The sequence below is a fragment of the Pseudoalteromonas sp. XMcav1-K genome (assembly GCF_044005875.1).
GTDB lineage: Bacteria > Pseudomonadota > Gammaproteobacteria > Enterobacterales > Alteromonadaceae > Pseudoalteromonas > Pseudoalteromonas spongiae.
Genome location: NZ_JBIPJE010000019.1, coordinates 1 through 57,671, shown reverse-complemented (window position 1 = coordinate 57,671; position 57,671 = coordinate 1). Strand labels below are relative to the sequence as shown.

Below are 57,671 nucleotides of genomic sequence, written 5' to 3'. Positions count from 1 at the left end.
ATTCAAGACGAAAATAAATTGATTGCAGAGCGTCGTGCCAAGCTAGATGCGATTCGTGAGAATTGCTCAGCTAATGGTCACCCGAATACTTTCCGCCGTGAAAATTACACAGCAGATCTACAAGCTAAGTTTGGTGATAAATCGAAGGAAGAGTTAGTCGAGTTAGACCACCAAGTTTCAGTAGCAGGCCGTATTTTAGCAAAACGTGGTCCTTTCCTTGTACTTCAAGATATGAAAGGTCGTATTCAGGCGTATGCGTCTAAAGACGTACAAAAAGATTTAAAAGAGAAGTATGGGCAGCTTGATATCGGTGACATCATCGGTGTATCGGGTCCGCTTCATAAATCAGGTAAAGGTGACCTTTACGTAGATATGGTTCAGTACGAGCTACTAACTAAGTCACTGCGCCCATTACCAGAAAAATTCCACGGTTTAACAGACCAAGAAGCGAAGTACCGTCAGCGTTATGTTGACTTAATCACTAACATGGATACCCGTGAGACGTTCCGTATTCGTTCAAAAGTGATTGAAGGTATTCGTCGTTTCTTAGCTGAACGTGACTTTATGGAAGTTGAAACGCCAATGCTTCAGGTTATTCCTGGTGGTGCAACGGCGCGTCCATTCGTAACTCACCACAACGCGTTAGACATCGATATGTACTTACGTATCGCACCAGAGCTTTACCTTAAGCGCTTAGTTGTTGGTGGTTTTGACCGCGTATTTGAAATTAACCGTAACTTCCGTAATGAAGGTCTTTCAACGCGTCACAACCCAGAATTCACAATGATTGAATTCTACCAAGCATACGCTGACTACAACGACCTAATGAACTTAACGGAAGACATGTTACGTACCGTTGCACAAGACGTACTAGGTACAACAACGGTTGTTAACACAGTTAAGAGTGAAGACGGCGAAGTTATTGAAACAATCGAATATGACTTTGGTAGCAAGTTCGAGCGTTTATCTATGGCTGATGCCATCATCAAGTTTGGCCCAGATGCAGCTGAAATAGCGCATATCTTCAAAGATCCTGAAAACCACTTCGACGAGCTAGTAGCTTATGCGAAGAAAGTACACGTTAAGATCCCAGAAAAATGCGTATGGGGTGCAGGTAAGTTCTTATGTGAGATCTTCGAAGAAACAGCTGAGCACAAGCTAATTCAGCCAACTTTCATCACAGAGTATCCGTGGGAAGTGTCGCCACTTGCACGTCGTAACGATGAAAACCCATTTATCACTGACCGTTTCGAATTCTTCGTAGGTGGCCGTGAATTAGCAAATGGTTTCTCAGAGCTTAACGATGCAGAAGATCAAGCGGCACGTTTTGCACGTCAGGTTGAAGAGAAAGATGCCGGTGATGATGAAGCAATGCACTTTGACGATGATTATATCCAAGCACTTGAGTATGGCCTACCGCCAACAGCAGGTGAGGGTATTGGTATCGATCGTCTAGTAATGCTATTTACTGACTCACCAACGATTAAAGATGTAATCTTATTCCCGCATATGCGCCCGCAAGCGGACTAAGCAACGTCTTATAAAAAACCCAGCTATATGCTGGGTTTTTTGTTTTCAAGGGGCTGTAAATCCTGTTGAATTTGTTAGTTATTCTTAATGCGATGAAATTAAGTACTCTTCTACATCTTCTTTCAGATCTTGGAAGTCATATTCATCGAGTTGTAAGGTGTCTAATACTAGCTGTTCTATTGCGTGCCATTGTGGTTCAGGGCGAAAGTTCCTAGCGACATGCACTAGGTTTTCAGCTAAGCGTAAACAAGCAAAGCAACTGCGCTCAAATTTATCGTTTGAGGCATTAAAAAAATCATTACTGTGATGTTGCAGAATTATTTGGCAAATTTGTTTAGGTAAGTTCCAACTCGTGGCTAAGTAGTAGCCAACAACCGCGTGATTAGTTTTGTATTTCTTTTCTTCTTTATGTATTAACAGGTTACTGTCATTTTCACGGTGCTCTTGCAGTAAATGGGTGTAGCCTTCAAAGCGAATTGCCATCGCGGGTGTACCCGCATCGTGAAATAAACCTATTAAGTGTAAATTTTCAGGTGGTAGGGGCGATTTTAAATGTTGCGCAATAATACACGACACATTAGCGATGTCGTTAGCGTTATCCCAAAAACGATTTAGTGGTAACGAGCATTTACTTTGGTCATAGGCTTGTTTAAGTAAATAGCCAGTCACTAAGCTGGTAATGTTCTCAAGACCTAAAAACATTACGGCTTGGCGAATATCACTTATTGTTCTGGCAAGGCCGTAATAGGGACTATTTATAATTTTGAGTACGGCAGCTGATGTTGCCACGTCAGCGGCAATAATGTCTGCAACGCGATAAAGTTCGGGCTCGTGGTTTAGCTCATCTTGCAGTGCTTGCAAAATATCAGGCTTAGCTGGAATGGTGAAACCAGCTGCAACATCGCTCAGTATTTTGTTATCTATTTCAATCATTAGTTCGCTTATTTTTAACAAGCCACTTAATTACTATAGACAAAGATTGTCGAGCTGTTGCAATAGTGTGTGTTATTTAGGCATAAAAAATCCCAGCAAGTGCTGGGATTTTTGGTCAGTCATCAATTTAGATTTCCATATCTAAGCGGCTGTCCGTAAATCGGTGTCTTCTGAATTTTGTTTAATATCAGAATCCTTAAGTAAGAAGCTTAATATGACTGGCACTAAAATCAAAGTGAATATTGTTGAAACCACTAAGCCACCAACCACAACACCACCTAAACCACGGTATAGCTCACTCCCCGCACCTGGCATTAACACCAGTGGTAGCATGCCGCCAACCGAAGTAAGTGTTGACATCATAATAGGGCGAACACGACTTTCAACCGACTCCTTAATTGCCATTTGTGCACTTAACCCTTTGTACTTCAGGTTGTTAAGTGCTTGGTGCACAATTAAGATGGCGTTGTTTACAACCACACCCGCTAAAATTACGAAACCCAATAGCGTTAACACATCAAGGTTTTGAATTGGCGTATAGCGGTCAAACACACTTGCCCAGTGCACAGCAGCAAGGCCCATAAAGCCACCTAGTGTTGCAAGCGGTACACTTACCATAATTACTAATGGGTATTTCCAGTTTTGGAATAAAATAACCATTACCAGATACACGACAAACATTGCCAAAAATAGGCTCGAACTCAAGGTGCCAAACAAACTACCATCACCTAACAGCGACTTTTTAAGGTCAGCCAGTTTACCGGCACTACCAGCAAGATTCACTTCAACGGCAGGAGAGATTGCACCCGCGCCTCGCAGCTCGTCGACCATAGTATTGACTGATGCAATGGCCTGTTCAAGTGGCATGCCAGCAGGCGGTGTAAACTGTAAGGTTACCGCGCGCTGACGTGAAACGTGCTTAATTTGGTCAACGGTTTGTGTGCGTTCAACAAGCGCAAGAGACTGTAAATCAACTACCTGACTTTGCGGTGTAGCCAATGGCGCTTGCATTAGTGCATCAATTGGAAAATCACCTTGCTGCGCGTTGGTTACAATCTTAAGGTCTTTTAATTCACCGCCAACCGCAAAACTGTTCATCATAATTATGCCATCACCGTTTGCTTGCACAGCTAGGCCTAAATCACGACGTGTCATGTTGAGTTCAGCTAAACGCTCATCTAGCGGCTTAATTGAAAGCTCTGGTGTTGGCAATAAAAAGTTAGCGGGCTCTGGAATGGTTGCATAGGGACCATAGTTACCAATTAACTTAAACAGTAGCGCCGTTGCGCCATTAGTAATTTGTTGCAAATCGTCACCAACTAAGTCGATTTGAATTGCGCTACCCGTTGTACCACCTGTGTTAAAAAGAGGGAACTGGAAAGCAAAGCCAATTACATCGGGTGCGTTTACGCCCATTAATGTTTGGTTTAGAAAATCTACCGCATCAATGGTTTTGTCCGCTTCTTTTGGGATCATGCCATGGAGGATTTGACCGTCCATCGCAACCAAAAAGTAGTGGTCAATCTCTGGCGCTTTAATGGTGCTGCCATCCATTAATTGAATATCAGGTGTACTTTGCGTTAAATCTGGCTCACTACCACGAATAACAGTTTCTGCATGGAATTTATCACCGGTGACCTCCCAAGCTGGGCGTATCACTTTTTCGATGCGATTACCGATTTCTGACACCTGATCAAGGTTGTATCCTGGCGGCGGTACCATAAAACCGAAAGCAAAATTACGGTTACCTTTTGGTAAGTAATCAAGCGGTGGAATAAGTAGTGCAATACCCACAAGTGTTACGACTGCAAAGCTAGTTACAACGGTAACTTTACGTTTTGTTGTGCTCGAAATTGCGATAAACAAGGCGCCAATTTTGTTTGGTAACTTCGCTGCTTTTTTCTCAAGTTCAGCCAGCTTACCAGTTCTTAATTTTACTTGTTTTGACTCACTACGAGCACGTAAGAAGTAAGCGCCCGCTACCGGAATAACTAAGACAGATACGACAAAACTAATAAAGACTGCTGCCATGATGGCAAGTGATATATCGCGAAAAAGCTGCCCAGCGCTATCGGCAATAGTTAAAATTGGCACAAATACGACGAGCGTTGTCATGGTTGACGCAAATACAGCACCGGCAACTTCTTGCGTGCCTTCAACACTGGCCTTAAGCGGCTTTTTGCCCATTTCTAAATGGCGGAAAATATTCTCGATTACCACAATGGCGTTATCAACCACCATACCGACAGCGAATGCCATGCCAGCAAGTGATACGATGTTAATTGAACGGCCAAGGGCAACCAAAATTACCACAGACGCAATCACTGAAATTGGAATTGCAATAGCGATAACGCCAATAGTGCGCAGTGAGCGTAAAAATAGCAGTAGCGTAATTACGGCAAGTAAGCCACCGACCATAATATTGCTTTGTACTAAATCAATGGCGTTTTCAACATAGCTTGATGAATCCCACGTAGTAACAAGCTCAAAAGTACCATTTACGCCTAGCTTCTTAGCGTGTTGCTCAAGCATACCATCAGGTTTATTAAGTTCAGCAATTTCCGCTTTTAGCGAGTTCATGGTTTCAAGTAAGTTAGCACCATGCGCCAGCTGAAAGTTGAAAAATGGCATTTTAACACCACGGGCACGCACCCAATCTCGCATATCTTTGTAATCGAGTTTTACTGTTGCGATGTCTTTAACATAAACCGGGCCGCGGTTGTCTTTGCGAATAACGATATTTTCAATGGTTGCCGCATCGGTAAAGCGACCCATAGCGCGCACGCGAATATCATTTTTACCGTCGGGCAAACGACCACCTGAATAATTGGTGTTGGTAATTTGAATCGCATCTACTAGTTGGCTGTAGGTAATACCAAAATTGGCCAGTTTGACGGGGTCAATTTGAATTTGCAGCTCTTGTTCACGAGCACCTAAAATTCCTACCTTGGAAATACCTTTGATGTTCTCAAGGCGCGGACGTAATCGACGCTCCATAAAATCATACAAAGTCGTGTTATCGAAACTCGGATCAGTTGCTGCAAGGCCCACCCAGGCGATGTAATCCACCGACATAGGATCAACGCCTTCAACGGTCGGTTCAGATACACCCATAGGGTAGGCGGGTACTTCGTTAAGCTTTTGTACTACTTCTGCTTGTGCTTGTTTAATATCGGTGCCGGTTTCGAACTCTAAACGCAATTGAGCGGCAGAGGTTTGGCTGATACTGGTTAAAGAAATTAGTCCGTTTACATCGGATAGTACTTTTTCCTGCTCAATCACCACGTCCGATTCAATTTCTTCAGGGCTTGCGTTTTCCCAAAAAGTACGCACGCTGACGACTACTGAATCAACTGATGGGGTCATTTGAACGGGTACTTGGGTAAAGGCGAGTACGCCCGCCAATACCGATAAAATTACAGCAACGATTACACTAATAGGTTGTTTAACCGCGCTTTCTACAATCTTCATAACGTGCCTACTTTAAATGTTGTTGATTGCCGTTAGAGGTATCAGCTACCGCAACAACAGGGCCTGGCATTAGACGCTCGTTGCCTTCAGTGATAACTTTGTCGGTTGGTGCAAGTTGTGGTGCATACACTGCCACCTTGTCGCCTTGGTGAAATTGCACGTTAACTGAAATTGGTTGTGCAATTTGCTTGTCGCCTTGCAGTACTACTTTATAAACTAAGTAATTACCACCACGATTCACCAATGCATCTTTTGGCACAATAAGTGTGGTGCGAGGTTTACCTTCTGGTAACCAAGCGCTTACCGACATGCCTGGCATTAAACCGTTGCCATTTACTTGACCAATCACGCGGAAAGTACGAGCGCGTTCATCAACACTATTAAGTACTTTGATATTGCCCGCTTGAACTAGCTCATCGCCAATCTGCAAGGCAATTTCGCTTGGTGCTTGACCCGCTAAAAATGCAAAGCGTTCTGGCACATCTAACCAGGCTTCTAATTTATTGAGAGAGGTTAAAGTAAATGCATGATCGCCACTGCCTAACCATTGACCTAGTTCAGCTAGACGATTAGTTACTTGGCCATCAAATGGTGCGCGAATTGACATATCATCAATTCGCACCTGCAATGCGTTTAACTGGGCAGACAGTGCTTTTATCGCTTGTGTTGCAGCGATAACTCGTGCTTGATTTGCAATAGTGAGGGTTTTACTTTGATTTAAACGCTGCTTTGATACGGCGCTTTTTTGCGCAGATTGCTTATAAGCAAGGTAGTCTTCTTCTGCTTGCGTAAATTCTGCTTTTGCTAACGCAAGGTTAGCATCTGCTAACATTTTTTCCGCTTGTAAACGCTGCTTTTCAGCGTCTAATCGGCGTGTGTCGAGTATTGCCAGCACATCACCTTCTACAACAACATCACCTTCATTAACCAGTACTTTAACTACTTTACCTGATTCTACTGAAGCGACATTAGCTTGATTGAATGCTTTTAACGTGCCGACAACACGTTTACGTGGTTGCAATTGTGCTTCGCTTGCTTCACTAAAGCGAACGACTTGCGCATTTGCGTTGAAAACCAGCAACAATAAGCTCAATGTTGCTGCGATATATTTAAAAGAAAGTGGAGATGTCATTGTAATTTCCAATTGAGTAGACCAGTCGTCTAGTGAATTGTCATTCAATTTGGCAGTTGTTGCAAGATGAATTTGGGCTGAATAGCGATTTAAAACTGAGTTTTTAAGGTAAGTTTATGAAAATATTACTTATATTTAAATGATATTTTTTAGACCAAGTGGTCTAGATGTGGTTTTGGAAGGCAAACAAAAAGTGCCAATTAAGGCACTAAAATCGATTCGAAAATAATTTCAACAAAGTTGTCGTATGGCTCAGTTGAGCGCTCTACTTGCATTTGTATTGCTGCGCCATGGCTGGCATTAAACAGAAATGCGGCGATTTTATGTGGGTCGAGGTTTTTGTTTACTTCGCCTTCTTGTTGCGCTTCGCGAATGGTTTGCGCCATCATGCTGTGCACTAAGTCTTGCGCGCACTTTATGCCGCCGCGCATATTTTCACTGAGTTGAGATTGCTCCAAAATCAACTTGGGCACTAAACACTCACAGTCAATACCATCTTCTTCATGAAATTGCTGAATGCGTTTAAACCAGTTATGAATACGCTGCAGTGGCGAAAATTTTCGATCACGCAGGTATTCACGCATAAAGTCATGGCTTTGGTCTTGGGCACGCTCAATGAGGGCAAGGCCAAAATCTTCTTTTGACTTAAAATAATGATAAAATGAACCTTTTGGCACTCCGGCTTTATCAAGGATTTCTTTTAAGCCACATCCGTTGTAACTTTTTTCGATGATTAGCGCATGACCTGCCGCCAATATCGCTTCTTTGGTATCGGGCTTATTCATAATTCGGGTTAATATTTACGTACACACTTTGTGGGTATTATTAGACCAGTCGTCTCTAAAGTCAACTTTAGTCGACGGTTATAGTTGATCTTCAATAGGCAATAAGCGGAAAAAACATGCGCCTATCTTACGCCAAATGCTGGCATCTGGTTCACTTTTAAAGGTTTTTTGCGTATCCATATCAAGCCAAATGAGCTTGTCGTCAGCGAGCTGTACACGGTAAGCTGAATTTGTCACGGCATCGTTTAATGCGCTAACAATTTTGCTGCTAAGTGCCTCATTTTCAAATAGTACGCCAATTTCAGTGTTGATAAACATTGAGCGAGGGTCGAGGTTTAATGAACCAACAAAGGTTTGCTGTTTATCAAAGATAATTGATTTAGCGTGTAAACTCGCCTGAGTAGAGCCGCGCCATGCTGACGGTTTAAAATTCGGTTTTACTTTTGTTTCATAAAGCGTAACGCCCGCTTTTAACAGCGCTTTGCGATAAGGGGCGTAACCTGAATGCACTGCAACAACGTCGGTGGCGGCTAATGAATTCGTAAGAATCGTTACATTTACGCCACGCTCAACCATATCGATTAAGTATTTTGTGCCACCATCGCCAGGTACAAAATAGGGCGAGATAATAAATAGGTCTTTTTGGGTATTGGCAAAGGCGCTTTCTAGTTCGTCAAGGAGTGGGCTTGTTAGGCCTTTTTCGTTGACTTTACTTGGCGGGTCGTAAAGCACATTGGCTTTACCCCAAGACCATGGCAAGGCACCTTCAGATAAGTACTCTAAAAATTGTGATTGAGTTAACGCCTGAATATACTCAGTTTGCGATTGTTCCGTATCGGTTATTTGTTCTTCCCATTCAGATAAAATCGCAATCGTTTCTTCATCAGAATAGCGCCTAGGATGAAACACAGACAATGGGTAGCTGTGTTCACTGTTCCAGTAAACGTCAAATTGCGTATTTACATCGTGTGTAGCTTCACCAATGAGCAATAGATCAAAGTCGCCAAATTCTACTTCATGACTGGCACTAAAGTATTCGTCACCAATATTTCGTCCGCCGATCACCGACGCCAAGCTATCTACCGTGAGTGATTTATTGTGCATGCGACTATTGAGCCTTGCAAAATCGGTCAGAATGCCCAGTGCTTTATTACGACGATTTGGCGAGGGGTTAAACAGGCGAATTTCAACATTCTTATGTTGGTTTAAAATATGTAGCTGAGGGTTGTGATCTGAGGCTTTTAGGTCATCAAGTAATAGCCTTACTCGCACGCCACGCTCCGCGGCGTTGTATAGCGAATAGTTGATTTGGTTGCCGGTAATGTCGTTATTGTAGATGTAATACTGTAGGTCAATGCTGCTGGTTGCCGCATTGATTAAACTCACGCGTGATACAAAGGCATCGACTCCTTGCCCAAGCGTATAAACGCCGGTTTGTCCTTGCTTATCATGTGTTAAATCGTTAATAAACTCAGCTAATCGACCTGTTTTCGCTGCCTCTTTAGCATAGCTAGGTGTACTTGTGTTTGGCGTTATTTTTGTTGCGCATCCAGCCATGGCAAGTACAACTCCTATAATAAAAAAGCGTATTAGTAACATGTGATTACCGACTAGTTAGTTTAATAGTACCAGTTCTATTAAGGTATAGATTACAGGGATAATAAGTGGGGTCAATATGGCGCTTAATACTAAGCTAACGGAAGCAAATGCGCCCATACGTTCATCAATCTCAATGGCACGTGCAGTCCCCACTGCGTGACAAGCTGCGCCAAGCGCTAAGCCTTGACTGGGTATATGTGTTACGCCAAATAGTTTGAGTAGCGGTAAGCCAAAAACAGCGCCAAAAATACCGACACAAATAACAATCACTGCCGAAAGAGCACTTATTCCGTTAAGTTGATTGCTAACCTCAATAGCAATGGGGGTTGTTACTGCGTTGGGTGCAAGGCTTGCGATAAGTTGTTCATTGGCGCCAAGTAAATAGGCGACAAGCATGGCAATTATCGATGAAACCAAAACGCCGGTGGCGCTGCATAAAATGTAGCGCCAGGTATGTTGTTTTATGGTGCGTGATTCTTTGTATAGTGGGATCGCTAGCGCAACAATTGCTAAATCAAGTAACCAAAAATACGCTGTGTTAATTGTGGCAAACTCTGTGTAGGGAATTTCACCCCACACTAAAATCACGTTAATAAACGCAATGCTTAATAAAATAGGGTTACAAAGGCTGTGTTTTAAGTAATGGGTCTGCAACCATTTAAAGGTAAAAAAACAAAGCGGAGACAAAACAATCAAAAGCAGGCTCATGACTGTTCCTTATCGCTAGATGCAAAAAGCAGACTTGCGACTTTTCCTACAATAAATAGGGTGCCTACCGTGGCGGTAAGTATTGAGAACACTATTAAAAGCAGGTTGTCTTTAATAAGGTCCAAATGCTGAATGATGCCAACACCAGCGGGAATGAAAAAAAGTGGGAAGTATTTCAGCAGTAATGCACCAACCGCCTCACATTGCTTTAGCGACACAATATTTAATTTGAGCACAAGCAATAATATGCCCATACCGAGCACTGCTGGGGGAAAACTAAAATTCAGTATATACAGCAGGCCATGACCAAGGGCTAATGCTGTTACTAGAATTGTTAAACTAACAATGTATTTCATAGCAATAGCCTATCACAGCTTGCAGGTCGGTATACTGTTCTTTAGTCGCTACCAATTAGCCGAATTGTCGAAAGGCTTAGTTTCTCCTTTTAAGCGATTGCTAATGGCACGTTTTACATTTTTGCCGCGTAGAATACGTATTTGATTAAATGTTTCAGCTGCTAACAATTGGCGGCGATTTGCGAGCATACGCTTTTGATAAGTGCGTTTGTTTGCAGCTAACGCATCGGGCGATTGTGCTAATAATGCCGCTTTTAATTGCTCGCATTCGTGATCTAAATCGTCGCATACTTGTGTAACTAAATTGACTGCTTGGGCAATGTCAGCACTAATTGGCTCGGCTATATGAGTGAGCTTTAAGGCTTGGTCATAAGGCATTAGGCCTTGCAACATGACACTGCCTGCCATATCTGGTGTTAATCCCCAACGAGATTCCATAATGGCGAATTGGGCATCGCGGCTCGCTAAACGAAAGTCTGCGCCAAGCGCGATTTGCATACCGCCACCAAAACAGCGGCCATGAATTTTACAAATCACCGGCGCTTTAATTTCTTGCCACCCTATGGTGACTCGCTGCGCTAGATTTGCGTTACCGGGAAGCCATTTGAATAGCAGCTTTAACATTTTAGTGGGAGAGCGGCTGATGTTTTTTACATCAAGGCCGGTACAGAAATCACTGCCGTTGGCATCAATAATCACTAATCTTAGAGATTTTTCTTTTTTCAATTGTTTAATAATGCGTGCTAGCTGTACAAAACTTTCATAGCTCAGTGCGTTGAGTTTATCGGGGCGATTAAATGTGACGGTGGCAACGCCAGTTTCAATAATTAGGGTGACAAGGTGGTTCATTATTGTTCTCATCCGACCTGTTGGATTGTTTGAGATTAACGTGTCTTACTATGTCTGTAAAGCGCGTAACTTCACCCTAGGTTCATATTTTTCCAGCAAAATAGCCGCTCTGACAAATGGCTAAAAACACCACTTACTGATTTGATTAGATTTTGTTAAATATTAAATTACAATTAATGTGCAGTCGTATTATGATTGATAACCAAAAGATATTATTAGAAATTTCGGATTTTTCATCGAGAATAAAAATTTGCTCTATTTGTGATAAGGGAGAGTTGCATGTTTACGTCTAAGTATAAAAATATTAGTTCCCCAACCAAAGCTGCGTTTTTCGTAAGCTGTGTGTTGTTAGGGCCGATGGCCTTGACTGGTTGTGGAAAGGAAGAGGTTGTGCAACAAGCGCCAGCACCAGCGGTCTCGGTTTATACCGTTAATAATGACCAAGTTGGTACTTATCGTGAGTTTACTGCGCGCACTGAAGCGTCGAAAGAAGCCGATATCACAACCCGTGTGCAAGGTGAATTAATAGAGCGAAAGTTTGTTGAAGGCTCTGAAGTTAAAAAGGGCGATTTACTGCTAAAAATTGATCCTAGCGAGTATGAGGCGTTTTTAGCGCAATCTGATGCAGATCTAAAATCAAAAATAGCTGGAGCGGCAGGCGCTGCACGTGATTTAAAACGTGGTAGAGAAGTCGCTGACAAAGGCTTTATTTCACAATCTGATTTAGACAAGCTGATTACTAATGCTGCGCAAACGCAAGCAGCGGTAAAAGCGGGCGAAGCGGCACTTAAAAAAGCTAAATTGGATTTAAGTTACACTGAAATAGTAGCGCCGTTTGATGGGAAAATTGGTCGCGTAAATATTGATGTAGGTAATATTGTAAGCCCGCAAAGTGGTGTGCTGGCAAACATCACCTCAACAGACCCTATTTACGTTAATTTTTCGGTTGAAGAGGCACTTTATACTACCTATTTACAAGAACACCGAAATATCGAAAGTCCTGATCAAGTACCTCTCGATTTAAAAATTCGTTTACCGAATAACAGCGAATATGCCGAGGCTGGTGTGCTAGATTTTGCCGATACAAAAATAGACCGCAACACCGGCACTGTTGAGCTAAGAGCCTCTTTCCCAAATCCAGATGGTATTGTGTTACCTGGGTTATTTGTAAAGCTGATTGCTGAGAGCAAAAATAAATCGTCAATGGCGTTAGTGCCACAAGCTGCGGTACAAGAAAATCAGCAAGGTAAGTTTTTATTAGTGGTTGATGACAACAATAAAGTGAGTACGCGACATGTAGATTTAGGTCGTCGCATTAATGCTATGTGGGTCGTTAACTCGGGCATTGAAGCGGGTGAGCGTATTATTATTGAAGGGCTACAAAAAGTGCGCCCAGGTGTTGAAGTAAATCCAGTTGAAAAGAATGTTGATACGGTAACCGGTGTTATCACAAACAGCGCAGAATAGGGGGCGTAAATGATTAGTAAAACGTTTATTAATCGGCCCAAATTTGCGCTGGTTATTTCAATTGTAATTACTTTAGCTGGCTTAATTTCGTTGTATTTGTTGCCAGTGAATATGTATCCTCAAATTACGCCACCACAAATTCAGGTGACAGCTGTATATCCAGGAGCGAGTGCTCAGGTTGTTGAGGAGTCGGTGATCCGGCCCATTGAAGAGCAAATCAATGGGGTGGAAGATATGCTGTATATTGAATCCACGGCCGCCAATAACGGTACTGCTAGCATTACCGTGTACTTTAAAGTTGGTACTGACGATGATATGGCGCAAGTGAATGTGCAAAACCGCGTTGCACTTGCTGAAGCTGGTTTGCCTGAAGAAGTAAAACGTCAAGGCGTTGTTGTGCGTAAACAATCTAGTAATATGTTGTTAGGGGTGACGCTTTACAGCACGCAAGAAAATCTTGATGAAATCTTCCTAAGTAACTACGCCACAAACTATTTAACAGAGCCCCTAGGGCGTATTCCGGGTGTTGCAAACGCTGAAGTAATGGGTGAAAAAACCTATTCAATGCGTATTTGGTTAAATCCAAACAAAATGTCGTCGCTTGGTGTCACTGTGGCGGATGTGCAAAATGCGCTGCGAGAGCAAAACTTAATCGTTGCTGCGGGTAAGCTAGGCGCCAGTCCTGCTCCGAAAAATCAGCAGTTTGAATATTCCATTCAGGCACGCGGTCGCCTAAAAACCCCAGATGAATTTGGCGATACCATTATTAGAGCTACAAACGATGGTGATTTTATTCGCTTGTCGGATATTGGTCGTATTGAATTGGGTTCTAAAGATTACGCGTTTACTGCCAAATTAAATGGTGAAGATACTGCGTTTTTAGTTATTTATCAGCTGCCAGATGCTAACGCGACTGAAGTGGCTGCGAATGTGAAAAAGCAAATGGAAATTCTCTCTGAGCGTTTTCCTGATGGCCTTCACTACAGCATGCCATATGATACAACTGAATTTATTAACCGCTCGATAGAAGAAGTAGTAGTAACGCTTTATCAAGCAGTTGCGCTGGTAATTTTAGTGGTATTTTTATTCCTCCAAAATTGGCGTGCAACGTTAATTCCGTCAGTAGCAATTCCTGTGTCGTTGGTTGGTACGTTCGCCTTTATGATGTTGATGGGTTATTCAATCAATACCATTACCTTGTTTGGCTTGGTACTGGCTATCGGTATTGTGGTAGATGACGCCATTGTTGTTATTGAAAACGTTGAACGTATTTTAAAAGAAGAAAAGCTGCCAATTAAAGAAGCGGTAAGTAAAGCCATGGAGCAGGTTTCAGGGCCAATTATCGCGACTACTCTGGTATTGCTTGCGGTGTTTGTACCGGTTGGATTTATGCCAGGTATCACCGGTGAGCTTTATAAGCAGTTTTCAGTAACAATTTCATTTGCTGTACTTATTTCATCAATTAACGCATTAACGTTAAGCCCAGCACTGTGTACTTTGTTACTAAGTGAAAAAGCAATGAAACCAATTAAATGGTTAGCACCTGTAGAAAAAGGCATCATTTCTTCTACTTCTAAATATTCATCGATGGTCGGTTGGTTGTTAAAACGCTCAGCGCGTGTAGGTTTAGTAACAGTATTGTTATTCGCTGCAACAGGTTGGTTAACCAAAGCGGTTCCTACCGCGTTTGTACCTGCGGAAGATCAAGGCTTTTTGTTTGTTGATGTGCAATTACCAGATGCAGCAGCTAGCGGCCGTACTGCGGAGGTAATGGCGAAAGTAAGCGAAACCATCTTAGCTGACCCTGCGGTAACCGATATTATTACCGTATCGGGTATTTCATTGCTTGGTGGCCCTGGTTCAAATAATGGCCTTGGCGTAATTGTGCTGAAAGACTGGGAAGATCGAACTGCGCCAGAACTTGGCTTACAGCAAGTGATCCCACGATTAATGGGACAGATGTTTGCAATGCCAGATGCGCAAATTTTTGTCTTTAATCCACCGCCAATTCCAGGTTTAGGTACGAGTTCAGGTTTTGAATTTAGATTGCTAGACAGCGAAGGGCGAGCGCCTGCTGATTTAGCGCAGGTGATGAACGGCTTAATTTACGAGGCTAACCAGCGTCCTGAATTAACTAGCGTATTTAGTACTTTCCGCGCTAATGTGCCGCAGTATTTCTTAGAAATTGACCGTGATAAAGCCAAAGCGCAAGGTGTGGCGTTAAGCGATGTGTTTGTGACTTTACAAGCGCAACTTGGTTCGTTGTACATTAATGACTTTAACCAATTTGGTCGTACTTATCAGGTTGTTATTCAAGCCGAAACTGAGTTCCGTAAAGATCCGTCTGACTTAAATAACTACTATGTACGTGCTAGCAGTGGTGAAATGGTGCCGTTAACGACACTTGCGAGCCTTGAACCAATTTTGGGCCCGACTAGTGTTAATCACTTCAACCTATATCGCAGTGCGAGCATCACAGGGCAACCTGCGCCGGGTTACTCAAGTGGTGAAGCAATTAAGGTGATGCAAGAATTATCTGCGCAATTACCAACAGGCTACGTTTATGATTGGGCAGGGCAAACGAAACAAGAAATTCAAGCTGGTAATTTAGCGCCATTGTTATTTGGTTTAGCGATTATCTTTGTTTACTTATTCTTGGTTGCTCAGTACGAAAGCTGGACGATTCCGTTTGCGGTAATTGCAGCCGTGCCGTTAGCGATATTTGGTGCGATGAGTGCGCTTTATGCGGTTGGAATGGCAAACAATATTTATGCGCAGGTGGGCTTAATACTCTTGATTGGTTTATCCACTAAGACCGCCATTCTAATTGTCGAATTTGCGATGGAGCAACGTGCAGCGGGCCACAGTATTTTTGAATCGGCACTGAATGCTGCAAGGTTGCGTTTTAGAGCAGTATTGATGACGGCACTGTCGTTTGTACTTGGGGTTTTACCACTAGTATTTGCAACCGGTGCAGGTGCGGGTAGCCGTGTTAGTTTAGGTTTAACCGTACTGGCTGGTATGTTGGCTGCGACTATTTTTGGTACTTTGTTGATTCCAATATTCTATGCGTTGATTCAAAGTATGCGTGAAAAGGTGAAAGCAAAGCTAGCGCATGAGTAACAGTTGCACAGGACGACCTGTTATTAGCTGAATTTTAGGCTAACAGTCGGTAGCCTGCGTTAAAATCACAAAATATAAGGCAAAGAAGCACTTCTTTGCCTTTTTTGTTTTGATATAATTATCAAAAATTGCGAAGAGTCGAGTTATGAGTAACCAAGATCACCTGTGGACAATTGAAGAAGCGACTAATCACGCGTATGAAGTGTTTCTTGAATTGGCGCCAGACAATTTGTCTGAACAAGATATTGTTGAGTTTAATCAATATCGTGAAGATTTAGGCTTTATTGAAGAAAGTGAGCCGGATGAGTCTTGGCAAGAATTTACCGAATTTGAAATTGAACCAGAGCTGTATATTCAAGTGCTGGTGGGATTAGAATTTGAAAACCAAGATGTGTTATTTGCGCGCATTTTAATTAGCCGTGATAAAGCAGCGCCCTTTGTTCACGTATTGTGGAAGTAGTTCTTTTTATAAAACTGTTTTTTTAGCTTAGGTGGATTGAGAGTTAGAGTAGTATTAAATGCGTTGGATTGTGTTTTTTTATTGTGTTCTTTTTTGTTCTAAATTACTCGCTGCGGATCCGGATCCGTTTGAAGACTTTGCCGTTTATGGCGAAACCCCAAGTGACGAAAGGTATGAGCAAAATAAAGGGCGACTGTTATTTGGTGACTTAGAACTGGGCTTTATTGTAACGACTGGTAACACTAATACTGCTAGTGCAAAACTCAAAACTAACATCATGCAAGATCTCAATAATTGGCGCAACCAATTGAAGTTTGATTCTTTGGTAAAAAAAGACAACGATAATGACGAAGGCGATGAGCTGTCTGCCACGCGTTATTTCACTTCATTGCAAAGTAACTACTTACTTGAAGACAAAAATAACTCACTGTTTTTATACGGTGATTATGAATTTGATAGATTTAGCGGTATCGAAAAGCAAGCGAGCTTTGTTGCTGGTTACGGTTGGCGCTTTTTAGAAAATCGTAAAGACAGCATTGATTTAGATGTTGGTCCTGGGGTTAATTATCAGGTCAGTGAAACCGATGAATCGGATTTAGGTTACTTGCTGCGATTAGCCTTGCAGTGGGAGCGAATCGTAAGTAAACGCACGCGCTTTAATCAGGATATCAGTGCGGAGCATTCGTTAAGTGGGTTAAACTCCCGCATCAAATCTGAGACGTCATTGGTGAGCCAAATTAGTGGGGCACTTAGTCTTAAGTTTTCATATTTATATCGTTACAATACCATGCCTGAAGAAGGCAAACGCAATTATGACGCTGAAACCAGTGCTACCTTTGTTTTTAGCTTCAACTAACTTGGAATATTAATGACCTATTCTCATAAACAAATCGCCTGGGCTATTTTACTGCTGCTTTCGTGGATTTTTTCATTTACCTTATTGGCGGTTTACTTAATCGGCCCGATTACAGGTCTGCTGATTTTTTCAGGTTTTGTGGTACTGGTGGCATTTTTATTTCATGGCATGACAGTCTCCGTAAAAGATAACACAATAAAATGGGGTTTTGCTTTTGGCTGGTTTGGTCAAACTTTACCTTTGTCAGAGGTTGTTTCGTATCAGGCTGTGGAGAATTCATGGCGACATGGCATTGGTTTACGCATTAGCCATGATGGGTTTGTGTATTCAGCCCACGGTTTTAAGGCGGTTGAATTAGTGCTGCAGGATGAAACAAAAATTAGGCTTGGTACAAACGATCAAGCTGGCTTAATCGCCGCATTAGATAAGCAAAAAAAATAGCGCCCTAAAGCGCTATTTTTTATTGTCAGAGCTGTAAATTAACAACAGCCGCCATTTTCATCATGTTTGTGATCGTGGTGTGAACCACAGCCTCCTTCACCATGAACATGGCCATGTGCCAATTCTTCTTCTGTCGCGTCACGTACTTCAAGTACTTCAACATCAAATGTTAAATCAATACCAGAAAGCGGGTGGTTGCCATCAACAATCACATCGTCTTCTTGAATATCGATAATTACAACAGTTTGCTCACCGTCATCGGTCGTTGCGCGAAATTGCATGCCTACTTCAATATCCATACCGTCAAACATTGACTTAGGTACTGCTTGCATCAAACCGTCGTGACGCTCGCCATAGCCATCTTTTGCTGCAACTTCTACAGTAAAGGTATCGCCAGCTTGTTTATCAATAAGCGCATTTTCAAGACCTGGAATTAAAAAACCCGAACCAATGATGAATTCTAGTGGCTCGTTATCAAATGAGCTGTCGATGGCATTGTTGTCTTTGTCCATTACTGAGTAATGAAGCTTTACTACTTTTTGCTGTGCAATTTTCATATTAAACCTAATCTTCAAGTGTGTAAGGAAGAGCACTCACGCTAAGGCGTGACTCTTCAAGATCTTTAACGCGCAACTGAGCTTGCTCAGATGTGTCGTTTGGCAGTACCGCTTGAATATATGTGCCTTCATCGGTAACCGCTGTGTTAATTATTTTACCGGCTCTACGCCAGTTTTCACCAAGCTGAACTTCAACGTCGCTTGCTGTTTCAATGTTTTGTTCGGCGGCAAATAAGCTGTACATTGCACGCTTGTTTTTGCCTAGGTATTTCATGCGCGCGACCGTTTCTTGGCCTGTATAACAGCCTTTATTAAAACTAATTCCACCAATCGCTTGTAGATTGACCATCTGCGGAACAAACTCATCGAGTGTTTCAGCATTTAGGCGCGGCAATCCGGCTTTAATATTAGCTGCAAGCCATGCATTTTCATTATTTGTAAGTGTAATTTTGCCTTCAAGTTCAGCCAGTTTTTCTGTTTCAATAACAAGTTGCACTAAGCCTTCGGCTAGCTTTAGCGCATAACCTAATTCAAATTGCACTAAATTGTGGCTGGTAAATGAAATCGCCAATGCAGACTCAATTTCACTAGTGGTTTGCGCTGTTACACCAAGGCTAATTAGCTGCTCGCTTACGGCAAATTCTACTTTTGAAAAAACACCGTATTTTTTTAGCTCGGTAAAGCTTTGCTCTGCTTCAATGTCACTTGCTAACATCAAGTAAGCGTCGTTTGCCGCAATTAGCTTATGTACTGACCAAAGTTTACCTTTTGCATTGCAATGCCCTGACCATAAAAAGGTCGTGTCGTTTAATAAATTAAGATCTTGTGTAACTTGTCCGTGCAGGTAAGACTTGCGGTCTTGTCCGCTAATTTGAATGATTTTTTCTGAAATGCGAGAAGCGACTATCATAATACCCTACCACTGAAAATTAATGCCTTGATTTTAACTTAGATTCCTGATGATTGCATGCTTAGCTTTTGCTACTATTAAGATGCGTGAATTAACGAGGTATAAAATGAGCAATTTAGATAGCAAGGCTAAATTACGTTGGGCGTGTCGACGCGGTATGTTGGAACTTGATGTGTTGCTAAGACCATTTGTTGATGAAGCTTACGACGCATTAACAGATAATGACAAAGCAATTTTTCAACGTTTACTAGCAGCCGATGACCCTGATTTATTTGCTTGGTTTATGGGGCATGAAAAATGTGAAGACGCTGAGCTAGATTACATGGTTAAAACGATTTTAAATCGTGTCCGCGTATAGGTTATACGTCGCAAAATCTAACATTGTGCCGAGTGTTTATCTCGGCATTAACTTGCCTATTTTTTTCTTTGCTTTACTCCCCGCTGAAGATATTCTCTCCGCTCTACTTGTTTTAGTATTTCTTGTGCTGGTTAGTATTATCTGCTTTTTTAAGCTAAAAAGAGCGTTAGTAAGTGACTGTTATTTGTTGCTCGAAGATGAGCGTGTATTGTGTCAGCACGACGGCAATAAAATTGGTGAAATAAGTCCGTTTAGTATCGTAACTGCATGGTTTGTATTAATTCGCTTTAAACGGCAAAAAAGTAAGTTTAATAAACTGATTTTGCTAAATAAGTTATCTACAAAAGATAAAAAACGGCTATTGAGAGCCGTTTATCGAGATGTTTAAGTTGATGCGTTTTTGTGTAGCACGGTAGGCGTTGGGTTTTCCGTTTGATTTGGGTAATCAAGGGTATAGTGCAGACCGCGGCTTTCTTTTCGTTCAAGCGCACTGCGAATAATGAGCTCAGACACTTGAACTAGGTTACGCAGCTCCAATAAATTATTACTCACTCTAAAATTAGTGTAGTACTCATCAATTTCTTGTTGCAGTAACTCTATGCGACGAAGCGCTCGTTCTAGGCGCTTGGTGGTGCGAACAATACCAACGTAATCCCACATAAATAAACGCAGTTCGTGCCAGTTGTGAGTAATCACAATTTCTTCATCAGAATTTGTCACACGACTTTCATCCCAGTTTGGAATGCTTGGTGCACTATGTTCTGAATTAAGCTTTGCCATAATATCTTTGGCGGCAGCTTGCGCAAATACGATGCACTCAAGCAGTGAATTACTCGCCATGCGGTTAGCGCCGTGCAGGCCCGTATAAGCGACTTCGCCAATGGCATAAAGATTATCTAAATCGGTTTTGCCATTAAAGTCGGTCATTACGCCGCCACAGGTATAATGGGCTGCTGGAACCACAGGAATTGCTTCTTTGGTAATATCGAGGCCAACACTTAAGCATTTTGCGTAAATAGTGGGGAAGTGGTCGATAATAAAGTTTTTATCTTTATGGCTGATATCGAGATATACGCAGTTAGCGCCAAGGCGCTTCATTTCATAATCGATGGCGCGCGCAACTACATCGCGAGGCGCAAGTTCGGCGCGCTCATCAAAATCAGGCATAAAGCGTGAACCATCAGGGCGTTTTAAGTACGCCCCTTCGCCACGCATAGCTTCAGTAATTAAAAAGTTTTGTAATTCAGGGTGATACAAACTGGTTGGGTGAAATTGGTTAAATTCCATATTGGCGACACGGCAGCCTGCACGCCACGCCATTGCAATGCCGTCACCACTAGAAACATCAGGGTTTGATGTATATAGATAGACTTTGCTGGCGCCACCTGTGGCAAGTGCGATAAAGCGAGCACTAATAATTTCAACTTGTTCGGTAATGCGATTCCAAACATATAAACCGTGGCAGCGTTTGCCTGTGTTATTCAGTTTTTCATCGGTGATTAGGTCAATTGCATTATAGCGTTCAAGCAATAAAATGTTTTCGTGCTCTTTTACGCGGTCGATAAGCGTGGTTTGTACTGCTTTACCGGTTGCATCAGCTGCATGCAGAATACGACGGTGACTATGACCGCCTTCGCGGGTTAAATGGTAGCGTTCTTTGCCAAGGGCGTTTTTATCCATATCAAATGGTACGCCTTGTTCTATTAGCCACTTCATGCATGTTTTAGCGTTGCTTGCAGTGTAATGAACGGCGTCGCGATCACATAGTCCACCGCCCGCTGCGAGGGTGTCTTCAACGTGCGATTCAACACTGTCTTCTTTATCAAAAACTGCGGCGATGCCACCTTGGGCATACATGGTTGAGCCTTCAGTTAATGGCCCTTTACTTAATACGGTGACGTGACAGTGATTTGCTAAGGTAAGCGCTAAGGTTAGTCCAGCAGCACCACTTCCTACGATGACAACATCGGTTGTTAACTGTGGTGTATTTGTCATACAGGTATCACTTTACAATGCAGGTAATTTATTTGGCATATAATAACATCAATTATGACAATGATAAAAAGACAAAAGTCGCACAGCCTATTTGTAAGGTAGTATAAGAATGTGAAAAACAGCGAAGAAATAGCGATAACGTGATTTTATGCTAATTTTGCTTAAGGAAAAGTGTTAAAGTGACCCTGTGACAGTCTATTTATCTATGTTTAAGATTAACAAAGATAAATTGATTTAAAGTTTTTATAAAATGTTTCGAACTTTTTCAAACTCCTTGAGTCCTATATTGTGACATTACTCTTGGGAACTAGAGAAAGATTATAAATTAAGAGGAGTACCGGCTCGAATGAGCGAGCAGGATTTGGATTTAGCGCTAGTAAGAAAAGTTCAGCAGGGTGATAAAAACGCATTCAATGTGCTAGTTAAAAAATATCAGAATAAAGTTGCGAACTTAATTGGACGTTACGTCTCTAACCATGGAGATGTTGCTGATATTGCACAAGAAGCGTTTATTAAAGCATATAGAGCGTTACCGGGTTTTCGCGGTGACAGTGCTTTTTACACTTGGCTTTATCGTATAGCTGTTAACTGTGCTAAGAATCATTTAGTTTCACAAGGGCGCCGTCCGCCAGCCAACGATGTTGATGCGGATGATGCAGAATTTTATGATGGCGCTGATGCACTGAGAAGTAATTCAACACCAGAAAACTTGTTGCTAAGCGATGAAATAAAGCAGGTAATTTTTAGGACCATTGACGGCTTACCGGATGATCTTAAAACGGCAATTACATTACGCGAATTAGAGGGGTTAAGTTACGAAGACATTGCCATGATAATGGACTGTCCTGTCGGGACAGTGAGATCGCGGATATTCCGTGCTCGCGAGGCAATCGATAATCGACTTAATCCAATTTTAAATAATGCATAGGTCACTTTATGACTAATTTGAATGAGAAACGAAAAGAACAAATATCGGCATTGTTTGATGACGAACACAGCCTCGAAAGCCGACATTTGGGGGATGAGTTAGAGCACGCTGCATCGCGTTATTCACTGATTGGTGATGTAATGCGTGGCGAAGGCAAAGAACTTATCCAAATCGATATCGCAGATCAAGTTGCACTGGCATTAGAACAAGAAGAAACCTACAGCCAAGTGCCAGAAGCGCCAAGCGTTACTGAGCAAGTTGCTGCGGTAAATCAACAAAGCACAGTCGCAATCTCAAATTGGAAAAAACCGTTTGCCCAAATGGCAATTGCAGCAAGTGTTGCTGCTGTTGCGGTAATTGGCGTGCAATCTGTTCCCCAGGATGCAGATATCATTAGCCCTGAGCCACAACTGCAAAATTTAGAAACCATGCCTTTTGGTGGTACTGCAACGCCAGTAAGTTATTCAACTGAACCTGCGCTTGAAACCGCTCAAAAAGGACTGCGCGAGCTTGAAGAAAAACGTCTAGGTGCGCTGTTATTAGAGCACCAAAGACAATCGCGTATTGCTCAAGCTGAAAAAGCGAAAGAAGACGAGTTGGAGAACAATCAGTAGATGCGAATATTCGTTGTCTTAGCTTGGCTTGTAGTTGCGTTGCCAAGCTTTGCTTCTGAACCTAATGAAGCGAAACAGCTTTTATTAGAAATGGCCAATACGGTCAAAAACAGTAACTTTACCGCCTCGTTTGTAGTTGTAAAAGGGCGAAATAATATAGAACCTTACGCGTGGCGACATGCAAATTACAAAGGCACTGAACTCGAGCACTTAAGTCTACTCGACGGTGCGGGTGTTGAAATGTTGCGTGTTGGCAATGTAGTTACCTACTTTGAGCCACAAAACCCACCTTATTCTTTAAACAGCTCGTCTTTAGCTGGCCCGATCCCAAGTATTATTTTTAACGATATCAGTGAGCTGGAACCGAATTATCACTTTGCAATTGGTGGCAAGTCACGGATATCAGGTCGTGTAGCACAATTGGTGCGCATCGAATCTAAAGACCAAGCAAAATTCAACTACTGGTTGTGGCTTGATGAACACTCAAAACTGCCACTAAAAACTGCCTATGTGTCGGCCGCTGGCGAAATTGTTGAACAGCTGCAAATGACTAACGTTAGTTTTAGTGAACAACCGAGTGTTGAACTTATCGAAATGAGTCAGCAAAATCTACCTGCGCCAGTAACCGCTGTTAAAGAAGAGCAAAGTATTGAAACATGGCAAGTTGATGCGATGCCTGCAGGTTTCGCACTGGTAAAATCAGAGCGTCAAACGTTAAACTTAAACGGTGAGCTTGCCGATTACTATCTTTACAGTGACGGGTTAATTGAAGTGTCGGTCTTTATTCAAAGACCGCTTGCTAGTAATAGTCGTAGCAAAGCGCTTTCGGCAGGTGCTACAACGGTATTTATTCATCAAGCACCAGGCTATGAAGTCTCTGTGATTGGTCAATTGCCGCCAATGACTGCTAAACTAGTAGCAGAATCAGTTCAACGCGCTAACTAATGATTGAAAAAACGTTTACGGTGGCCAAAGTAGATAATACTTTGGTCACTTTTGCATTACCTAAACCCCAAGCATGCAGTGGTTGTGATGGTAAATGCGGCTCGCTTACCTTTGCTAAACTATTTGCTAATAAACGTTCAGAACTTACGATTGTAAGTGATGCTGCCCTTGAAGTCGGGCAAAAAGTCGATTTAACCTTAGATGATTCTCATGTCATTAAAATGTCGTTGTGGACGTACATCGTGCCTTTGCTGCTTGCTTTAGTGTTTACCATAGTTGCGGCACATGTTTTTGTTGTTAGTGAAGGGTGGCAAATTTTATCTGCAATGCTAGGCGGTTATACGGGGTTTTTGCTAGCAAAAGCGAAGCAAACGGGCCTTAAAAATCGCATTAAAATAAAAAAAATTCACCCAATCAGCTTACCAATCACGCAAATTAATGGTGATTAGCCCAAATTAAGGGTAAAATCGGCGTTTTGATTTTGAACCCTATTTATTTAGAAGTATTGAATCCAACATATGAAGCACATTCGTAACTTTTCTATTATTGCCCACATTGATCACGGTAAATCGACTTTATCGGATCGTTTAATCCAAGTCTGTGGTGGTTTATCTGATCGCGAAATGCAACAGCAGGTACTGGATTCAATGGACCTTGAGCGTGAGCGTGGTATTACCATTAAAGCGCAAAGTGTTACGCTAAACTACACTGCTAACGATGGCGAAACATACCAACTAAACTTTATCGACACACCCGGACACGTTGACTTTACCTATGAAGTTTCGCGTTCATTAGCAGCGTGTGAAGGTGCATTATTAGTAGTTGATGCTGGTCAAGGTGTAGAAGCACAAACAGTTGCTAACTGTTACACCGCAATTGAAATGGATCTAGAAGTACTCGCAATTCTAAATAAAATCGACCTACCGCAAGCTGATCCTGACCGCGTGTCGGAAGAAATTGAAGATATCGTAGGTATCGATGCAACGGGTGCAACCCAATGTAGTGCAAAAACAGGTCTAGGTATCGACGCGGTACTTGAAGACATTGTTAAAAATATTCCACCACCAGAAGGTGATCCAGAAAAGCCATTACAAGCGCTGATTATCGATTCATGGTTTGACCCATACCAAGGCGTAGTATCACTTGTGCGTATTAAACACGGCGAGCTGAAAAAAGGCGATAAAATCCAGATCATGTCAAATGGTCAAGTTCACATCGCCGACAAAGTAGGTATCTTCACGCCAAAACAAACTGAAACGGGCACGTTAAGAACGGGTGAAGTAGGTTTTGTTATCGCGGGTATTAAAGATATTCACGGTGCACCAGTAGGTGATACCATCACCTTGCAACGTCAGCCAGCTGATGCTCCATTACCGGGTTTCCAAAAGGTAAAACCGCAAGTGTATGCGGGTATGTACCCAATTTCATCAGACGAATATGAAAGCTTCCGTGATGCGCTATCAAAACTAAGCTTAAACGATGCGTCGTTATTCTATGAGCCTGAAAACTCAACAGCACTTGGTTTTGGTTTCCGTTGTGGCTTCTTGGGTATGCTACACATGGAAATTATCCAAGAGCGTTTAGAGCGCGAATATGACATGGACCTTATTACTACTGCACCAACGGTAGTGTATGAGATTGTTGAAAAGGGCGGTAACGTTATTCACATCGATAACCCGTCTGATTTACCGCCAGTTGGTAATATTGAAGAAATTCGCGAGCCAATCGTTGAAGCAAATATTCTTGTGCCGCAAGAGTACCTTGGTAACGTAATTACCCTGTGCGTTGAAAAACGCGGTATGCAAACAAAAATGGCTTATCACGGCAACCAAGTAGCGATTACTTACGAAATGCCAATGGGTGAAGTAGTAATGGACTTCTTTGATAAATTGAAGTCAACCAGCCGTGGTTTCGCATCTCTTGATTATAACTTTAAGCATTTCCAACCAGCCGATATGGTTCGCGTTGATATTCTTATCAATGGTGACCGTGTTGATGCACTGGCAATTATTTGTCACCGTGATGCATCTCAATCACGTGGTCGTCAATTAGCAGAAGCATTAAAAGAGCTTATTCCGCGTCAGATGTTCGATATTGCGATTCAAGCAACCATTGGCGGGCACGTAATTGCACGTACTACTGTAAAACAACTTCGTAAAAACGTAATCGCGAAGTGTTACGGTGGTGACGTATCACGTAAGAAAAAGCTATTACAAAAACAAAAAGAAGGTAAAAAGCGTATGAAACAACTCGGTAATGTTGAAGTACCTCAAGACGCCTTCCTAGCCATTTTGAAAGTGGGCAAGTAAGGAGTTAATGACATGGCGGGTTATTTTTCAATATTTTTAGTATTGTTGACCTTAGGTTCGGGCCTAATTTGGTTAATCGATCACTTAGTTTACGCACCTAAGCGTAAAGAGCGTATTGCCGTGGCGCAAGGCGCAAGTGGTGTGCCGTTAACCGAAGATGTGATCGAGCAGATTGCACCGCAGCATTCAATTGCTGAAACAGCGCAGTCGATTTTTCCTATGGTTGCCGCCATTACAATTTTCCGTTCGTTTTTGTATGAACCGTTTCAAATTCCATCGGGCTCAATGATGCCAACCTTATTAAAAGGTGATTTCATTCTAGTGGAAAAATACTCTTATGGTGTAAAAGACCCAGTTTGGCGCTCGCAACTAATGGATGTTGGCACGCCAGAGCGTGGTGACCCGTTTGTATTTAAATACCCAGAAGACGATAAAATTGATTTTATTAAACGTGTCGTGGGTTTACCGGGCGATACTATTATTTATCGCAATAAAGAAATTTACATTAAACCTAAATGTGATGCAGGGCAAAGTGATAGCCAAGGCTTAACTTGTGGTCAGTTTAATAAAATGGAACGTGAACTGGTGAATCAAGGTGAGTTTATGCTCGCTGGTGTGCCACAAATTCGCGCAACAGAACAGCTTTCAGGTTTAACACACGATATTTTAATTAACCCAGCAATGCCTGAATTATCAGGTCGCTATTATCAGCAAGCGGGTACGGCGCAAGATGAATGGCGCGTACCAGAAGGCCATTATTTTGCAATGGGTGATAACCGCGATAACAGCCAAGATAGCCGTGTTTGGGGTTTTGTACCAAAAGAAAATTTAGTAGGTAAAGCAGTATTTATTTGGATGAGCTTTACTTTTTCAGAAGACGAAGACAGTTTATTACCGTCTTGGGTGCCAACTGGTGTGCGCTTTGAACGCCTTGGCAAAATTCAATAATCTTTTAACAAGTTAATAATGACTAAAGACGTAAACTTATTATTTAAGAAGATAGGTTACAGCTTTAACGACGTTCGCTTGCTAGAGCAAGCAATGACCCATAGAAGTTACCGAGGTGCTCACAATGAGCGCCTTGAGTTTTTAGGTGACTCGATTTTGAGCTTCGTTATAGCTGATGCTTTGTATCATCAATTTCCAAAAGCCCGTGAAGGCGATTTAAGCCGTATGCGCTCTACGCTAGTACGCGGTCAAACATTGGCGGAATTTGGTGTGGAATTTGAACTTGGCGATTTTCTTCGCCTTGGTCCGGGTGAGCTGAAAAGCGGTGGTTATCGCCGTGAATCAACGCTTGCTGATGCCGTTGAAGCAATTATAGGTGCTGTATTTTTAGATTCAGACATTGAAACATGTCGTGAATTAGTACTTAACTGGTATCAAACGCGTTTACAAGCAATTACCCCAGGGCACAATCAAAAAGACCCAAAAACCTTGCTACAAGAGTATCTGCAAGCCCGCAAGATCCCTCTGCCTAGCTATAATGTAATTGATACTAAAGGCCAAGCGCACAATCAAGTATTTACGGTTGAGTGCTTAATTGAGAATAAACCTCAAGTAGTAGCTAAAGGAAGTTCGCGTCGTAAAGCAGAACAAAAAGCAGCTGAGCTTGCATTGAAGATGATTAAAGATGACGCTTGATAAAGACCTGTTAGATGCGCCAATTGATACTCACTGTGGCATGATTGCCATTGTGGGCCGCCCAAATGTGGGTAAATCAACGCTGTTAAACCGTTTGGTTGAGCAAAAAGTGAGTATTACTTCACGTAAGCCGCAAACTACGCGTCACCGCATTATGGGTATTCATACTGAAGGCAAATACCAAGCCGTGTATGTTGATACTCCAGGTCTTCACAGCGAAGAAAAACGCGCAATTAACCGTTTAATGAACCGCGCTGCATCCAGCTCAATTGGTGACGTGGAACTGATTATCTTTGTGGTTGAAGGTACCCGTTGGACAGATGACGATGAGATGGTACTTACTAAGGTAATGGGCAGTGGCGTGCCTGTGATTCTTGCAATCAACAAAGAAGATAACGTTAAGGAAAAAGAAGAGTTACTACCACATTTGCAGTGGTTAGCAACGAAAGGTAATTTCCTTGATATGATCCCAATTTCAGCAAAGCATGGCAAACGCGTTGAGCAAATCAAACAGCACGTTCATAACACTTTGCCTCAATGTGAATTTTACTTCCCTGAAGATTACGTAACCGATCGCTCAATGCGCTTTTTAGCGGCAGAAGTGATTCGCGAAAAATTAATGCGCTTTATGGGGGACGAGCTACCGTATTCCGTGACTGTTGAAATTGAACAGTTTAAATGGATGGATAACGGCGTTTGGCAAATTAATGGCTTAATTTTGGTTGAGCGCCAAACACAAAAACGCATGGTGATTGGTAATAAAGGCGAAAAGCTTAAAGTAATCGGCCGCGAAGCACGTAAAGATCTTGAAGATATGCTTGATAATAAAGTGTTCTTAGAACTTTGGGTAAAAGTGAAATCAGGTTGGGCTGATGATGAACGCGCACTTCGCAGCTTAGGCTATGGTGAAGACTAAGGTCTAATCAATGCAACACTTTGTGCCAGCTTATTTACTGCATTCACGTCCATTTAGCGACTCGCAGTTAATGTTGGACCTGTTGGTACAAGGTGTTGGTCATATCCGCTTGTTGGCTCGTGTGAAGGGCCGCAATAGCATCAAACAAAAAGCCAATCTGCAACCATTTAGTCGCCTTAGCGTACAATATGCTGGCAAAGGCGATATCAAATACTTAAACCAATACGAGCTCGAGAGCCTTGTCGCACTCAAAAATAAAGCTTTGTACTGTGGTTTTTACCTCAACGAATTGACCGCGCGCTTAACACCTATCAATGAACCACTTGATGAAATATATGAACTGTATCATCAGCATATAACGCAGTTAGCGAATGATGAAGACTACGAACCCATTTTGCGTTCGTTTGAGTTTCAATTATTAGAAGCGTTAGGTGTAGGGTTAGATTTTTCTTTTGACGCTCACGGCTCTGAATTGAAAGATGATACGTATTACCAGTATCAAAATGAACTAGGTTGGTTGTCGTTAAAAGGTAGTCGCCGAGGTTTAAGTGGAAAGCAAATACAACAAATTGCATGCTTAGACTTTTCTGATAAGCTAACGCGCACATTAGCAAAACAACTGGCACGCTATTTACTTAATCCGCTTTTAGGGTATAAAAAACTGAAAAGCCGAGAATTATTTGGATCTTAATTTATGAAAGATATTTTATTAGGGGTCAATGTTGACCATATCGCAACGTTAAGACAAGCCCGTGGCACGCAATTTCCAGACCCAGCACATGCAGCAACCGTTGCAGAGCACGCTGGTGCAGATGGTATTACTATCCACTTACGTGAAGACCGCCGTCATATTCAAGACCGTGATGTATATGTAATGGCAAAAACCATTCAAACACGTATGAATTTAGAAATGGCCGTTACCGATGAAATGATAGGTATAGCGCTTAAGGTAAATCCAGAATACGTATGTTTAGTGCCAGAAAAACGTGAAGAGCTTACCACCGAAGGCGGCCTAGATGTAGTTGGCAACGAAGCAAAAATTGTCGATGCAGTAGCAAAACTCAGCGCAGCCGGTATTAAAGTATCGCTGTTTGTTGATGCAATTGAAGCGCAACTTGATGCATGTGCTCGAGTAAAAGCGCCATTCGTTGAAATTCACACTGGCGCGTATGCAGACGCTGAAAACGATAAAGAGCGTGATGAAGAACTCGCGCGTATCGCCGCTGGTTGTAAATACGCAGCAGATTTAGGTTTAACCGTAAACGCAGGTCATGGTTTGCATTATCATAATGTAAAACCAATCGCCGCCATTCCAGAAATTTACGAGCTTAATATTGGCCATGCAATTATTGCGCGTGCAGCGATTGATGGCTTAGCAAAAGCCGTTTCAGATATGAAACGCTTAATGCTAGAAGCAAGAATGTAAATTGTGTTTGTCGCTGCTTTTAGCAGCAGCGACATTCCAGCACTTATTCCATTATTTAGAAGAGATTAAACTCACAAGTCCCCGTCAAAATCTTCACTCTACTTTAACAGTAAACTTTTACTCTACACTCTGAATTGCCCCAGCATCTTGCATTAAGCTCGATAAACAATCTTGCAGTTCAAATATTTCTGGTTCGATGTCTTTAAGCGCTTGTGCTTGTTTTAACGCAGTTTCGATGGTTTCTGCGAGGTTTTTAATTTTGGGCACACCAGTGTAACAACAGGCGCCATGAAATTTATGGATAATACTTAATAGCTCTTTGCTGTCACTATCGTCAAAGGCTTCGCTAATTAACTTTTGTGTTTCGGGAATACTAAGCAATAACATGCTCAGCATTTCGTTCGCGAGATCTTCTTTTCCGCCAGCGCGTTGTAATGCTAACTGCCAATCAATCATATTGCTCGAAAACGGAGGTTCACTGCTAATTAATTTGGCAGGTTGTACTTTCGGTTGATAATCTTTTGAACCAAACTCTGCAATGGTTTTCATTAAAATTTCTTCATCGATCGGTTTGGTTAGGTAACTGGTAAAGCCATTGCTTAGTAGCGATTCTTTTTCACTGGCAAGAGCGTGAGCGGTCACGGCAATAATTGGGGTTTGCTCATTAAGAGACGATTCTAAAATGAGTTTGCATGCGGTTACGCCATCCATAATTGGCATTTGAATATCAAGCAGTATCACATCGTACTTACGGCTTTTTGCAAGGCTAACCGCTTGCGCCCCATTGTGTGCGGTATCAAAACTTTCAATTTTGTCGCGAAGCAGTGCACACATTAAGCGCAAGTTAGCATCGTTATCATCCACCACAAGCGCTTTTAATGGCAATGTTTCTTTATCTGTTGCCGGAGTGCTAATCGTTGGGTGATCAAGTCTGTATGGGGCGGCAAGTGTATGGCACAGCTTGCGATGGTTCATTGGCTTTGACAAACACGCATCGGCGCCGGCATTAATCACCACCTCGCGATAGCTATGCGATATGGTATTAACTAATACGTATAGGTAATCACATTTTTCCCGTGCACGCTTAATTAGTTCGCGGCATGCGTGTAGGTCGTTGGGGTCAATGTTCACAGCAAGCAGGCCAATATCAAAATTAAACGCTTGATTTTGCGCTTCTTCCAATTCGCCGAATGTTGCACATGCAGTCACATTTAACTGCCAGCTTTCTAATAATTCTTTGCCGGCTTCAAAGCTGTGTTCAAACGGTTCAAAGAATAACACGCGTTTTTGCTCTAACGGACCAAGTGGTAAATCTACCGCATATTGGTGTTTTGGAATTTCAAGTTCAGCATTAAAGGTAAAGCAACTGCCTTTGCCTAGCGCTGAATTTAAGGAAATTTTACCGCCCATTGCTTCAACTAAGTGTTTGGTAATAATCAAACCTAGACCGGTACCACCAAACTTACGGGTAATGCTGGAATCGGCCTGACCAAACGCCAAAAACAGTGAATCTTGTTTATTGCTATCGATGCCAATGCCGGTGTCTTTGACAGAAATAAGCAGTGCTTGCTTATGGTCGCTTAACATACGGCCGGTTACGTCAATAGTAACACTGCCATTGTCTGTAAATTTAATCGCGTTACTAATAAGGTTGATTAAAATTTGTTTAAAGCGGGTAGGGTCGCCTATTACATGATCGGAAATCCCATCAGCAACATATAGCGATAATTCAATGTGCTTTTCGTGGGCGTTCGGCGCTAATAAGGTGAGCGCCTCGTTAATGGTATCGCGCAATTGAAAATGAATATGCTCAAGTTCCATCGCACCCGCTTCAAGCTTAGAGAAATCTAGAATATCACTAATAATTGTAAGCAGGCTTTTTGCGGAAAATTCAATGGTATCGAGGTAATCTTTTTGGTGCTTATTGAGTGGTGTTTTAGATAACTGGCGGGTAAAGCCAATAACACCGTTAAGCGGTGTTCTGAGCTCATGACTCATTTTAGCTAAGAAATCAGACTTAACTTGGTTTGCTCTTTGCGCCTCGCGTTTGGCAAAATTTAGCTTAATATTTTGTGTTTCGTATTGTTCAAGCGTTTCGCGGTAATCGCTAATGGCTTGGTCGATATGGCGCTGCATTTCATCTTTTTGCGTAACCATATTGGCCGAAATATCGTTAAGGCCGCGTCTTAAAATTTCAAACTCGCCTGCCATACGTTCATCGAGTCCGGTTTCTAATTCATCACTTTTTAGCTGATCAACCGCAAACACCAGCTTTTTGATTGGATCACTTAAGCGATTAGAAAAACGAAACGCAATTACTAACGCGATGGCTACGGCTAAACCAATAATCACAATACTAAACAGCAAAGCACTTTGGCGCGCAATCACTGCGCGGTCGTTACTAATTTCTACGTTTACATAGGCTTTTACTGGTAAATGCTGTGAAATTAATAAGCTGTCTTGTGAAAGCGCGTTTTTATCGAAAATTGGTAGCGAAAACAGAATGCTTTTTTCAAATTGTTTAATATAAAGCTGTTTTGGCAATGCGTTGCCGTTTTCAAATTTAAACTCTTCTATCTCTGGGTAATAGTTACTGGTGAGAATAAGTTCATGATCGGCGTTGAATAATACAATTGATTTTATAAGTGGAGCGTGTTGATTGTGTGTATCGCTAATAACCGACTTTAATTCAACAATATTGTTGCTGTTTAGCGCATGCTCTATGGCTTTTGCCAGCGGTGTGGAAATAGTTTGCCCTTGTTCGGTGAGAAAATCGTTAAGTTCTTGATAGCGAGTTAAGGTAAAATAACTGCCTAGGATAATACCTACCGTTAAGGTGGGTACTAAAGTTAATAGTATTATCCAGTCTCTTAAGCCAAATCTACTCATCGGGTGCGATTGTTATAATAAATTATTATGACACTGAGTTAAGGTTAAAGACTAAAGCGATATTAGGCAAACAATTTATAGGGTAATCACAGTGGCAAGGTTTTTTAAACCGCAAAAAAAGCAACTTTCAGCAGAGAAACAAACATTAAGCATCGACTCAATGAACCATGAAGGGCTAGGTGTAACGCGTAGCAATAAAAAAGTGGCATTTGTTGAAGGGGCAATAACAGGCGAAACTGTTTTAGCTAAACAATTGGCGAATAAAAGTAAGTTCGAAAAATACCAAACCGTAAAAGTGATTACGCCAAGTGAGTATCGCGTTGCGCCATTTTGCCAACATTACGATCAATGTGGCGGTTGCCAATTACAGCATTTAGAAGTTGCTCAGCAAGTTATTGAAAAACAGGCCGCAGTAACTAAATTGTTTGAAAAATTCGCCGAGGTCATTAATTTACCTTGGTGTGATGCGCTAGCAAGCAACCCGACTCATTATCGTCGTAGTGGCCGTATTGCGGTGATTTACGATAAGCAAAAAGATAACTTTTTGGTTGGCTACAGACAAAAGCAATCAAAGAAAATCATTAATATCGAACGCTGCGACGTGCTCGTTAAACCTTGGCAATCGGTTTTTACCGAAATACGTAACTTGCTCCCAGAGTTGAAGGCGGGTGATGCGATTTCACATTTGCAATTGTGTTCGGTGCAAAGCGGTAACTATTTAATTGTGCGCCACACTAAGCCGCTAAAAGATAGCGATATTGCAAAGCTCCAGCGTATTTGCCATGAAAATGATTGGCAGTTGGTGCTAAATAGTGAAAAAGGTACTTTTACAGGCGATGAATTACCTTACTACCAGTTGGATGATTATCAATTAACCTTGTTTTTTGGTTTTGATAACTTTATTCAAGTCAATGCCGAGGTTAATCAAGCCATGATTAAACAGGCACTTACGTGGCTGAACCTCACTAAACAAGATAATGTACTCGACTTATTCTGCGGTGTGGGTAATTTTACCTTACCACTTGCAACACAATCGAATACTGTTGTTGGGGTAGAAGGGGTCGCTTCGGCAATTGAGCTTGCCAAACACAACGCAGCACATAACCAGCTAAACAATATCGATTTTTATTGCCAAGATTTAACTGAAAATATTAAGTCGCAAGACTGGTTTAATCGTGAGTATTCGGTACTATTGCTAGACCCATCGCGTATGGGGGCGTTTGATATTCTAACTCAACTTAAATTAAAGCGTTTTTCTCGTATACTTTACGTTGCATGTGATCCAGTAACCATGGCACGTGACAGCAAGCTTTTAACTAACGCGGGCTTTAAGGTGAGTAAAATTTCATTGATGAATATGTTTCCTAATACGTCCCATATTGAAACGATGGCGTTGTTTGAAAAGGAGAATTAATAAACATGGTATCCATTAGGCAATCGCACTTACTTGCTAATCTAGAGAGCTTTCAAGCTTGGTTAGAGATGTTGGCCTTAAGCGACGATAAGCAACAGCAGCTTGAGCGTGCTTATGATTATTGCCTAGCATATTGCGAGCAAAAAAAATTAGACGACGAATTTGAAACCAGTTTGCCTGCTAGCAAAGAAATTGTCGAAATTCTCGCAGAGCTTAATATGGATGCTGAAACCCTGTTAACCGCATTTCTAACGCCGCTTTATTTAAACGGCAAGCTCGATAAAGAACACTTAAGCAAACATTTTTCACGATCAGTTGTAGAGCTTTTAAAAGGTGTTGAACAAATGGCGGCGCTCGGTGCGCTAAGCTTCCAGGGCAAAGGCAGTACGCAAATTGATAATATTCGCCGTATGCTATTGGCAATGGTGGAAGATGTGCGCGCTGTGGTAATAAAACTCGCGCAGCAAGTGTGTTTATTGCGCGAACTAAAAAACGCCTCTGAAGAAGAGCGGGTAATTGCCGCCAAAGAAACGGACAACATCTTTGCACCACTGGCGAACCGTTTGGGTATTGGTCAATTAAAGTGGGAGCTTGAAGATCTTTCACTGCGTTACCTTCATCCAGAAAAATACAAGGAAATCGCTAAATTACTCGATGATAAGCGCATTGCTCGTGAAAGTTACATGAGCAATATGGTGGCATTAGTAAAAGCTAAGCTTGCTGAATCAGGCATTGAAGCTGAAGTTTACGGTCGACCGAAACACATTTACAGCATCTATAAAAAGATGCAAAACAAAAATTATGAGTTTGATCAGCTCTTTGATATTCGCGCCATGCGCGTAGTGGTTAACGAATTACAAGATTGCTATGGGGCGCTTGGTATTGTGCATACTAACTGGCGTCATCTCAATAAAGAGTTTGATGATTACATTGCCACACCAAAAGCTAATGGTTACCAATCTATTCACACGGTTGTATTTGGACCCGAAGGCAAAACTGTTGAAATTCAAATTCGCACCCAAGCGATGCACCAAGATGCAGAGCTTGGGGTTGCCGCACACTGGCTTTATAAAGAAGGTTCATTGCCGGGTAAAAACTCAGGTTACGAACAAAAAATCAGTTGGTTAAGAAAGTTACTACAGTGGCAAGAAGAAGTTGTCGACGACGAAGAGTTTGCTGAAGAGCTTAAAAACCAAGTTGTGGAAGACCGTGTATACGTATTTACGCCGCGCGGCGATATTCTCGACTTACCAAAGGGCGCGACACCGCTTGATTTTGCTTATTACATTCACTCGAATGTTGGACACCGCTGTATCGGTGCAAAAGTGTTCGGCAAAATCGTGCCGTTTACTCATGAGCTTCACACTGGCGACCAAGTTGAAATTCTTACGCAGAAAGAACCTAACCCAAGTCGTGATTGGCTAAACCCGTCATTAGGTTACGTGAAATCGTCACGTGCACGTTCTAAAATTCATCACTGGTTCAAGCAACAAGACCGCGATAAAAATCTTGCCGCTGGTAAAGAAATTTTGGATGCGGAACTTGCTAAACTGAGTTTGCAAACCAAAGACTTAAAACCTGCATTGACGCGTTTTAACTTGAATTCGATAGAAGATTTACAAGTTGCGGTTGGCGCGGCCGATGTGCGCATTAATCAGCTAATTAACTTTTTACAAAATAAACATCTACCGCAAGATGATGAGCTACCCAAGTTCCGTAAATCAACAAAACCACGCAAAGGCGATAAAAACGGTATTGTTGTTGATGGTGTAGGCAGTTTATTAAGCCATGTTGCCAAGTGTTGTGAGCCAGTGCCGGGCGATAGCGTACAAGGGTTTATAACTCAAGGGCGCGGCATTGCAGTGCATCGTAGTGACTGTGAGCAGTTAGAACATTTACGAAGCCAATTTCCAGAGCGTTTTATTGATGTGAGCTGGGCCGATGAAGTGTGTGAGCACTATGCGGTAACGATTCGTATTGAAGCAAACGATCGCCAAGGGTTAATGCGTGATATCTCGTCAGTGCTTGCTAATGAGAAAACCAATGTGCTGAATATGAATCTGCAAACCAATAATGCGCGTCAAACCGCGATTTTTGAAATGAAGATTGAAATCAACAATATTGAGCAGATGAATAAACTGTTAGTTAAGCTATCGCAAGTTGATGGCGTTTTTTCGGCGGTAAGAACCTAATGAGTCAAAGCCATAATATTGAAATTTTGCTTAATATAATGAGCAAACTGCGAGACCCTGACGGTGGTTGCCCTTGGGACTTGCAACAAGATTTTGCCTCAATTGTGCCGCACACTCTTGAAGAGGCTTATGAAGTAGCCGATTGCATTGAGCGAGAGGATTTGCTTGAACTTAAAGATGAGTTGGGTGATTTACTGTTTCAAATTATCTTTTATGCCCAACTTGGTAAAGAGCAGCAGTTATTTAACTTTGACGATATTGTTGCGGCCATTTGCGATAAATTAGTGCGCCGCCACCCTCATGTATTTGCCAATGAAGAGGTGTTTTCTGAAGCGCAGTTAAAAGAAAATTGGGAAGAACAAAAAGCGGCTGAGCGTAAACAAAAGTCAAAAACGAATACCCTCGATGATATTCCACATGGATTACCAGCGCTGACTCGCGCGCAAAAAATTCAAAAACGTGTTGCCAGTGTTGGCTTTGATTGGCCATCAGTCAAAGGCGCGCTTGATAAAGTAGAAGAAGAGTTTCAAGAAGTACGCGAAGAGTTAGAATCTCACGGGCCAGATGAAAAGTTAGCTGAAGAGTTAGGCGATTTACTGTTTGCTTTGGTAAATGTAATTCGCCATTCAGGGTTTAACGCTGAACAGGTACTGCGCAACGCTAATAATAAGTTTGTAAGGCGTTTTAATTCGGTTGAATTAACCATTACCAAATCAAAACCAATGAAAGATGCAAGCCTTGAAGAAATGGAAGCGGTTTGGCAGCGTGTTAAAAAGCTTGAGAAAGCGTAAATTTCATTTGAGCAAAATGGCAACTTTTAGTATAATGTTTTCCCGTCTTGTTGATTGCCTTTAACGGCAATATTGTCTATTAATTCCTGACATCTTAGGGTTCACATGAATACAAAATTTATCTTCGTTACAGGCGGGGTCGTTTCCTCCTTGGGTAAAGGTATTGCTGCAGCATCATTGGCTGCAATCTTAGAAGCGCGCGGTCTAAACGTAACGATTCTAAAGCTTGATCCTTACATTAATGTTGATCCTGGCACTATGAGCCCTATTCAGCACGGTGAAGTATTTGTTACTGAAGACGGTGCTGAAACTGACCTAGACTTAGGTCACTATGAGCGTTTTATTCGCACCAAAATGACCAAGCGTAACAACTTTACGCAGGGTCGTGTATTTGAAGACGTATTACGTCGTGAACGTCGTGGTGAATTCCTTGGCGCAACTATTCAAGTTATTCCACATATTACAAACGATATCAAACGCCGTGTACTGGATGGTGCAGAAGGTTATGATGTTGCTATCGTTGAAGTTGGTGGCACGGTAGGTGATATTGAATCACAACCTTTCCTTGAAGCATTACGTCAACTTGGTACAGAGCTTGGCCGTGAAGCTGCACTATATATGCACTTAACACTCGTGCCTTTCCTTGGTGCTGCGGGCGAAGTGAAAACAAAACCAACACAACACTCAGTAAAAGAGTTACGTTCGATTGGTATTCAGCCTGATATTCTTATTTGTCGTTCAGATCGCCAAATTCCTGCGAATGAGCGTGCGAAGATTGCGTTATTTACTAACGTAGAAGAAAAAGCGGTTATCTCATTAAAAGATGTCGACAGCATTTATAAAATTCCTGCGTTGCTTAAATCGCAAGGTCTTGACGATTTAGTATGTCGTCGTTTCCACATTGAAAGACCTGAAGCGGATCTTTCTGAGTGGGAACAAGTTTTATATCAAGAGTCTAATCCAAACGGTGAAGTAACGATTGGTATGGTTGGTAAATACATTGAATTGCCAGATGCCTACAAATCAGTTAACGAAGCACTTAAGCATGCAGGCCTTAAAAACCGCGTAACGGTTAATATTAAGTATGTAGACTCACAAGACGTTGAAACAAAAGGCGTTGAGATGCTTGCGGGTCTTGACGGTATCTTAGTACCGGGTGGTTTTGGTGGTCGTGGTGTTGAAGGTAAGATTTTAACTGCACAATACGCACGTGAAAACAAAGTACCATACCTAGGTATCTGTTTAGGTATGCAGGTTGCATTAATTGAATTTGCACGAAATGTAGCTGGCCTTGAAGGCGCAAATTCATCAGAATTCGATGCAGACGCTGAACATAAAGTAATTGGCTTAATTACTGAGTGGCTAGATAAAGAAGGTAACGTTGAACAACGTTCTGAAGAGTCTGACCTTGGCGGGACAATGCGTTTAGGTTCGCAAAAGTGTCACTTAGTTGAAGGCACTAAAGCGCGTGAAGTATACGGCGCGCCAGAAATTTTCGAACGTCACCGTCACAGATATGAAGTGAATAACCACTACGTAGAACAACTTGAGAAAGCTGGCTTGGTGTTCTCTGGCTTATCAGAAGATAAGAAGCTAGTAGAAATGATTGAGCATCCGAACCACCCGTGGTTTGTAGCAGCTCAGTTCCACCCTGAGTTTACCTCAGGACCTCGCGATGGCCACCGTTTATTTGAAGGCTTCGTGGGTGCAGCATACGCGCAACAAAAAGACGAAAATTAATTACTAAGCCGTGACCTGTGTCGCGGCTTTTTTATTTTAACTGTCTGTGATTCTGAACCCTTCACAGGCTTAGCACAACAACCTTTATGGGAAAGAGGATATAAGATGTCTGAAATCGTAAAAGTCATTGGTCGTGAAGTAATGGATTCACGTGGTAACCCAACTGTTGAAGCTGAAGTACATTTAGCAAACGGCATTTGGGGTCGTGCATGTGCACCATCGGGCGCATCAACGGGTACCCGCGAAGCACTAGAACTTCGTGATGGTGACAAGAGCCGTTACTTAGGTAAAGGTGTTTTAAATGCGGTGAATTTCATCAATGGTCCAATCGCTGACGCTTTAATCGGCAAAAACTCTCACCAGCAAAAAGACATTGATGGCATCATGATTGATCTTGATGGCACAGAAAACAAAGAAAAACTGGGCGCGAACGCGATTCTAGCTGTTTCTCTTGCAAACGCTAAAGCAGCAGCACAGGACAAAGGTCAAGAGTTATTCGAACACATTGCAGAACTAAACGGTACACCGGGCAAGTTCTCAATGCCAGTACCTATGATGAACATCATCAACGGTGGTGAGCACGCGGATAACAACGTAGACATTCAAGAGTTTATGGTTCAGCCAGTAGGCGCACCTAACTTTAAAGAAGCACTTCGCATGGGTGCAGAAATCTTCCACAGCCTGAAGAAAGTACTTAGTGCACGTGGCCTAAACACAGCTGTTGGTGATGAAGGTGGTTTTGCACCTAACTTATCATCTAACGAAGAAGCGCTTGCTGTAATTGTTGAAGCGGTTGAAGCTGCCGGCTACAAAATGAATGAAGATGTAACGCTTGCGCTAGACTGTGCTTCATCTGAATTCTACACAGACGGTAAGTACGACCTGAAAGGTGAAGGTAAAGTATTCGATTCAGAAGGTTTTGCTGACTTCCTAGCGGATCTTTCTGCACGTTACCCAATTGTGTCAATTGAAGATGGCTTAGACGAAAGTGACTGGGCAGGTTGGAAAGTACTAACAGATAAGATCGGCGACAAAGTACAGCTAGTTGGTGACGATTTATTCGTAACTAATACGAAGATCTTAAAGCGTGGTATTGATGAAAAAATTGGTAACTCAATCTTAATCAAGTTCAACCAAATTGGTTCACTTACTGAAACACTTGAAGCAATTCAAATGGCGCACGAAGCTGGCTTTACAGCAGTTATCTCACACCGTTCAGGTGAAACTGAAGATGCAACTATTGCTGATTTAGCTGTGGGTACTGCGGCAGGCCAAATTAAGACTGGTTCACTGTGTCGTTCTGACCGTGTTGCTAAGTACAACCAACTTCTTCGTATCGAAGAAAAGCTAGCTGAAAAAGCGATTTACAATGGTCGTAGCGAAATTAAAGGTCAGTAATTGACACTTAATTTTAGCTAAATAAAAAACCGCTGTTTTGCAGCGGTTTTTTATTTTGCAGATTTCAGATTTCAGATTTCAGATTTCAGATTTCAGATTTCAGGTTTCAGGTTTCAGATTTTCTCTCTTAATCTTGAACTCTAAACGCTTTTTTACCCAGCACCAAACTGTTCGGCTAATATTTGCCGGGTAAATTCTGTTTTTAAATAATACCCCCGTGGCAAAGTCATAATTTCCTTGCCGTCAGGTCCAATTGCTTGGGTAAGGGCTTTGCTATTGGCTGCTTTTGGGCGCAGTTGCAGTACTTGACCAAAATGACCGTTAATCTGTTCAATGTTGCCAAGCGCAATCATCTCGGTCAGTTCTTCCCAGTCTTTTTTAAGCTGTGCCTCTTGCAACGCACTTGGTTGCCATAAAAATCCATTGCCAATAATGCGGTCTGTTGGTGCCAGGTCGCGCTCTGATAAAATCGGTAACCATAAAACATGCGACAGCTTTTTTTTCACAACTGAGTTTTGCCACGTTACACCGTGTAAATTGGTAAGCGGTGTAATTGAGACATAAGTTGTTTCTAACGGTTTGCCACTGTATGAAATGGGTAATGTTTTAAGCTCTATACCTAAATGCTCAAAGTCAGGTTCAGGTTTTGAAGCTGCGGTCGCGCCCAACACATATTCAATAAGTTGGCCTATCCAGCCTTTTTCTCTTAATAAGTTTTCCGGTGTGTTGAATGCATAGCTTGCTGCTACTTCTCCTAACGTTAAACCAGCGATATCGTTAACGCGCGTCATAAGTTCAGAGGTGCTAGCAGGTGGTAAGGGTTTATTCATACAGTAAGCGCGATAAATTAAAATCGCAGTTTAGCAAATTTACCGATTACGGATAACCTTAAAGGATTGTTTTATTTGGTTATAAAATGCACTGCATTTTGAGTGTGCCTATTTTATTGTGTTTAACTCGCTTAATTAACTGATATATAAAGAAATATTTTTTATGGTGTTGCGGTTTTACCAACTGTTCTGCTGTATTTATGCACTAAATACACAAATATAAACAATGTTATCCACAGAATCTGTGGAGAAGTGTGCTTTTTGAAGAGGTGATTGTGGATTTGTTTGAGAAATGTGCGTTTATTTTTAGTTTTATTCACAACTTGTGGGTAACCTGAGTATATGCTGGTTTTTCATTTGCTGTTAGATACGGATTATGGAACAATCGAGCTATATTAAGAATTAAAAGAGGCACATGCGGGTGATAGATGCCGAAGGGTTCCGTGCCAACGTTGGAATAGTTATTTGTAATAATCAGGGACAGGTATTTTGGGCTAGACGTTATGGTCAACACTCGTGGCAATTTCCACAAGGTGGAGTTGACCAAGGTGAAACTGCCGAGCAAACCATGTACCGAGAACTGAATGAGGAAGTTGGATTAAAACCCGAAGACGTTGAAATCATTGCAAGCTCTAAACACTGGTTACGTTATAAGTTACCAAAGCGTTTAATTCGCCGAGATTCAAGTCCAGTGTGTATTGGTCAAAAGCAAAAGTGGTTTTTACTTAAATTACGCTGTCCCGATGAAGACGTTGATTTGTCTAAAACCAATCATCCTGAATTTGATGATTGGCGCTGGGTCAGTTACTGGTATCCAGTACGCCAAGTTGTTTCGTTTAAACGAGACGTTTACCGCCGCGTTATGAAAGAGTTTGCACCTCATGCAATGCCATTTCATAAAAAAGACCAAGGCTGGCGGAACAGGCGCTAATTAATGAGGTAACTGTGCTAACAGCATTACGAGAAATCGCACAAAAAGTGGCGCAGCAAAGTAATTTGAAAGCGGCGCTTGAGTGTTTTGTTTCAAGTGTTAAAAGCACTATGAAAACACAGTGCTGCTCGGTCTATTTTGCTGATTATGCACAAGACGCATTTGTTTTGATGGCAACAGATGGTCTTAACCCTAAAGCGGTTGGTGAATTCAGAATTGGTTTCACCGAAGGTTTAGTTGGGTTAGTTGCCCAGCGCGAAGAAGCCATCAACCTTGCGTTTGCAAAATCCCACCCAAGATTCAAACTTGCACCTGAAGTTGACGAAGAAAACTATAACGCGTTTTTAGCAGTACCGATTGTGCATCAAGGCAAGATCCTCGGTGTTATTGTGGTGCAGCAACAGCTCGCAAGAGTATTCAGCCAAGATGAAGAGTCTTTTTTAGTTACCTTATCAGCCCAATTGGCAGCGCAGTTAGCGAATGCGGAAATCCAGCATTTACTCGAATTTAGTGAATCTGAGCAAAAGACTACCTGTTTAAAAGGATTAAGCTCAGCCCCAGGCATTGCACTTGGTAAAGCCTATGTGATGGCGCCAAGTATCGATTTTAGTCAATTAGAATTGATGAAATGCGACGCTCATAGCGAACAAATTCGACTTTTCCATCACGCGGTCATTACCACGCGTAAAGAGTTTCGCCGCATGGCTGCGCAACTTGATAGCGATCTTGGTCAAGAAACGTTGGCGGTGTTTACCGTTTATGAACAACTGCTTGAAGCAAAGAGTTTAGGCGATCAAGTTGAAGCTAAAATTTATGAAGGCTGGTGTGCTAAAAGTGCATTAAAGTTAGTGATTGAAGGCTTGGTTGCTCAATTTATGGCAATGCAAGATACCTACATTCGTGAGCGCGCCATTGATATTCAAGATATCGGTATTCGCGTATTGCATCATTTGCTCAACAGTGAATATAAAAAGCATCATTTTGATGCGCCAATTATTTTGGTCGCCGATACCATAACGCCTACTATGCTTGCGGAAATTCCAAGAGAGATGTTAGCAGGGGTAGTGAGCATCAGTGGTGCGGCAAACTCACATGCGTCTATTTTGACGCGTGCAATGGGTATTCCCGCAATTTGGGGGTTATCTGGCTTACCGATTTCCCATGTAGCAGATAAATCTTTAATTTTAGATGCGTATGCAGGCCGTGTTTATATTTCGCCGACCAAAGCGCTTATAAACGAGTATGCTAAGTTAAAGCGAGAAGATGCGCGTTTACACGATGCGTTTGATGCCGAGTATCAGCTTGAGGCGGTTACGCTTGATGGGGAAGAAATAAGCTTATATGCCAATACTGGGCTTGAAGTTTCAAATGATTTGATAAATGCCAAATATTTGGATGGCATAGGTTTATACCGTACCGAAGCCTGGTTTATGCAACAAAATGCATTTCCAAGTTTGGCAGAACAAGAAGCCTGGTATCGTGAGATACTAGCTGCCTATCACCCGTCGCCGGTGACCATGCGTACCTTGGATATTGGTGGTGATAAATGCTTAAGCTATTTTAATTTCTCGGAAGAAAACCCATTTTTAGGGTGGCGTGGTATTCGTATTAGTTTAGATCACCCTGAACTGTTTTTAGAGCAAGTAAAAGCCATGCTGAAAGCTAATATGGGGCTCGGTAATTTAAAAATCATGTTACCTATGGTGGCTGACGTAAATGAGGTGGAGTCATCAAAGCGCCTTATTCAACAAGCCTTTTTTGAGTTGCAAGATGAGTGGCTTCCTGAGCAAGGAAAGTTAGAAATGCCGCAAGTCGGTATTATGCTTGAGGTACCTTCGAGTGTTTATTTATTACCTGAGTGGGCTAAGTGCGTTGATTTTTGCTCGGTGGGAAGTAATGACTTAACGCAATATATGCTGGCGGTTGATAGAACTAACGCACGCGTTGCTAATTTATTTGATAGTTATCACCCCGCAATACTGCGCGTACTTAACGATATTGCGATTCAATGTATCGATTATCAGTTACCGTTTAGTTTGTGTGGTGAGCTGGCTGCCGACCCTGAAGGCGCGCTGTTGTTAGTGGCTATGGGTTATCGTGATTTAAGTATGAGTCCAAGCGCGATTAATAAAGTGAAATACGTATTACGACGCTTAAATGCCAGCGACATGGAACAACTGTTAGTAACCTGTCTGGCGGCAAAAAACGCAAAACAAGTGCATCGGTTATTAAGGGAATTTATAATTCATCACAAATTAAGCCAAATTCTGTATACTAGCGCAGTCCACTAAAACCTAGGTTGTTCATGTCTGATATTTCGATAGTTTTTTTTAGTTGTATGGCGCTTGGCTGCTTGGTTGGGTTTTTGGCTGGACTGCTTGGTATTGGTGGTGGATTAATTATTGTACCTGTGTTGAGCTACCTGTTACTCGCGCTAAATTTAGTGCCTGCCGATCAAGCCATGGTCGTTGCAATCGCTACATCGCTAGCATCGATTATATTTACCTCCTCAAGCTCCGCTTACGCACATCATAAAAATCAAAATATTCCATGGAAAATAGCCCCTTGGGTATTAGTTGGTGTATCAGTTGGTGCATTATTAAGTGGCGTGATTGCCACAGGTATTAGTAACGATACGCTACAGTTGATTTTTGCCAGCTGTGTAATTTTTATCGCGCTACGGATGATTTTACCGCATCAACCAAAAGCACAATCAGCGCTGCCTCACGGCAGTATTTTAACCCTAGGAACCAGTGTTATTGGTGCGGTGTCTGGCATGGTGGGCATCGGCGGTGGTGCGTTATTAGTGCCATTTTTAACGCATTTTAAACTCGATATGCGAAAAGCCATAGGTTGTGCGGCATTGAGTGGCATTTTAATCGCTACTTTTGGCGTAGTCGGTTATATTAGCTTAGGTTTGCAATACCATGATGTAAGCGAAGGCTTTATTGGTTTCGTTTATTTACCCGCATTAATCGGAATTGTATTAACGTCGGCGTTTTTTGCACAGTTTGGCGCAAAAGCGGCGCAGTATTTACCAGTAAAAATAATAAAACGTATTTTTGCGGCACTGTTAGTGATTGTCGCAATTAGAATGTTAAGTAGTTAAAAAGGAAAGGTGGAAATAAGTGGATTTTCCAAATATTGATCCAGTGTTTATTGAGATAGGTCCAATAAAAGTGCACTGGTACGGCATGATGTATTTGATTGCGTTTGTAACGGCTTCATTTTTAGCATCGCGCGCGGCAAGTAAACCAAATAGTGGTTGGACTAAAGAGCAAACGAGTGACTTATTGTTTTACGGTATGCTTGGCGTTATTTTAGGCGGCCGTTTTGGTTATGTATTCTTCTATCAATTTAGCTACTTCTTAGAAAACCCACTGTACTTATTTAAAATTTGGGAAGGCGGCATGTCGTTCCATGGTGGTGTTATAGGTGTGGTAACGGCGATTGCCTGGTTTGCCAAAAAACAAAATAAAACCTTGTTGGGAGTAGGTGATTTTGTTGCGCCACTTGTACCGCTTGGTCTGTTTTTCGGCCGCATAGGTAACTTTATTAATGGTGAGTTATGGGGCCGCGCCTCTGATGTGCCGTGGGCGATGGTATTTCCAACAGGTGGCCCTGTGGCGCGCCACCCGTCGCAACTTTACGAAGCTATTTTAGAAGGTTTAGTGCTTTTTGCGATCATTCAGTTTGTAAATCGAAAGCCACGCCCTGAAGGCGTTATTGGTGGCTTATTCTTATTTGGTTACGGCTTCTTTAGATTTATTGTTGAGTATTTCCGTGAGCCCGATGCGCACATCGGCCTTTATGGCGGTGTGATTTCGCAGGGACAAATTTTGTCGCTTCCAATGATTTTAGCTGGCCTTGGTTTAATGTTCTGGGCGGCAAAACGCCAACAAAAAGAGTGTAACGCATGAAACAGTATTTAAAGTTATGTCAGCGTATTGTTGATGAAGGCCATTGGGTAGAAAATAAACGCACCGGTATTCGCTGCCTAACGGTGGTAAATGCTGATTTAGAATATGATGTTGCCAACAACAAATTCCCATTAATTACGACACGTAAAAGCTTCTATAAAGCGGCGATTGCCGAGTTATTGGGTTATTTACGTGGCTATGATAACGCCGCACAATTTAGAGCGATTGGTTGTAATACCTGGAACGCCAATGCTAATGAAAATAGTGCGTGGCTAAACAATCCGCACCGTAAAGGTGAAGATGATATGGGCCGTGTCTATGGTGTTCAGGGGCGTGCTTGGCAAAAGCCCGATGGTACAACGCTCGATCAATTGAAAAAGATTGTTGATAACCTTAAAAATGGCGTTGATGATCGCGCCGAAATCTTAACTTTTTACAATCCAGGTGAGTTTGATATGGGCTGTTTACGCCCATGTATGCACACACATACATTCTCACTGTTGGGTGATACGCTTTATCTAACATCTTATCAGCGCAGCTGTGATGTGCCGCTTGGTCTTAACTTTAATCAGATTCAGTGTTTTGTACTATTAGCATTAATGGCACAAATCTGCGGATTAAAAGCGGGTAAGGCGTACCATAAAATTGTAAATGCCCATATTTATGAAAACCAACTTGAGTTAATGCGTGATGTGCAGCTAAAACGCGAGCCGTTTGAATCACCAAGCTTAACCATTAACCCAAATATTAAAACGCTAGAAGATATTGAAACATGGGTGACTACCGATGATTTTACGGTGGAAGGCTATCAATATCACGAGGCGATTAAATACCCATTTGCCGTATAACTACAATTAAGGAAGAGAATAATAATGAAAGCAGTCATTCCTGTAGCAGGCTTAGGCACACGTATGTTGCCAGCAACCAAAGCTATTCCAAAAGAAATGCTTCCGATCGTCGACAGACCATTAATTCAATACATTGTTGAAGAAGTTGCCGCAGCTGGCATCAAAGAAATCGTATTGGTAACGCACTCGAGTAAAAACTCGATTGAAAACCACTTTGATACGAGCTTTGAGTTGGAAGCGACGTTAGAGCGCCGTGTTAAACGTCAATTACTTGAAGAAGTTCAGGCGATTTGTCCAAAAGATGTAACGATTATTCACGTACGCCAAGGTGAAGCAAAGGGGTTAGGGCACGCTGTTGAGTGTGCCAGACCAATTGTCGGCGATGCGCCGTTTGTCGTGGTGTTACCTGATGTAATTTTAGATAACGCGAGCTGCGACTTAAATAAAGATAATCTTGCCGACATGATTACCCGTTTCAATGAAACTGGCCACAGTCAAATAATGGTTGAAAAGGTTGCTGATGAAGACGTCGATAAATTTGGTATTGTGAATATTAACGGCAATGAACTACTACCTGGTGGCAGTACAGCAATCAAAAATATTGTTGAAAAGCCAAAGCGCGATGAAGCGCCTTCTAATCTTGCTGTGGTAGGGCGTTACGTTTTAGATAAATCCATTTGGCCGCTCCTTAAGAAAACGCCATTGGGCGCTGGAAATGAGATTCAACTTACCGATGCCATTGCAATGCAAATGAAAGAGCAGCAAGTCGATGCCTACTACATGAAAGGTAAAAGCCACGACTGTGGCTCAAAGCTTGGCTATATGAAAGCTAATATTGAATATGCACTGCGTCGTGATGACCTTAAAGATGAATTAAAGGCGCATATTCAGTCGTTACTTTAGTTTTTCAATGCTTTTTGAGAATGCCACTTCAAAGTGGCATTTTTTTTGCTTTATTTTTGTGATGTCAATGTGTTTGAAGGTGTCACAAATGAAACAAATTTTTTGCATTGGTTTTACTAGCCTTGTACTGTTGGGTTGCTCAAGTGAGCCTGTAATCACACAACCAATTGAAGCTAAAGTATTTAATCAAACCAATGTATCTGAACGAAATGTGCATAGCTTTGCAAAGCAGCTTGCCGTAACTATGTTTGATACCATGCCTAAGTTAAATGCAGATAATCGCATTGCAGTGGGAACCTTCTTGCCGGAGCAAGATCTCAAAGATAAACAAGACCCGCAATTGATGACCCTTGGCAATCAAGTTCAGGCAAGTCTACAGACACTTTTTACGCAAGTTGGTGCAAGCGTTATAGAATTTAAAACTTCAGAATATATCACAATTGCCGATACCCAAGACATTATGCTGACACGCGACAAATCACAGTTGTCTGATAACTTGGCTGTTGATTATTTTTTAACAGGTACAATCAGCAAGATTGAAACGGGCTTTTTAGTGAGTGCAAGATTAATAGACTTATCTGATAAACGGGTTGTTTCGGCAGCAACCGAAATGTTCCCAGCTAACGTTAATTGGCAGCAAAGCAAGATATCGTTACGTGATGGAAAACTTTATAGGAGTACATACTAATGAAGGTTCGCATGGTTAAATCAATCGGAGTCGCTTCAATAGCTGCTGTTGTGGTTGGATGTACTACATTGGGTAACAATACAACGGTTGCAGCTAGTGACGAAACAACTGAGCAAGTAGATAGTCGTTTTCAAGCTTACAGTGCGGATTCGTTTATGGCGAATAAGGGGACGGTTAAAGAAATTAAAAATATTAACCATTATGTGCGAGGATTAATGCATCAACTTGCAGATAATGTTAAATACGTTAACCAAAGCACTCCAATTGCTGTGACTAGCTTTGTGCTGCTTGATAGTGATTTACAAAAAACTAATTTAGTCGGTAATCAGATTGCTGAAAGTTTTATTCATGAAATTCATAAGCTAGGTTTACCTGTTTTGGATTACAAGACCACTGATTTTTTCCGAGTGAGTACGGAAGGAGACTATATTTTTAGTCGGGACTACATGGAGTTGCGTTCGGATTTACCAATAGATTATGTGTTATCAGGTACCCTAACGAAGCATCAGAAAGGGTATTTAGTCAATGCTAGAATCATTGGCATAAAGTCGAAAGCAGTTGTGGCGTCAGCGCAAGGGCTCGTGCCAGATTATGCGATAAAGTCACTGCAAAATACCAAAAACAACGATGGTATTCCGTTACGCAAAGGTTAGGGCAGTATTTATGAAACATTTAATCGCGGGAGTAGCAATACTTGCTTCTGGTTGTCAAACTACAGTGCAACAATCTCAAGAACAGAAGAAAGTGTATCCTGTTGCACAACATCAACCAGCGAATCGAATTGCACCAATTAATGACTATTTGCTTGATGAATATGCGGAACAAATCGCAATGAAATTGATGGCCAACCTTGATGCAGAGCCAGAACTGGTTCGTTTAGCCGTAACATCATTTGTCGATTTAGATGATAACCTACAGTATGCAAGTCGATTTGGAAATCAACTTGCTGAATCGATGCTGACAGAAGTTCAGGCATATGGTTTAAATGTAGTAGATCATAAAGTCATGCCAGTTGTTCGCATAGATGGTAATGGTGATTACACCTATTCTCGTGATGTTAAGCAACTAAACTCTCAAGGTGTTATAAATGCCGTGTTAAGTGGTACGTTACTATATAAAAGTAACGGTGTGGTGATTAACTCTCGCATTACTAGCTTGAGTGACCAGCGTATAATAGCCAGCGCCAAATACACCATCCCATACAGTGTTGCATTTGATGAATAGCACGTAAAGGTAAACTGTTGTTCCTATAAGTTGCTTGCTTTCTCTTTTTACTCTTTGATAATCTTGAATAAATGATATTGTTCTCGTAGCTCAGTTGGATAGAGCATTCGCCTCCTAAGCGAAGGGTCGCAGGTTCGACTCCTGCCGGGAACGCCATTAACGCCTATAAAGTTTTAACCCGTCTTTTTTGTTATTTGAACGTCATTAAACAGTCTTTTAAATCGAGCTATCTTTTATTGCTATGTAGCCGCGTGATTAACGTATTTCTTGAAGGTTACGTGTTTAACCCGAGTTATTTTGCGATAGAACAGGTTATTAAAACTAAATGCTAAGCTCTGGCTCTAGCCCTAGCCCTAGCCCTAGCCCCTTAGAAGCTTGCTAACGTAACCAAATCACCAATTTGTACGTTTGCCAGGAGTTTGTCGCCTATCACTTGGGCAATGGCGGTGTTTTGATTTATCTGAGTGACTCTCAACTGGTAATCAGTATTAACAATAAGCTGCTTTTGATTAAACCCTTTGCGCAGTGCTACTTGCAGCTTTTGTCCTTTCACTAGATTATTTTCAGCGCCAAGGCTAATGATCACGGTATCGTGATCCACGCTTAAAATACGTGCTTGCGCTGGAATACAGGCAAGATAGCTTGCTAAATCTTGGCCAAGCTTTAAGTTGATATCTGATATTGCTTGTCCATAAGGCATGGTCCAAAATTTTTCACTGTTCACATCGATACGGGCTGTTTTTTTGGTTTGCCAAGTGGCAAATGTATCGTAGTGTGTTTGTTTTAGCAGTTCGCCAGTTAAGCCATTGTATAGCGCCGTATTAATCGAGAAAAAACGTTCATAAGCTTTATTTTGCCAAAATGCTAACGATGAACTCTGTTGCTCACCAAGAGATAAGTCTTCTATTTGCGATATCCAGACAAACTGACTGTTATTTTGGTCGGCAATTTGTTGAATAAGGGCGCTTGAGTTGGCATCAAAATGCGCGGTGAACAGGTTTTTGGTATTAAGCTTACGGTTAATATCGGCTTTTGTGTTGAATAAATGGGTAAACTGATACAAATGCTTTGCGAGCTTTTCGCTGTATGCTTTTGGTAATTCAAAAATTTGACCATAAGTTGCATGGCTCGGAGTTTTAAAACCTGTTCTTGTTAGAGCCACATTCTTTTTAATCGATGAATTTTGGCAAGTCTCGCTATTATCTAAAATATCTAGTCTAAGTGTAATTGAGAGCGTGTTGTCTGATTGAATTTCATCAATTACTTCAATCTGATCGATTGCTCCATGAGAGTAAACTTGGGTACTTGGTGTTTGCCAAATGCCATTTACCACTTGCTGTAGACTAGTAACTTGCGCACCTGAAAAGAGTAAAGCTTGCTGAATAGCGTTTTCGGTTGCCATCATTCGAGCTTGCTCAACATTACCATTGCGTATTTTGGCTTGGCCGGTTGATTCATACCAAATTGCATGAGACGAAAAGCTCACAATAAAAAGAAGTAATACTAGATGTCGCATAGCGCAGCTCTCAATTTAAACCTTAGTCTGTATATTCAATTTCTGTACCAAACTATACAGTGGCGCGAAAATTGCTAAATCAAATGTAATATGCATTTGTATGGTGGCAACATGTTGAAATCAATTTTCAAAACGTCAACTCTGGTAACGAGCTTATATTTATTAGGTGGCTGTAGCCAACTGTTTGATAAACATATTGAATATGAATACCAAACACCAGATAACTACCCAGTGCTATATGCGGTAGGGTATGCACCGATCAGTTTGCAACCCGGTACAACAACCGAGCAAAAATCGATTATGGCAATGAAGGCATCAAAGCTTGAGGCTTATCGTGAACTTGCGGAACAAGTCTACGGACAAAAAGTTGACGCGCAAACGAGTGTTAAAGGCCTAATCGCTAGTAATGATACTTTGAAAGTACGTGTACAAGGTGTTGTACGTGGTGCGAAAGTAACAAAAAGCTACGCTGTGGGTGATACGTATGCAACAGAAGTAGAGCTAGATATGAAATTGGTACATGACTTATATATTGGTCAAACAAAACCAAGAAACGTAAAAAAAGTAACCTACTACTAGCAGGTTACTTTTTATTAGTAAATTCAGATTACGCTTTTAGCCCGCGAGCAATCGGGTTAGGTAGAGAGAAAGATTTGCCCGTTTTGTCGTATCCGGTATGACTTTTACCAAATAAGATATTCTTCAACTTTTGTGAAGCAATCTGGCTTTGATTTGCTGCTACTTGATTCACATCATTCTGCTTTTTGCAGTCAGCTAATACCTGATTAATTTGGTTGATTGTTGGCTGATATTCTGCTTTATCAATACCGTCTTGATCGATTAATTTGGCAATGTGTTGGTCACGTTGCTGAATGGACTGCAACGATGCAACTTTGCTTTCAACAACAGATATTAAAGATTCATGATCGCGCGCAACTATAGCTTCTAATTCCTGCTTTAGGATGTCAGCCATAGTATTCAACTCATCAAGTTGTTGCGCTAATATCTGTTCTAGATTCATAAACTATCGACCGAAAAGTTTAAATTCAAGCTTATTGATATTTTCAGCAAGCTTCTCTGCATCAATTTTGTATTCGCCGTTAGCGATCGCTTTTTTAAGCTCGTTTACTTTTTTCTCATCAATACCTGATGATTGCTCCGCTTTTTCATTTAGCTTTTTAAGCTGTTGAGCTTGCGGTGTAATGCTCACTGAATCGCTAGTTGCCTTTGCAGTAGCAGTATTCACTTGCACTTGTTTATTAGCAGTTTCAGACGCTTGCTGCTTAGAGCTTTCAAGCCTGACGTTTGCTTGGCTGTTTGAGCCTTGATTTATTTGATTAACCATGACAGTTCTCTCTACTAAGATTTCACATCTTATGTATCGGCATCTCGGGTACAACCTTTAATAAAAAATGCACTATTTTTATTAAATTTGTAACCTCTTATTTAACCTGAAATTTCTACTAGAGTACAGCGCTAAATTGTGACTTTTACCAGCTCAGTGTTTAAAACTCTTGCCTGAATTTTCTTTTTAGATTTTACATTGCGAATACTAATGTTGTCGCCTATGCGTCCATCTTCAAGCGCTTCACCTTGTGTTTTAATTGTCATGCCTTTAAAGCTTGCCAAAATAGTAATTTTATCGCCTTTACAAATAGTACAAATATAATTGTAGTTGATAGTTTGTCCCGCACGAACATTTCGTTTACTGCGGCTACCTATTAAGTTAGTACTCGATTTAAATTGATTCGAACGCGTTAAGTGTTTTGCAACTTGCTTGCTGGTTAAATGTTGTGCGGTAATTCGTTGCCCTTTACTGATCCCTTTTGCTGCCGTAATCACTTCAACGAGCTCTAATTGCTTTACATGCACAAAAACTTGCCAATTATTTTGGTCTAAACACTTAATTTTTATAGTAGATTGCCGATTAGTATTGATAGGATTTGCGGCACTTACTTGCAACTCGCGCTGACATGTTCGCGTTTTAATACGAGTGTCGAGCGGTAACGCCGTAATCGACAACTGCGAATTAGGGTGTTGGTTAGGGTTGGGTTGTTTGTTATCGGCAACATAATCTATTGCGATTTGCTGCAATTCTAACTTACTGTAAACCTTTGCTTTGAGTGAAGTCATAGCAAGCGCAGTAATTTGTATTAAAATAAAGAAATAAAGATTTTTTTTAAACAAACTCATAATGTTTCGACTATGCTTTATGGGTAAAACAAGGTATAACTAGCGAGTGTCAAAATTATGGCACATCAAGGTTATACGGTAGTACAATAACAAAGAAGCAAGAAGTATTCCTTTTCATTGCTTCAAGTTAGGAGATTGAAATGGCAGGCATTTTAGATTCGGTTAATCAGCGAACGCAACTCGTAGGTCAAAACAGGCTGGAGTTGTTGCTGTTTAAGTTAAAAGGCAGGCAGCGGTTCGGAATTAACGTATTTAAAGTACGTGAGGTTTTACAATGTCCTAACTTAACGGCAATGCCAAAATCTAATCATTATGTTAAAGGTGTGGCGCACATACGTGGGCAAACAATTTCAGTTATCGATCTTTCTTTAGCTATCGGTGGCCCTGGGATCCAAGATACAAAAGATTGTTTTATTATCATCACTGAATATAACCGTTCAGTGCAGGGCTTTTTAGTCGACTCGGTTGAGCGTATCGTTAATATCAACTGGGAATCAATTATGCCACCGCCGTCAGGTTCGGGCCGTTATTCGTATTTAACTGCAGTAACTGAAATCGAAAAGGAACTGGTTGAAATACTGGATGTAGAAAAGATCCTGAATGAAATTTGCCCAGTAAACACCGAGGTGAGTGCTGATTTGGTTTCAGATGGTGAGATGCAAAAAGACCTTGGCGAACGTATTGTATTTATTGCCGATGATTCGACAGTTGCGCGAAACCAAGTGAAACGCGCGCTTGAGCCATTAGGCGTGCAAACTGAGGTGGCAAAAAATGGACGCGAGGCGCTAGTTCGCCTGAAAGAAATTGCCGAGAAAGATTGTCAAAGTGTGGTCACTGAACGAGTAGCGCTACTTATTTCAGACGTAGAAATGCCAGAAATGGATGGGTATACGCTAACAGCCGAACTAAAGGCTGATCCCAGAACAGCACCGCTTCATGTTATATTACATACATCACTCAGTGGTGTATTTAATCAGGCGATGGTTGAAAAAGTCGGAGCTGATGATTTTATTGCGAAGTTTAACCCAGACGAGTTAGCTACTGCGGTTAAAAAGTGGGTTCATGAAGATTAGACCAGCGAGTAATAAACTTGAACAAAAACTTAGATGATAAAGAATATCAGCAATTTAAAAGCTTTTTAGAGCAGCAATGTGGCATTGTGCTAGGTGACAATAAACAGTACCTAGTAAAGAGTCGTCTTGCACCTTTAATGGCAAGGTTTGATGTCGACTCTTTATCAGAATTAGTGACTAAAACGCTTAGCCCGCGTGAACGTCAGTTAAGGGCTGCAGTTGTTGATGCAATGACAACTAATGAAACCCTGTGGTTCCGTGATACATATCCATTCGAATTGCTTAAGAATAAACTTTTCCCTGAACTTTCGGAGCTGCGTAGACCTATTAAAATTTGGTCTGCTGCAAGTTCTTCAGGGCAAGAGCCGTATTCAATCGCTATGAGTGCCGCTGAATTTAAGCAGTCAAAGCCAGGGGCGCTAGCGGGCGTTAATATTGTTGGTACAGATATATCTAACACCATGTTAGATATCTGTAAAAATGCTGAATACGATTCGCTTGCGCTGGCACGTGGCCTTTCACCTGAAAGGCGTCGCAAGTTTTTTACGGATTCAGATCACGGTATGGCAAAAGTGAACGATGATATAAAGCGGATGGTGAGCTTTCGCCACTTAAACTTGTTAGATTCGTATGCACTTATGGGGAAATTTGAAATCATTTTTTGTCGTAATGTATTGATTTATTTCTCACCGGAAGTTAAAGCAAAAATTATTAAACAATTTCACCAAGCCCTTAGCCCTAAAGGGTACTTATTTCTAGGCGCGTCAGAATCTATGACCGGATTAAGCGAGGATTTTGAAATGATCCGCTGTAATCCAGGTATCATTTATCAAAAAAAATAATTAGTCAGTAGCTCTGGCTTACTATTTGCATAACTTCTTCAAAGTCACTTTTTTGGAGAAGTTATGGCTATCAGTTTTGACAGAGCACTCGGCATTCATCCGCAAGCTACTCTTGCTCGTTCGCAAAGAGCAGAAGTGCTAGCAACCAATATTGCTAACGCAGATACGCCAAACTACAAAGCGCGAGACATCGATTTTTCAAAAGCCCTTGAACAGGCTAAATCGAGCCAATCTAAGCGCTTGTCGACCACTCACGAAAAACACTTCGATCTATCTATTAATAGTTTAGAAAGTAACACCTTGTATCGAGTACCCACTCAGCCTGATACCGGTGACGGTAATACTGTGGATATGCAGGAAGAACGTAGTAAGTATGTTCAAAACGCAATGGAGTACCAAGCGAGTATTAACTTTTTAGGCGGTAAGTTTAAAGGCTTGAAAAAAGCACTAGGTGGGCAAGGGGCATAATTATGAGTCTATATAATGTATTTAATATTTCTGGTACTGGCATGAGTGCACAATCTGTGCGTTTAAATACGACTGCAAGTAATTTGTCTAATGCTAACTCAGTGAGTTCAAGTGCGGATGAAACTTATCGTGCGCGTCATCCTGTTTTTTCTGCAGAATTGAGCAAAGCGGTTAACGCACAACAAGGTGAAGCGGTTGGAGTAAAGGTGCTTGGTATTGTTGAAAGTGACAAACCGCTTAAGCGTGAATTCAATCCAGAACATCCGCTGGCTGATAAAGATGGCTTTATCTATAAGCCGAATGTCAATGTTGTGGAAGAAATGGCAAATATGATTTCGGCATCACGTAATTACCAAACCAATGTTCAAGTAGCTGATGCAGCGAAACAAATGCTGTCTCGTACTCTGCGCATGGGTCAAAACTAATAGGAGCTGATCATGACAACAAACGTGAGTAACGATAGTTTTATTGATTCAGTTAAATGGAAAACACCTACAGGTGTTCCTGAACAAAATGATAACGATCAGCTAAAACAAGAAGATTTCTTTGCATTGTTAACGCAGCAGTTATCGTATCAAGATCCGACAAAACCTGCGGATAACGATCAGATGATTGCGCAAATGACAAGCTTTTCGATGGCTGATGGTATTAGCCAACTGAATGCAAACTTTGAAAGCTTTGCTTCAACGATGACTTCGAATTCTGCACTACAAGCATCAACATTGGTTGGTAAAGATGCACTGGTGCCATCAACGGTACTTGAACTGAGGGATGGCAAAACATCTACAGGTAGTGTGGCGCTGGATACCTCTGCTCATGATGTCACCGTAAAAATCAAAAATGCAGCGGGTGAGGTTGTTCGCACGCTGGATATTGGTTCGAAGACTGCGGGCGCAGCAAAGTTTGAGTGGGATGGCAAAGATGAAAGCGGTAATCCGTTGCCACCTGGCAATTACGCGATGACAGCGGAAGGACGAGTCGCAGATGGTGAGTATATGAGCTTTCCAACTGGAGCGTTTTTGAACATTTCAAGTGTTAGTTTAAAAGGCACACATGGCTTGGTACTTAACACGGGCGCTGGTTCGATTAATTTAAGTGATGTTGTCGAAATCGCTCAAGGTTAATCTTGGCATTAAAGTTGAATAAATAACTCCGAGTAAGCAGTTTCCTAACAATCAGGACTGCGAGTTTAAGAGGTGAATTATGAGTTTTAATATTGCATTGACGGGATTAGCTGCGGCACAAAAAGATCTCGATGTAACCGCAAACAACATTGCGAACGTAAACACAACAGGTTTTAAAGAGTCACGGGCTGAATTCGCAGATGTATATGCTGCGTCGGTATTTAGTTCGGGCAAAACAAAAAATGGTGATGGTGTGCAAACTACGGTTGTGGCACAACAGTTTAACCAAGGTTCATTACAGTTTACTCAGAATGCGCTTGATCTTGCGATTACCGGCGAAGGTTACTTTGCGATGACTGATTCATTATCATCGCA

At 41.7% G+C, this 57,671-nt stretch carries 55 protein-coding genes and 1 tRNA gene (1 of these 56 running past the window's edge); 39 read left to right on the top strand and 17 right to left on the bottom strand.

All coding sequences use genetic code 11. From position 1 onward, the window contains the following. A protein-coding gene (lysS, locus tag ACHSBP_RS01390) for a lysine--tRNA ligase (RefSeq protein ID WP_395387985.1) crosses the window boundary here: on the top strand, window positions 1–1,530 show its 3' portion. The gene continues 12 nt to the left of window position 1, outside the view; the window shows 1,530 of its 1,542 coding nt (coding positions 13–1,542); the start codon falls outside the window, past its left edge; the stop codon is at window positions 1,528–1,530. A gap of 84 nt (window positions 1,531–1,614) precedes the next feature. On the opposite strand, the gene ACHSBP_RS01385 is transcribed toward lysS, so the two are convergent. The 8 genes from ACHSBP_RS01385 to ACHSBP_RS01350 form a co-directional block, all read right to left on the bottom strand. Next, window positions 1,615–2,463, bottom strand: a complete 849-nt coding sequence (locus ACHSBP_RS01385) for an HDOD domain-containing protein (protein ID WP_010560791.1) — start codon at window positions 2,461–2,463, stop codon at window positions 1,615–1,617. A gap of 141 nt (window positions 2,464–2,604) precedes the next feature. Next, on the bottom strand, window positions 2,605–5,934 hold the full coding sequence (locus ACHSBP_RS01380) for an efflux RND transporter permease subunit (protein WP_395387984.1): 3,330 nt from the start codon (window positions 5,932–5,934) through the stop codon (window positions 2,605–2,607). A gap of 7 nt (window positions 5,935–5,941) precedes the next feature. Continuing rightward, window positions 5,942–7,066, bottom strand: coding sequence for an efflux RND transporter periplasmic adaptor subunit (locus ACHSBP_RS01375; RefSeq protein WP_237130008.1), 1,125 nt, complete (start codon window positions 7,064–7,066; stop codon window positions 5,942–5,944). Between the two features lie 200 nt (window positions 7,067–7,266). Continuing rightward, window positions 7,267–7,851, bottom strand: coding sequence for a TetR/AcrR family transcriptional regulator (locus ACHSBP_RS01370; protein ID WP_054978589.1), 585 nt, complete (start codon window positions 7,849–7,851; stop codon window positions 7,267–7,269). A 78-nt stretch (window positions 7,852–7,929) separates the two neighbouring features. Continuing rightward, entirely contained in the window at window positions 7,930–9,450 is a 1,521-nt protein-coding gene (locus ACHSBP_RS01365) for a phospholipase D family protein (protein ID WP_395387983.1), read from the bottom strand. A gap of 15 nt (window positions 9,451–9,465) precedes the next feature. Beyond that, the gene (locus ACHSBP_RS01360; protein ID WP_010560786.1) at window positions 9,466–10,158 is read right to left on the bottom strand and encodes an LrgB family protein; all 693 of its coding nucleotides are present in this window, start codon (window positions 10,156–10,158) and stop codon (window positions 9,466–9,468) included. Continuing rightward, window positions 10,155–10,514 carry a CidA/LrgA family protein gene (locus ACHSBP_RS01355; RefSeq protein WP_010560785.1) on the bottom strand — a complete coding sequence of 120 codons (360 nt, stop codon included), beginning with the start codon at window positions 10,512–10,514 and terminating at the stop codon, window positions 10,155–10,157. Before ACHSBP_RS01355 ends, ACHSBP_RS01360 begins: the two co-directional genes overlap by 4 nt. A gap of 48 nt (window positions 10,515–10,562) precedes the next feature. Then, window positions 10,563–11,363 (bottom strand): crotonase/enoyl-CoA hydratase family protein, encoded by an 801-nt coding sequence (locus ACHSBP_RS01350; RefSeq protein ID WP_395387982.1) that lies wholly within the window; start codon window positions 11,361–11,363, stop codon window positions 10,563–10,565. Between the two features lie 279 nt (window positions 11,364–11,642). Here ACHSBP_RS01350 and ACHSBP_RS01345 point away from each other — a divergent pair, with 279 nt between their 5' ends. From ACHSBP_RS01345 to ACHSBP_RS01325, 5 genes are all read left to right on the top strand, one after another. Next, a complete protein-coding gene (locus ACHSBP_RS01345) occupies window positions 11,643–12,830 on the top strand; it encodes an efflux RND transporter periplasmic adaptor subunit (RefSeq protein WP_010560783.1) in 1,188 nt (395 codons plus the stop codon). Between the two features lie 9 nt (window positions 12,831–12,839). Beyond that, complete coding sequence (locus ACHSBP_RS01340; protein ID WP_395387981.1) at window positions 12,840–15,953, top strand: efflux RND transporter permease subunit; 3,114 nt, start codon at window positions 12,840–12,842, stop codon at window positions 15,951–15,953. A 145-nt stretch (window positions 15,954–16,098) separates the two neighbouring features. After that, the gene (locus ACHSBP_RS01335) at window positions 16,099–16,413 is read left to right on the top strand and encodes an HI1450 family dsDNA-mimic protein (protein WP_054978582.1); all 315 of its coding nucleotides are present in this window, start codon (window positions 16,099–16,101) and stop codon (window positions 16,411–16,413) included. 58 nt (window positions 16,414–16,471) lie between these two features. Next, window positions 16,472–17,269 carry a YdiY family protein gene (locus ACHSBP_RS01330; RefSeq protein WP_234004681.1) on the top strand — a complete coding sequence of 266 codons (798 nt, stop codon included), beginning with the start codon at window positions 16,472–16,474 and terminating at the stop codon, window positions 17,267–17,269. Between the two features lie 12 nt (window positions 17,270–17,281). Beyond that, on the top strand, window positions 17,282–17,710 hold the full coding sequence (locus tag ACHSBP_RS01325) for a hypothetical protein (RefSeq protein ID WP_105170799.1): 429 nt from the start codon (window positions 17,282–17,284) through the stop codon (window positions 17,708–17,710). A 38-nt stretch (window positions 17,711–17,748) separates the two neighbouring features. Here ACHSBP_RS01325 and ACHSBP_RS01320 read toward each other — a convergent pair whose 3' ends face one another. Together ACHSBP_RS01320 and ygfZ are read right to left on the bottom strand one after the other, a co-directional pair. Continuing rightward, entirely contained in the window at window positions 17,749–18,267 is a 519-nt protein-coding gene (locus tag ACHSBP_RS01320; RefSeq protein WP_010560778.1) for a peptidylprolyl isomerase, read from the bottom strand. 7 nt (window positions 18,268–18,274) lie between these two features. Next, window positions 18,275–19,177 (bottom strand): tRNA-modifying protein YgfZ, encoded by a 903-nt coding sequence (ygfZ, locus tag ACHSBP_RS01315; RefSeq protein WP_010560777.1) that lies wholly within the window; start codon window positions 19,175–19,177, stop codon window positions 18,275–18,277. Between the two features lie 106 nt (window positions 19,178–19,283). On the opposite strand from ygfZ, the gene ACHSBP_RS01310 reads away from it, so the two are divergent. Next, a complete protein-coding gene (locus ACHSBP_RS01310) occupies window positions 19,284–19,535 on the top strand; it encodes a succinate dehydrogenase assembly factor 2 (protein ID WP_010560776.1) in 252 nt (83 codons plus the stop codon). A 384-nt stretch (window positions 19,536–19,919) separates the two neighbouring features. Here ACHSBP_RS01310 and nadB read toward each other — a convergent pair whose 3' ends face one another. Then, window positions 19,920–21,530 carry an L-aspartate oxidase gene (nadB, locus tag ACHSBP_RS01305; protein ID WP_010560774.1) on the bottom strand — a complete coding sequence of 537 codons (1,611 nt, stop codon included), beginning with the start codon at window positions 21,528–21,530 and terminating at the stop codon, window positions 19,920–19,922. Between the two features lie 346 nt (window positions 21,531–21,876). On the opposite strand from nadB, the gene rpoE reads away from it, so the two are divergent. From rpoE to pdxJ, 10 genes are all read left to right on the top strand, one after another. Then, window positions 21,877–22,458: an RNA polymerase sigma factor RpoE gene (rpoE, locus tag ACHSBP_RS01300; RefSeq protein ID WP_010560773.1), complete on the top strand. Its 582-nt coding sequence runs from the start codon at window positions 21,877–21,879 to the stop codon at window positions 22,456–22,458. Window positions 22,459–22,466: 8 nt separating this feature from the next. Next, on the top strand, window positions 22,467–23,072 hold the full coding sequence (locus ACHSBP_RS01295; protein ID WP_105170795.1) for a sigma-E factor negative regulatory protein: 606 nt from the start codon (window positions 22,467–22,469) through the stop codon (window positions 23,070–23,072). Then, window positions 23,073–24,017 (top strand): MucB/RseB C-terminal domain-containing protein, encoded by a 945-nt coding sequence (locus ACHSBP_RS01290; protein ID WP_010560771.1) that lies wholly within the window; start codon window positions 23,073–23,075, stop codon window positions 24,015–24,017. It begins immediately after the preceding gene. After that, on the top strand, window positions 24,017–24,466 hold the full coding sequence (locus ACHSBP_RS01285; RefSeq protein ID WP_010560770.1) for a SoxR reducing system RseC family protein: 450 nt from the start codon (window positions 24,017–24,019) through the stop codon (window positions 24,464–24,466). The genes ACHSBP_RS01290 and ACHSBP_RS01285 overlap by 1 nt, the downstream gene beginning before the upstream one ends. 69 nt (window positions 24,467–24,535) lie before the next feature. Then, entirely contained in the window at window positions 24,536–26,326 is a 1,791-nt protein-coding gene (gene lepA, locus ACHSBP_RS01280) for a translation elongation factor 4 (protein WP_010560769.1), read from the top strand. Between the two features lie 12 nt (window positions 26,327–26,338). Beyond that, window positions 26,339–27,274, top strand: coding sequence for a signal peptidase I (gene lepB, locus ACHSBP_RS01275; RefSeq protein ID WP_010560768.1), 936 nt, complete (start codon window positions 26,339–26,341; stop codon window positions 27,272–27,274). A gap of 18 nt (window positions 27,275–27,292) precedes the next feature. Next, window positions 27,293–27,970 carry a ribonuclease III gene (gene rnc / locus ACHSBP_RS01270; protein ID WP_010560767.1) on the top strand — a complete coding sequence of 226 codons (678 nt, stop codon included), beginning with the start codon at window positions 27,293–27,295 and terminating at the stop codon, window positions 27,968–27,970. Next, window positions 27,960–28,886 carry a GTPase Era gene (era, locus tag ACHSBP_RS01265; RefSeq protein WP_010560766.1) on the top strand — a complete coding sequence of 309 codons (927 nt, stop codon included), beginning with the start codon at window positions 27,960–27,962 and terminating at the stop codon, window positions 28,884–28,886. The genes rnc and era overlap by 11 nt, the downstream gene beginning before the upstream one ends. 10 nt (window positions 28,887–28,896) lie before the next feature. After that, window positions 28,897–29,577 carry a DNA repair protein RecO gene (gene recO, locus ACHSBP_RS01260; RefSeq protein ID WP_010560765.1) on the top strand — a complete coding sequence of 227 codons (681 nt, stop codon included), beginning with the start codon at window positions 28,897–28,899 and terminating at the stop codon, window positions 29,575–29,577. 3 nt (window positions 29,578–29,580) lie between these two features. Beyond that, window positions 29,581–30,312 carry a pyridoxine 5'-phosphate synthase gene (pdxJ, locus tag ACHSBP_RS01255; RefSeq protein WP_395387980.1) on the top strand — a complete coding sequence of 244 codons (732 nt, stop codon included), beginning with the start codon at window positions 29,581–29,583 and terminating at the stop codon, window positions 30,310–30,312. A 117-nt stretch (window positions 30,313–30,429) separates the two neighbouring features. On the opposite strand, the gene barA is transcribed toward pdxJ, so the two are convergent. Further along, on the bottom strand, window positions 30,430–33,201 hold the full coding sequence (barA, locus tag ACHSBP_RS01250; protein WP_395387979.1) for a two-component sensor histidine kinase BarA: 2,772 nt from the start codon (window positions 33,199–33,201) through the stop codon (window positions 30,430–30,432). Between the two features lie 91 nt (window positions 33,202–33,292). Here barA and rlmD point away from each other — a divergent pair, with 91 nt between their 5' ends. From rlmD to eno, 5 genes are all read left to right on the top strand, one after another. Then, the gene (gene rlmD / locus ACHSBP_RS01245; protein ID WP_010560762.1) at window positions 33,293–34,615 is read left to right on the top strand and encodes a 23S rRNA (uracil(1939)-C(5))-methyltransferase RlmD; all 1,323 of its coding nucleotides are present in this window, start codon (window positions 33,293–33,295) and stop codon (window positions 34,613–34,615) included. A gap of 5 nt (window positions 34,616–34,620) precedes the next feature. Then, on the top strand, window positions 34,621–36,807 hold the full coding sequence (relA, locus tag ACHSBP_RS01240; protein WP_395387978.1) for a GTP diphosphokinase: 2,187 nt from the start codon (window positions 34,621–34,623) through the stop codon (window positions 36,805–36,807). After that, entirely contained in the window at window positions 36,807–37,598 is a 792-nt protein-coding gene (mazG, locus tag ACHSBP_RS01235; protein WP_395387977.1) for a nucleoside triphosphate pyrophosphohydrolase, read from the top strand. The genes relA and mazG overlap by 1 nt, the downstream gene beginning before the upstream one ends. Before the next feature lie 105 nt (window positions 37,599–37,703). Further along, window positions 37,704–39,338 (top strand): CTP synthase, encoded by a 1,635-nt coding sequence (locus ACHSBP_RS01230; protein ID WP_010560759.1) that lies wholly within the window; start codon window positions 37,704–37,706, stop codon window positions 39,336–39,338. Window positions 39,339–39,443: 105 nt separating this feature from the next. Next, on the top strand, window positions 39,444–40,736 hold the full coding sequence (eno, locus tag ACHSBP_RS01225; protein ID WP_010560758.1) for a phosphopyruvate hydratase: 1,293 nt from the start codon (window positions 39,444–39,446) through the stop codon (window positions 40,734–40,736). 152 nt (window positions 40,737–40,888) lie between these two features. Here the strand turns inward: eno and mutH are convergent, their stop codons facing one another. Further along, complete coding sequence (gene mutH / locus ACHSBP_RS01220) at window positions 40,889–41,566, bottom strand: DNA mismatch repair endonuclease MutH (RefSeq protein ID WP_010560757.1); 678 nt, start codon at window positions 41,564–41,566, stop codon at window positions 40,889–40,891. Window positions 41,567–41,987: 421 nt separating this feature from the next. Between mutH and rppH the strand changes: the two genes are divergently transcribed. The 10 genes from rppH (at window position 41,988) to ACHSBP_RS01170 (ending at window position 50,236) form a co-directional block, all read left to right on the top strand. Next, window positions 41,988–42,497, top strand: coding sequence for an RNA pyrophosphohydrolase (gene rppH / locus ACHSBP_RS01215; RefSeq protein ID WP_010560756.1), 510 nt, complete (start codon window positions 41,988–41,990; stop codon window positions 42,495–42,497). A 14-nt stretch (window positions 42,498–42,511) separates the two neighbouring features. Continuing rightward, window positions 42,512–44,788 (top strand): phosphoenolpyruvate--protein phosphotransferase, encoded by a 2,277-nt coding sequence (gene ptsP, locus ACHSBP_RS01210; protein WP_395387976.1) that lies wholly within the window; start codon window positions 42,512–42,514, stop codon window positions 44,786–44,788. 14 nt (window positions 44,789–44,802) lie between these two features. Next, the gene (locus tag ACHSBP_RS01205) at window positions 44,803–45,606 is read left to right on the top strand and encodes a sulfite exporter TauE/SafE family protein (protein ID WP_010560754.1); all 804 of its coding nucleotides are present in this window, start codon (window positions 44,803–44,805) and stop codon (window positions 45,604–45,606) included. Window positions 45,607–45,625: 19 nt separating this feature from the next. Continuing rightward, window positions 45,626–46,417 (top strand): prolipoprotein diacylglyceryl transferase, encoded by a 792-nt coding sequence (lgt, locus tag ACHSBP_RS01200; protein ID WP_395387975.1) that lies wholly within the window; start codon window positions 45,626–45,628, stop codon window positions 46,415–46,417. Next, window positions 46,414–47,265, top strand: a complete 852-nt coding sequence (locus tag ACHSBP_RS01195; RefSeq protein WP_395387974.1) for a thymidylate synthase — start codon at window positions 46,414–46,416, stop codon at window positions 47,263–47,265. The genes lgt and ACHSBP_RS01195 overlap by 4 nt, the downstream gene beginning before the upstream one ends. A gap of 24 nt (window positions 47,266–47,289) precedes the next feature. Then, window positions 47,290–48,168 (top strand): UTP--glucose-1-phosphate uridylyltransferase GalU, encoded by an 879-nt coding sequence (gene galU / locus ACHSBP_RS01190; RefSeq protein WP_010560751.1) that lies wholly within the window; start codon window positions 47,290–47,292, stop codon window positions 48,166–48,168. 88 nt (window positions 48,169–48,256) lie between these two features. Continuing rightward, window positions 48,257–48,856: a FlgO family outer membrane protein gene (locus tag ACHSBP_RS01185; RefSeq protein WP_010560750.1), complete on the top strand. Its 600-nt coding sequence runs from the start codon at window positions 48,257–48,259 to the stop codon at window positions 48,854–48,856. 11 nt (window positions 48,857–48,867) lie between these two features. Further along, a complete protein-coding gene (locus tag ACHSBP_RS01180) occupies window positions 48,868–49,509 on the top strand; it encodes a FlgO family outer membrane protein (RefSeq protein ID WP_082428491.1) in 642 nt (213 codons plus the stop codon). A 10-nt stretch (window positions 49,510–49,519) separates the two neighbouring features. Then, the gene (locus ACHSBP_RS01175; RefSeq protein WP_010560748.1) at window positions 49,520–50,080 is read left to right on the top strand and encodes a FlgO family outer membrane protein; all 561 of its coding nucleotides are present in this window, start codon (window positions 49,520–49,522) and stop codon (window positions 50,078–50,080) included. 79 nt (window positions 50,081–50,159) lie between these two features. Beyond that, window positions 50,160–50,236: transfer RNA gene (locus ACHSBP_RS01170), tRNA-Arg, on the top strand. A 211-nt stretch (window positions 50,237–50,447) separates the two neighbouring features. Here the strand turns inward: ACHSBP_RS01170 and ACHSBP_RS01165 are convergent. Next, the gene (locus ACHSBP_RS01165; RefSeq protein WP_395387973.1) at window positions 50,448–51,596 is read right to left on the bottom strand and encodes a flagellar assembly protein T N-terminal domain-containing protein; all 1,149 of its coding nucleotides are present in this window, start codon (window positions 51,594–51,596) and stop codon (window positions 50,448–50,450) included. A 111-nt stretch (window positions 51,597–51,707) separates the two neighbouring features. Here ACHSBP_RS01165 and ACHSBP_RS01160 point away from each other — a divergent pair, with 111 nt between their 5' ends. Beyond that, complete coding sequence (locus tag ACHSBP_RS01160; protein WP_100914496.1) at window positions 51,708–52,175, top strand: LPP20 family lipoprotein; 468 nt, start codon at window positions 51,708–51,710, stop codon at window positions 52,173–52,175. A gap of 28 nt (window positions 52,176–52,203) precedes the next feature. On the opposite strand, the gene flgN is transcribed toward ACHSBP_RS01160, so the two are convergent. From flgN to flgA, 3 genes are all read right to left on the bottom strand, one after another. Beyond that, entirely contained in the window at window positions 52,204–52,617 is a 414-nt protein-coding gene (gene flgN, locus ACHSBP_RS01155; RefSeq protein ID WP_010560745.1) for a flagellar protein FlgN, read from the bottom strand. A gap of 3 nt (window positions 52,618–52,620) precedes the next feature. After that, the gene (flgM, locus tag ACHSBP_RS01150) at window positions 52,621–52,941 is read right to left on the bottom strand and encodes a flagellar biosynthesis anti-sigma factor FlgM (protein ID WP_010560744.1); all 321 of its coding nucleotides are present in this window, start codon (window positions 52,939–52,941) and stop codon (window positions 52,621–52,623) included. Between the two features lie 131 nt (window positions 52,942–53,072). Continuing rightward, entirely contained in the window at window positions 53,073–53,729 is a 657-nt protein-coding gene (flgA, locus tag ACHSBP_RS01145; RefSeq protein ID WP_395387972.1) for a flagellar basal body P-ring formation chaperone FlgA, read from the bottom strand. Between the two features lie 200 nt (window positions 53,730–53,929). Here flgA and ACHSBP_RS01140 point away from each other — a divergent pair, with 200 nt between their 5' ends. The 6 genes from ACHSBP_RS01140 to ACHSBP_RS01115 form a co-directional block, all read left to right on the top strand. After that, window positions 53,930–54,862, top strand: a complete 933-nt coding sequence (locus ACHSBP_RS01140; RefSeq protein ID WP_010560742.1) for a chemotaxis protein CheV — start codon at window positions 53,930–53,932, stop codon at window positions 54,860–54,862. Window positions 54,863–54,879: 17 nt separating this feature from the next. Further along, window positions 54,880–55,704 (top strand): protein-glutamate O-methyltransferase CheR, encoded by an 825-nt coding sequence (locus ACHSBP_RS01135; RefSeq protein WP_010560741.1) that lies wholly within the window; start codon window positions 54,880–54,882, stop codon window positions 55,702–55,704. Window positions 55,705–55,767: 63 nt separating this feature from the next. After that, complete coding sequence (gene flgB / locus ACHSBP_RS01130) at window positions 55,768–56,172, top strand: flagellar basal body rod protein FlgB (protein ID WP_010560740.1); 405 nt, start codon at window positions 55,768–55,770, stop codon at window positions 56,170–56,172. A gap of 2 nt (window positions 56,173–56,174) precedes the next feature. Beyond that, window positions 56,175–56,597 (top strand): flagellar basal body rod protein FlgC, encoded by a 423-nt coding sequence (gene flgC / locus ACHSBP_RS01125; RefSeq protein ID WP_010560739.1) that lies wholly within the window; start codon window positions 56,175–56,177, stop codon window positions 56,595–56,597. A gap of 12 nt (window positions 56,598–56,609) precedes the next feature. Next, complete coding sequence (locus tag ACHSBP_RS01120) at window positions 56,610–57,296, top strand: flagellar hook assembly protein FlgD (protein ID WP_010560738.1); 687 nt, start codon at window positions 56,610–56,612, stop codon at window positions 57,294–57,296. A gap of 79 nt (window positions 57,297–57,375) precedes the next feature. Beyond that, window positions 57,376–57,671 (top strand): flagellar hook-basal body complex protein (locus tag ACHSBP_RS01115; RefSeq protein ID WP_395387971.1); only part of this gene is annotated, 296 nt, incomplete at its 3' end.

Excerpts from the sequence above, each read along its gene's own strand:
- ACHSBP_RS01310 (WP_010560776.1), top strand. The coding sequence starts at position 19,284 with ATGAGCAATTTAGATAGCAAGGCTAAATTACGTTGGGCGTGTCGACGC.
- ACHSBP_RS01230 (WP_010560759.1), top strand. The coding sequence starts at position 37,704 with ATGAATACAAAATTTATCTTCGTTACAGGCGGGGTCGTTTCCTCCTTG.
- ACHSBP_RS01350 (WP_395387982.1), bottom strand. The coding sequence starts at position 11,363 with ATGAACCACCTTGTCACCCTAATTATTGAAACTGGCGTTGCCACCGTC.
- ACHSBP_RS01195 (WP_395387974.1), top strand. The coding sequence starts at position 46,414 with ATGAAACAGTATTTAAAGTTATGTCAGCGTATTGTTGATGAAGGCCAT.
- ACHSBP_RS01140 (WP_010560742.1), top strand. The coding sequence starts at position 53,930 with ATGGCAGGCATTTTAGATTCGGTTAATCAGCGAACGCAACTCGTAGGT.
- flgB (WP_010560740.1), top strand. The coding sequence starts at position 55,768 with ATGGCTATCAGTTTTGACAGAGCACTCGGCATTCATCCGCAAGCTACT.
- eno (WP_010560758.1), top strand. The coding sequence starts at position 39,444 with ATGTCTGAAATCGTAAAAGTCATTGGTCGTGAAGTAATGGATTCACGT.
- ACHSBP_RS01340 (WP_395387981.1), top strand. The coding sequence starts at position 12,840 with ATGATTAGTAAAACGTTTATTAATCGGCCCAAATTTGCGCTGGTTATT.
- era (WP_010560766.1), top strand. The coding sequence starts at position 27,960 with ATGACGCTTGATAAAGACCTGTTAGATGCGCCAATTGATACTCACTGT.
- ACHSBP_RS01325 (WP_105170799.1), top strand. The coding sequence starts at position 17,282 with ATGACCTATTCTCATAAACAAATCGCCTGGGCTATTTTACTGCTGCTT.
- lepA (WP_010560769.1), top strand. The coding sequence starts at position 24,536 with ATGAAGCACATTCGTAACTTTTCTATTATTGCCCACATTGATCACGGT.
- mazG (WP_395387977.1), top strand. The coding sequence starts at position 36,807 with ATGAGTCAAAGCCATAATATTGAAATTTTGCTTAATATAATGAGCAAA.
- ACHSBP_RS01360 (WP_010560786.1), bottom strand. The coding sequence starts at position 10,158 with ATGAGCCTGCTTTTGATTGTTTTGTCTCCGCTTTGTTTTTTTACCTTT.
- ACHSBP_RS01385 (WP_010560791.1), bottom strand. The coding sequence starts at position 2,463 with ATGATTGAAATAGATAACAAAATACTGAGCGATGTTGCAGCTGGTTTC.
- ACHSBP_RS01160 (WP_100914496.1), top strand. The coding sequence starts at position 51,708 with ATGTTGAAATCAATTTTCAAAACGTCAACTCTGGTAACGAGCTTATAT.
- pdxJ (WP_395387980.1), top strand. The coding sequence starts at position 29,581 with ATGAAAGATATTTTATTAGGGGTCAATGTTGACCATATCGCAACGTTA.
- ACHSBP_RS01375 (WP_237130008.1), bottom strand. The coding sequence starts at position 7,066 with ATGACATCTCCACTTTCTTTTAAATATATCGCAGCAACATTGAGCTTA.
- ACHSBP_RS01335 (WP_054978582.1), top strand. The coding sequence starts at position 16,099 with ATGAGTAACCAAGATCACCTGTGGACAATTGAAGAAGCGACTAATCAC.
- ACHSBP_RS01120 (WP_010560738.1), top strand. The coding sequence starts at position 56,610 with ATGACAACAAACGTGAGTAACGATAGTTTTATTGATTCAGTTAAATGG.
- ACHSBP_RS01290 (WP_010560771.1), top strand. The coding sequence starts at position 23,073 with ATGCGAATATTCGTTGTCTTAGCTTGGCTTGTAGTTGCGTTGCCAAGC.
- nadB (WP_010560774.1), bottom strand. The coding sequence starts at position 21,530 with ATGACAAATACACCACAGTTAACAACCGATGTTGTCATCGTAGGAAGT.
- ACHSBP_RS01285 (WP_010560770.1), top strand. The coding sequence starts at position 24,017 with ATGATTGAAAAAACGTTTACGGTGGCCAAAGTAGATAATACTTTGGTC.
- relA (WP_395387978.1), top strand. The coding sequence starts at position 34,621 with ATGGTATCCATTAGGCAATCGCACTTACTTGCTAATCTAGAGAGCTTT.
- ACHSBP_RS01175 (WP_010560748.1), top strand. The coding sequence starts at position 49,520 with ATGAAACATTTAATCGCGGGAGTAGCAATACTTGCTTCTGGTTGTCAA.
- ACHSBP_RS01345 (WP_010560783.1), top strand. The coding sequence starts at position 11,643 with ATGTTTACGTCTAAGTATAAAAATATTAGTTCCCCAACCAAAGCTGCG.
- flgM (WP_010560744.1), bottom strand. The coding sequence starts at position 52,941 with ATGGTTAATCAAATAAATCAAGGCTCAAACAGCCAAGCAAACGTCAGG.
- galU (WP_010560751.1), top strand. The coding sequence starts at position 47,290 with ATGAAAGCAGTCATTCCTGTAGCAGGCTTAGGCACACGTATGTTGCCA.
- flgA (WP_395387972.1), bottom strand. The coding sequence starts at position 53,729 with ATGACTTCACTCAAAGCAAAGGTTTACAGTAAGTTAGAATTGCAGCAA.
- ACHSBP_RS01380 (WP_395387984.1), bottom strand. The coding sequence starts at position 5,934 with ATGAAGATTGTAGAAAGCGCGGTTAAACAACCTATTAGTGTAATCGTT.
- lepB (WP_010560768.1), top strand. The coding sequence starts at position 26,339 with ATGGCGGGTTATTTTTCAATATTTTTAGTATTGTTGACCTTAGGTTCG.
- ACHSBP_RS01205 (WP_010560754.1), top strand. The coding sequence starts at position 44,803 with ATGTCTGATATTTCGATAGTTTTTTTTAGTTGTATGGCGCTTGGCTGC.
- mutH (WP_010560757.1), bottom strand. The coding sequence starts at position 41,566 with ATGAATAAACCCTTACCACCTGCTAGCACCTCTGAACTTATGACGCGC.
- rpoE (WP_010560773.1), top strand. The coding sequence starts at position 21,877 with ATGAGCGAGCAGGATTTGGATTTAGCGCTAGTAAGAAAAGTTCAGCAG.
- ACHSBP_RS01355 (WP_010560785.1), bottom strand. The coding sequence starts at position 10,514 with ATGAAATACATTGTTAGTTTAACAATTCTAGTAACAGCATTAGCCCTT.
- ygfZ (WP_010560777.1), bottom strand. The coding sequence starts at position 19,177 with ATGATAGTCGCTTCTCGCATTTCAGAAAAAATCATTCAAATTAGCGGA.
- ACHSBP_RS01165 (WP_395387973.1), bottom strand. The coding sequence starts at position 51,596 with ATGCGACATCTAGTATTACTTCTTTTTATTGTGAGCTTTTCGTCTCAT.
- ACHSBP_RS01330 (WP_234004681.1), top strand. The coding sequence starts at position 16,472 with ATGCGTTGGATTGTGTTTTTTTATTGTGTTCTTTTTTGTTCTAAATTA.
- ACHSBP_RS01185 (WP_010560750.1), top strand. The coding sequence starts at position 48,257 with ATGAAACAAATTTTTTGCATTGGTTTTACTAGCCTTGTACTGTTGGGT.
- ACHSBP_RS01365 (WP_395387983.1), bottom strand. The coding sequence starts at position 9,450 with ATGTTACTAATACGCTTTTTTATTATAGGAGTTGTACTTGCCATGGCT.
- ACHSBP_RS01320 (WP_010560778.1), bottom strand. The coding sequence starts at position 18,267 with ATGAAAATTGCACAGCAAAAAGTAGTAAAGCTTCATTACTCAGTAATG.
- rnc (WP_010560767.1), top strand. The coding sequence starts at position 27,293 with ATGACTAAAGACGTAAACTTATTATTTAAGAAGATAGGTTACAGCTTT.
- recO (WP_010560765.1), top strand. The coding sequence starts at position 28,897 with ATGCAACACTTTGTGCCAGCTTATTTACTGCATTCACGTCCATTTAGC.
- barA (WP_395387979.1), bottom strand. The coding sequence starts at position 33,201 with ATGAGTAGATTTGGCTTAAGAGACTGGATAATACTATTAACTTTAGTA.
- flgC (WP_010560739.1), top strand. The coding sequence starts at position 56,175 with ATGAGTCTATATAATGTATTTAATATTTCTGGTACTGGCATGAGTGCA.
- ACHSBP_RS01180 (WP_082428491.1), top strand. The coding sequence starts at position 48,868 with ATGGTTAAATCAATCGGAGTCGCTTCAATAGCTGCTGTTGTGGTTGGA.
- flgN (WP_010560745.1), bottom strand. The coding sequence starts at position 52,617 with ATGAATCTAGAACAGATATTAGCGCAACAACTTGATGAGTTGAATACT.
- ACHSBP_RS01295 (WP_105170795.1), top strand. The coding sequence starts at position 22,467 with ATGACTAATTTGAATGAGAAACGAAAAGAACAAATATCGGCATTGTTT.
- ACHSBP_RS01370 (WP_054978589.1), bottom strand. The coding sequence starts at position 7,851 with ATGAATAAGCCCGATACCAAAGAAGCGATATTGGCGGCAGGTCATGCG.